This is a genomic window from Streptomyces afghaniensis, from assembly GCF_044327915.1.
Taxonomy (GTDB): domain Bacteria; phylum Actinomycetota; class Actinomycetes; order Streptomycetales; family Streptomycetaceae; genus Streptomyces; species Streptomyces afghaniensis.
The window spans coordinates 115,344-170,853 of record NZ_JBIRGJ010000002.1; the positions used below are offsets into that span (position 1 = coordinate 115,344).

The 55,510-nt window shown below is 71.2% G+C and carries 51 protein-coding genes, 1 tRNA gene and 1 pseudogene (1 of these 53 running past the window's edge); 33 read left to right on the forward strand and 20 right to left on the reverse strand.

The genetic code is table 11. The features are described from left to right. The first annotated feature begins 3 nt into the window (after positions 1 to 3). The 5 genes from ACH4G3_RS06795 to ACH4G3_RS06815 all read left to right on the forward strand — a co-directional run bounded on the left by ACH4G3_RS06795 (position 4) and on the right by ACH4G3_RS06815 (position 5,816). Positions 4 to 648 (forward strand): HNH endonuclease family protein, encoded by a 645-nt coding sequence (locus ACH4G3_RS06795; protein WP_397623489.1) that lies wholly within the window; start codon positions 4 to 6, stop codon positions 646 to 648. A gap of 78 nt (positions 649 to 726) precedes the next feature. Next, entirely contained in the window at positions 727 to 2,364 is a 1,638-nt protein-coding gene (locus ACH4G3_RS06800) for an alkaline phosphatase D family protein (protein WP_397623490.1), read from the forward strand. A gap of 182 nt (positions 2,365 to 2,546) precedes the next feature. After that, positions 2,547 to 4,460 carry an FAD/NAD(P)-binding protein gene (locus ACH4G3_RS06805; RefSeq protein ID WP_397623491.1) on the forward strand — a complete coding sequence of 638 codons (1,914 nt, stop codon included), beginning with the start codon at positions 2,547 to 2,549 and terminating at the stop codon, positions 4,458 to 4,460. An 80-nt stretch (positions 4,461 to 4,540) separates the two neighbouring features. Beyond that, positions 4,541 to 4,993 carry a DoxX family protein gene (locus tag ACH4G3_RS06810; protein WP_354735308.1) on the forward strand — a complete coding sequence of 151 codons (453 nt, stop codon included), beginning with the start codon at positions 4,541 to 4,543 and terminating at the stop codon, positions 4,991 to 4,993. Positions 4,994 to 5,210: 217 nt separating this feature from the next. Next, on the forward strand, positions 5,211 to 5,816 hold the full coding sequence (locus ACH4G3_RS06815) for a DedA family protein (RefSeq protein ID WP_397623492.1): 606 nt from the start codon (positions 5,211 to 5,213) through the stop codon (positions 5,814 to 5,816). Between the two features lie 39 nt (positions 5,817 to 5,855). Here the strand turns inward: ACH4G3_RS06815 and ACH4G3_RS06820 are convergent, their stop codons facing one another. Next, complete coding sequence (locus ACH4G3_RS06820; RefSeq protein WP_397623493.1) at positions 5,856 to 6,095, reverse strand: DUF2277 domain-containing protein; 240 nt, start codon at positions 6,093 to 6,095, stop codon at positions 5,856 to 5,858. A 102-nt stretch (positions 6,096 to 6,197) separates the two neighbouring features. Here ACH4G3_RS06820 and ACH4G3_RS06825 point away from each other — a divergent pair, with 102 nt between their 5' ends. The 4 genes and pseudogenes from ACH4G3_RS06825 to ACH4G3_RS06840 all read left to right on the forward strand — a co-directional run bounded on the left by ACH4G3_RS06825 (position 6,198) and on the right by ACH4G3_RS06840 (position 10,248). Then, positions 6,198 to 7,118, forward strand: a complete 921-nt coding sequence (locus tag ACH4G3_RS06825; RefSeq protein ID WP_397623494.1) for a ketopantoate reductase family protein — start codon at positions 6,198 to 6,200, stop codon at positions 7,116 to 7,118. Between the two features lie 157 nt (positions 7,119 to 7,275). After that, a pseudogene (locus tag ACH4G3_RS06830) lies at positions 7,276 to 9,285 on the forward strand (putative bifunctional diguanylate cyclase/phosphodiesterase); the annotation flags it as partial. Next, positions 9,282 to 9,800, forward strand: a complete 519-nt coding sequence (locus tag ACH4G3_RS06835; protein WP_397623495.1) for a hypothetical protein — start codon at positions 9,282 to 9,284, stop codon at positions 9,798 to 9,800. The pseudogene ACH4G3_RS06830 and the gene ACH4G3_RS06835, both read left to right, overlap by 4 nt. Before the next feature lie 94 nt (positions 9,801 to 9,894). Then, positions 9,895 to 10,248, forward strand: a complete 354-nt coding sequence (locus tag ACH4G3_RS06840; protein ID WP_020271068.1) for a hypothetical protein — start codon at positions 9,895 to 9,897, stop codon at positions 10,246 to 10,248. 79 nt (positions 10,249 to 10,327) lie between these two features. Here ACH4G3_RS06840 and ACH4G3_RS06845 read toward each other — a convergent pair. Further along, positions 10,328 to 10,399, reverse strand: a tRNA-Val gene (locus ACH4G3_RS06845). A gap of 199 nt (positions 10,400 to 10,598) precedes the next feature. Here ACH4G3_RS06845 and ACH4G3_RS06850 point away from each other — a divergent pair. From ACH4G3_RS06850 to ACH4G3_RS06865, 4 genes are all read left to right on the forward strand, one after another. After that, on the forward strand, positions 10,599 to 11,456 hold the full coding sequence (locus ACH4G3_RS06850; protein ID WP_397623496.1) for a DUF4097 family beta strand repeat-containing protein: 858 nt from the start codon (positions 10,599 to 10,601) through the stop codon (positions 11,454 to 11,456). A gap of 75 nt (positions 11,457 to 11,531) precedes the next feature. Next, complete coding sequence (locus ACH4G3_RS06855; protein ID WP_397623497.1) at positions 11,532 to 12,935, forward strand: coiled-coil domain-containing protein; 1,404 nt, start codon at positions 11,532 to 11,534, stop codon at positions 12,933 to 12,935. Positions 12,936 to 12,991: 56 nt separating this feature from the next. Beyond that, positions 12,992 to 13,213: an FmdB family zinc ribbon protein gene (locus ACH4G3_RS06860; RefSeq protein WP_397623498.1), complete on the forward strand. Its 222-nt coding sequence runs from the start codon at positions 12,992 to 12,994 to the stop codon at positions 13,211 to 13,213. 57 nt (positions 13,214 to 13,270) lie between these two features. After that, the gene (locus ACH4G3_RS06865; RefSeq protein WP_397623499.1) at positions 13,271 to 14,056 is read left to right on the forward strand and encodes a DedA family protein; all 786 of its coding nucleotides are present in this window, start codon (positions 13,271 to 13,273) and stop codon (positions 14,054 to 14,056) included. Here ACH4G3_RS06865 and ACH4G3_RS06870 read toward each other — a convergent pair. The 3 genes from ACH4G3_RS06870 to ACH4G3_RS06880 form a co-directional block, all read right to left on the reverse strand. Then, the gene (locus tag ACH4G3_RS06870; RefSeq protein WP_397623500.1) at positions 13,977 to 14,786 is read right to left on the reverse strand and encodes an HAD family hydrolase; all 810 of its coding nucleotides are present in this window, start codon (positions 14,784 to 14,786) and stop codon (positions 13,977 to 13,979) included. The genes ACH4G3_RS06865 and ACH4G3_RS06870 overlap by 80 nt on opposite strands. Beyond that, positions 14,786 to 17,353, reverse strand: a complete 2,568-nt coding sequence (locus ACH4G3_RS06875) for a phosphoribosyltransferase (protein ID WP_397623501.1) — start codon at positions 17,351 to 17,353, stop codon at positions 14,786 to 14,788. Before ACH4G3_RS06875 ends, ACH4G3_RS06870 begins: the two co-directional genes overlap by 1 nt. Before the next feature lie 62 nt (positions 17,354 to 17,415). Further along, positions 17,416 to 18,582, reverse strand: a complete 1,167-nt coding sequence (locus ACH4G3_RS06880; RefSeq protein ID WP_397623502.1) for an HpcH/HpaI aldolase/citrate lyase family protein — start codon at positions 18,580 to 18,582, stop codon at positions 17,416 to 17,418. Between the two features lie 230 nt (positions 18,583 to 18,812). Here ACH4G3_RS06880 and ACH4G3_RS06885 point away from each other — a divergent pair, with 230 nt between their 5' ends. Beyond that, positions 18,813 to 19,736 (forward strand): TerD family protein, encoded by a 924-nt coding sequence (locus ACH4G3_RS06885; protein WP_397623503.1) that lies wholly within the window; start codon positions 18,813 to 18,815, stop codon positions 19,734 to 19,736. A 26-nt stretch (positions 19,737 to 19,762) separates the two neighbouring features. Here ACH4G3_RS06885 and ACH4G3_RS06890 read toward each other — a convergent pair whose 3' ends face one another. The 6 genes from ACH4G3_RS06890 to ACH4G3_RS06915 form a co-directional block, all read right to left on the reverse strand. Further along, positions 19,763 to 20,500, reverse strand: coding sequence for a TerD family protein (locus ACH4G3_RS06890; protein WP_397623504.1), 738 nt, complete (start codon positions 20,498 to 20,500; stop codon positions 19,763 to 19,765). A 129-nt stretch (positions 20,501 to 20,629) separates the two neighbouring features. After that, complete coding sequence (locus ACH4G3_RS06895; RefSeq protein ID WP_397623505.1) at positions 20,630 to 21,775, reverse strand: DUF475 domain-containing protein; 1,146 nt, start codon at positions 21,773 to 21,775, stop codon at positions 20,630 to 20,632. Between the two features lie 125 nt (positions 21,776 to 21,900). Next, the gene (locus ACH4G3_RS06900; protein WP_397623506.1) at positions 21,901 to 22,476 is read right to left on the reverse strand and encodes a TerD family protein; all 576 of its coding nucleotides are present in this window, start codon (positions 22,474 to 22,476) and stop codon (positions 21,901 to 21,903) included. Between the two features lie 121 nt (positions 22,477 to 22,597). Continuing rightward, complete coding sequence (locus ACH4G3_RS06905) at positions 22,598 to 23,173, reverse strand: calcium homeostasis/redox stress adaptation protein (RefSeq protein ID WP_397623507.1); 576 nt, start codon at positions 23,171 to 23,173, stop codon at positions 22,598 to 22,600. A 147-nt stretch (positions 23,174 to 23,320) separates the two neighbouring features. Beyond that, complete coding sequence (locus ACH4G3_RS06910; protein ID WP_010048511.1) at positions 23,321 to 23,779, reverse strand: peroxiredoxin; 459 nt, start codon at positions 23,777 to 23,779, stop codon at positions 23,321 to 23,323. A gap of 132 nt (positions 23,780 to 23,911) precedes the next feature. Next, positions 23,912 to 24,349 (reverse strand): DUF3052 domain-containing protein, encoded by a 438-nt coding sequence (locus ACH4G3_RS06915; RefSeq protein ID WP_010048512.1) that lies wholly within the window; start codon positions 24,347 to 24,349, stop codon positions 23,912 to 23,914. Between the two features lie 446 nt (positions 24,350 to 24,795). On the opposite strand from ACH4G3_RS06915, the gene aceE reads away from it, so the two are divergent. Next, a complete protein-coding gene (gene aceE / locus ACH4G3_RS06920) occupies positions 24,796 to 27,543 on the forward strand; it encodes a pyruvate dehydrogenase (acetyl-transferring), homodimeric type (protein ID WP_397623508.1) in 2,748 nt (915 codons plus the stop codon). Positions 27,544 to 27,626: 83 nt separating this feature from the next. Next, positions 27,627 to 28,361 (forward strand): potassium channel family protein, encoded by a 735-nt coding sequence (locus tag ACH4G3_RS06925; protein WP_397623509.1) that lies wholly within the window; start codon positions 27,627 to 27,629, stop codon positions 28,359 to 28,361. Between the two features lie 70 nt (positions 28,362 to 28,431). Here the strand turns inward: ACH4G3_RS06925 and ACH4G3_RS06930 are convergent, their stop codons facing one another. Next, positions 28,432 to 28,743 (reverse strand): small hydrophobic protein, encoded by a 312-nt coding sequence (locus tag ACH4G3_RS06930; protein WP_354735358.1) that lies wholly within the window; start codon positions 28,741 to 28,743, stop codon positions 28,432 to 28,434. A 235-nt stretch (positions 28,744 to 28,978) separates the two neighbouring features. Then, complete coding sequence (locus tag ACH4G3_RS06935; protein ID WP_397623510.1) at positions 28,979 to 30,604, reverse strand: MFS transporter; 1,626 nt, start codon at positions 30,602 to 30,604, stop codon at positions 28,979 to 28,981. Positions 30,605 to 30,719: 115 nt separating this feature from the next. Between ACH4G3_RS06935 and ACH4G3_RS06940 the strand changes: the two genes are divergently transcribed. From ACH4G3_RS06940 to ACH4G3_RS06950, 3 genes are all read left to right on the forward strand, one after another. After that, positions 30,720 to 31,343: a TetR family transcriptional regulator gene (locus ACH4G3_RS06940; RefSeq protein WP_397623511.1), complete on the forward strand. Its 624-nt coding sequence runs from the start codon at positions 30,720 to 30,722 to the stop codon at positions 31,341 to 31,343. A gap of 82 nt (positions 31,344 to 31,425) precedes the next feature. Further along, entirely contained in the window at positions 31,426 to 32,634 is a 1,209-nt protein-coding gene (locus tag ACH4G3_RS06945; RefSeq protein ID WP_397623512.1) for an alpha/beta hydrolase, read from the forward strand. Between the two features lie 66 nt (positions 32,635 to 32,700). Then, positions 32,701 to 33,558, forward strand: coding sequence for a DUF4429 domain-containing protein (locus ACH4G3_RS06950; protein ID WP_397624081.1), 858 nt, complete (start codon positions 32,701 to 32,703; stop codon positions 33,556 to 33,558). A gap of 85 nt (positions 33,559 to 33,643) precedes the next feature. Here the strand turns inward: ACH4G3_RS06950 and ACH4G3_RS06955 are convergent, their stop codons facing one another. Together ACH4G3_RS06955 and ACH4G3_RS06960 are read right to left on the reverse strand one after the other, a co-directional pair. Then, positions 33,644 to 34,660 carry an aldo/keto reductase gene (locus ACH4G3_RS06955; protein ID WP_397623513.1) on the reverse strand — a complete coding sequence of 339 codons (1,017 nt, stop codon included), beginning with the start codon at positions 34,658 to 34,660 and terminating at the stop codon, positions 33,644 to 33,646. Then, positions 34,657 to 35,121, reverse strand: coding sequence for a MerR family transcriptional regulator (locus ACH4G3_RS06960; protein ID WP_354735368.1), 465 nt, complete (start codon positions 35,119 to 35,121; stop codon positions 34,657 to 34,659). The genes ACH4G3_RS06955 and ACH4G3_RS06960 overlap by 4 nt, the downstream gene beginning before the upstream one ends. A 98-nt stretch (positions 35,122 to 35,219) precedes the next feature. On the opposite strand from ACH4G3_RS06960, the gene ACH4G3_RS06965 reads away from it, so the two are divergent. Together ACH4G3_RS06965 and ACH4G3_RS06970 are read left to right on the forward strand one after the other, a co-directional pair. Further along, entirely contained in the window at positions 35,220 to 35,687 is a 468-nt protein-coding gene (locus ACH4G3_RS06965) for a GNAT family N-acetyltransferase (protein WP_397623514.1), read from the forward strand. Positions 35,688 to 35,705: 18 nt separating this feature from the next. Beyond that, positions 35,706 to 36,521 carry a serine hydrolase domain-containing protein gene (locus tag ACH4G3_RS06970; protein WP_397623515.1) on the forward strand — a complete coding sequence of 272 codons (816 nt, stop codon included), beginning with the start codon at positions 35,706 to 35,708 and terminating at the stop codon, positions 36,519 to 36,521. Between the two features lie 3 nt (positions 36,522 to 36,524). On the opposite strand, the gene ACH4G3_RS06975 is transcribed toward ACH4G3_RS06970, so the two are convergent. Further along, positions 36,525 to 37,181, reverse strand: a complete 657-nt coding sequence (locus ACH4G3_RS06975; protein WP_397624082.1) for a pirin family protein — start codon at positions 37,179 to 37,181, stop codon at positions 36,525 to 36,527. Between the two features lie 61 nt (positions 37,182 to 37,242). On the opposite strand from ACH4G3_RS06975, the gene fasR reads away from it, so the two are divergent. From fasR to fabF, 5 genes are all read left to right on the forward strand, one after another. Continuing rightward, a complete protein-coding gene (gene fasR, locus ACH4G3_RS06980) occupies positions 37,243 to 38,448 on the forward strand; it encodes a fatty acid biosynthesis transcriptional regulator FasR (RefSeq protein ID WP_397623516.1) in 1,206 nt (401 codons plus the stop codon). A gap of 89 nt (positions 38,449 to 38,537) precedes the next feature. Further along, positions 38,538 to 39,473, forward strand: coding sequence for an ACP S-malonyltransferase (locus tag ACH4G3_RS06985; RefSeq protein ID WP_397623517.1), 936 nt, complete (start codon positions 38,538 to 38,540; stop codon positions 39,471 to 39,473). Positions 39,474 to 39,488: 15 nt separating this feature from the next. Then, positions 39,489 to 40,490 carry a ketoacyl-ACP synthase III gene (locus tag ACH4G3_RS06990; RefSeq protein WP_397623518.1) on the forward strand — a complete coding sequence of 334 codons (1,002 nt, stop codon included), beginning with the start codon at positions 39,489 to 39,491 and terminating at the stop codon, positions 40,488 to 40,490. Between the two features lie 81 nt (positions 40,491 to 40,571). Then, on the forward strand, positions 40,572 to 40,820 hold the full coding sequence (locus ACH4G3_RS06995; RefSeq protein ID WP_003989952.1) for an acyl carrier protein: 249 nt from the start codon (positions 40,572 to 40,574) through the stop codon (positions 40,818 to 40,820). 86 nt (positions 40,821 to 40,906) lie between these two features. Then, positions 40,907 to 42,178: a beta-ketoacyl-ACP synthase II gene (fabF, locus tag ACH4G3_RS07000; RefSeq protein ID WP_037666980.1), complete on the forward strand. Its 1,272-nt coding sequence runs from the start codon at positions 40,907 to 40,909 to the stop codon at positions 42,176 to 42,178. 126 nt (positions 42,179 to 42,304) lie between these two features. Here the strand turns inward: fabF and ACH4G3_RS07005 are convergent, their stop codons facing one another. Further along, positions 42,305 to 42,799 (reverse strand): DUF3145 domain-containing protein, encoded by a 495-nt coding sequence (locus ACH4G3_RS07005; protein ID WP_010048534.1) that lies wholly within the window; start codon positions 42,797 to 42,799, stop codon positions 42,305 to 42,307. 259 nt (positions 42,800 to 43,058) lie between these two features. Between ACH4G3_RS07005 and ACH4G3_RS07010 the strand changes: the two genes are divergently transcribed. Together ACH4G3_RS07010 and ACH4G3_RS07015 are read left to right on the forward strand one after the other, a co-directional pair. Next, positions 43,059 to 43,946 carry an SGNH/GDSL hydrolase family protein gene (locus tag ACH4G3_RS07010; RefSeq protein ID WP_397623519.1) on the forward strand — a complete coding sequence of 296 codons (888 nt, stop codon included), beginning with the start codon at positions 43,059 to 43,061 and terminating at the stop codon, positions 43,944 to 43,946. 27 nt (positions 43,947 to 43,973) lie between these two features. Beyond that, the gene (locus tag ACH4G3_RS07015; RefSeq protein ID WP_397623520.1) at positions 43,974 to 44,945 is read left to right on the forward strand and encodes an aldose epimerase family protein; all 972 of its coding nucleotides are present in this window, start codon (positions 43,974 to 43,976) and stop codon (positions 44,943 to 44,945) included. An 84-nt stretch (positions 44,946 to 45,029) separates the two neighbouring features. Here the strand turns inward: ACH4G3_RS07015 and ACH4G3_RS07020 are convergent, their stop codons facing one another. Then, complete coding sequence (locus tag ACH4G3_RS07020) at positions 45,030 to 47,510, reverse strand: beta-glucosidase family protein (protein WP_397623521.1); 2,481 nt, start codon at positions 47,508 to 47,510, stop codon at positions 45,030 to 45,032. Between the two features lie 64 nt (positions 47,511 to 47,574). Between ACH4G3_RS07020 and ACH4G3_RS07025 the strand changes: the two genes are divergently transcribed. Then, a complete protein-coding gene (locus ACH4G3_RS07025) occupies positions 47,575 to 48,150 on the forward strand; it encodes a TetR/AcrR family transcriptional regulator (protein ID WP_397623522.1) in 576 nt (191 codons plus the stop codon). Positions 48,151 to 48,172: 22 nt separating this feature from the next. Here the strand turns inward: ACH4G3_RS07025 and ACH4G3_RS07030 are convergent, their stop codons facing one another. Next, positions 48,173 to 48,559, reverse strand: a complete 387-nt coding sequence (locus tag ACH4G3_RS07030; RefSeq protein WP_354735392.1) for a RidA family protein — start codon at positions 48,557 to 48,559, stop codon at positions 48,173 to 48,175. Positions 48,560 to 48,609: 50 nt separating this feature from the next. On the opposite strand from ACH4G3_RS07030, the gene ACH4G3_RS07035 reads away from it, so the two are divergent. Together ACH4G3_RS07035 and ACH4G3_RS07040 are read left to right on the forward strand one after the other, a co-directional pair. Then, positions 48,610 to 49,548, forward strand: a complete 939-nt coding sequence (locus ACH4G3_RS07035; protein WP_397623523.1) for a LysR family transcriptional regulator — start codon at positions 48,610 to 48,612, stop codon at positions 49,546 to 49,548. A gap of 95 nt (positions 49,549 to 49,643) precedes the next feature. Further along, positions 49,644 to 50,879 (forward strand): pyroglutamyl-peptidase I, encoded by a 1,236-nt coding sequence (locus tag ACH4G3_RS07040; RefSeq protein WP_397623524.1) that lies wholly within the window; start codon positions 49,644 to 49,646, stop codon positions 50,877 to 50,879. On the opposite strand, the gene ACH4G3_RS07045 is transcribed toward ACH4G3_RS07040, so the two are convergent. Further along, positions 50,830 to 51,657 (reverse strand): EI24 domain-containing protein, encoded by an 828-nt coding sequence (locus ACH4G3_RS07045; RefSeq protein WP_397623525.1) that lies wholly within the window; start codon positions 51,655 to 51,657, stop codon positions 50,830 to 50,832. The genes ACH4G3_RS07040 and ACH4G3_RS07045 overlap by 50 nt on opposite strands. A 143-nt stretch (positions 51,658 to 51,800) precedes the next feature. Here ACH4G3_RS07045 and ACH4G3_RS07050 point away from each other — a divergent pair, with 143 nt between their 5' ends. Further along, entirely contained in the window at positions 51,801 to 54,374 is a 2,574-nt protein-coding gene (locus ACH4G3_RS07050; protein WP_397623526.1) for a M14 family zinc carboxypeptidase, read from the forward strand. After that, positions 54,371 to 55,510: the 5' portion of a serine hydrolase domain-containing protein gene (locus ACH4G3_RS07055; protein WP_397623527.1), read on the forward strand. The gene runs 6 nt beyond the window's last position; only the first 1,140 of its 1,146 coding nucleotides appear in the window; its start codon is at positions 54,371 to 54,373; its stop codon lies off the right edge, out of view. The genes ACH4G3_RS07050 and ACH4G3_RS07055 overlap by 4 nt, the downstream gene beginning before the upstream one ends.

The following is a 55,510-nucleotide window of genomic DNA, read 5'->3' on the forward strand; positions in this document are numbered from 1 at the left end:
CGCATGCCGAAGTTCTACGCGCGTCGACGGCTCAGCATACTCGCGGGCCTCACCGGTCTCATAGCCTCGGCCGGGCTTCTCAACGGCCCGGCCGCCTCCGCCGCCCTCCCCACCCCCGTCAGCGGCGCCACCGCCCGCACCTACCTCGCCTCGCTCACCGTGGCCACCGAGGACCGCACCGGCTACAACCGCGACCTCTTCCCGCACTGGATCACCCAGTCCGGCGCCTGCAACACCCGCGAGGTCGTCCTCAAGCGCGACGGCACGAACGTCGTCCAGGACTCCTCGTGCGCCGCGACCAGCGGCAGCTGGTACTCCGTCTACGACGGCGCCACCTGGTCCGCCGCGTCCGACGTCGACATCGACCACCTGGTCCCGCTGGCCGAGGCCTGGGACTCCGGCGCCGACTCCTGGACGACCTCCCGCCGCCAGTCCTTCGCCAACGACCTGACCCGCCCGCAGCTCATCGCGGTCACCGACAACGTCAACCAGGCCAAGGGCGACCAGGACCCGGCCACCTGGATGCCCTCCCGGACGACGTACCGCTGCACCTACGTCCGTGCCTGGGTCCAGGTGAAGTACTACTACGGCCTCTCGGTCGACTCGGCGGAGAAGTCCGCGCTCCAGAACTACCTCGCGAACTGCTGACCCACGATTCTGTGTCGGAACCTCCCCGCTGACCTCCGTCGTTCCGTACCGTACGGGGCGACGGAGAGGGGATCGGCGATGGCCGGACTGCGGCTCGGACCGCTGCTGAGATACATCGACGGCGCGTCCGCGACCGTATGGGTCGAGACGAGCCGTCCGTGCACGGCCACGGTGCGCTGCGCCGACGGCGCCGGCGGCACGGCCCCGACCTTCCAGGTCGCGGGCCACCACTACGCGCTGATCCCGGTGACGGGACTCACCGCCGGTACGGCCACGACGTACGAGGTCTTCCTCGACGGCACCCGCGTGTGGCCGCTGCCCGAATCCCCCTTCCCGCCCTCGGCGATCCACGCCCCGGGCGGCGAGGGCGGCTTCCGCGTCGCCTTCGGCTCCTGCCGCTGGGCCGCCCCACCGGCCGGCGGGCACGACCCCGTGGGCCCGGACGCCCTGGACGCGCTGGCCACCCGGCTCGTGGCCGACCCGGAGGGCGAGCGGCCCGACGTCCTGCTGCTGCTCGGCGACCAGGTGTACGCCGACGAGACCTCGGAAACGACGCAGCGCTGGCTGGCGGCCCGCCGCGACCTGGACGAACCGCCGGGCAACGGGGTCGCGGACTACGAGGAATACACGCACCTCTACTACGAGTCGTGGCTCGACCCCCGCATCCGCTGGCTGCTGTCCACCGTGCCCAGTTTCATGATCTTCGACGACCACGACGTCATCGACGACTGGAACACCTCCGCCGCCTGGCTCGCCGACATGCGGGCCACCGACTGGTGGCGGGAGCGGCTGCTGAGCGGTCTGATGTCGTACTGGGTCCACCAGCACCTGGGGAACCTCTCGCCGGCGGAGCTGGCGGCCGACCCGGTGTACGAGGGCGTCCGCAAGGTCCCCGACGGCACCGACGTGCTGCGCACCTTCGCCGCCCGGGCCGACGCCGACGCGGCCACGGCCCGCTGGAGCTACCGGCGCGACTTCGGGCGCGTACGCGTCCTGATGGTCGACAGCCGGGCCGCCCGGGTCCTCGCCGAGGACAGCCGCTCCATGCTCGACCCGGGCGAGGAGGCCTGGCTGCGCGAGCAGGTCCTGGAGAATCCCGGGTCGTACGACCACCTCCTCCTCGGCACCTCGCTGCCCTGGCTGCTGCCGCATCTCGTGCACGACGCCGAGGGCTGGAACGCGGCGCTGTGCCGGGGCGAACGGGGCGAGCGCTGGGCGCGGTTCGGGGAGAAGGTGCGGCGGGCCGCGGACCTGGAGCACTGGTCGGCCTTCCCCGAGTCGTTCGCCGGCCTGGCGGAGCTGATCGCCGAGGCCGGCTCGGGACGGGACGCCCCGGCGACGGTGTGCGTGCTGTCCGGGGACGTGCACCACGCCTACATCGCCGAGCCCTCGTGGCCCGGCGAGGGCCCCGACGCCCGGGTGCTGCAGCTCGTCTGCTCGCCCGTCCACAACTCCGTCCCCACATCGATCCGGATGGCCTTCCGCATCGGCTGGAGCGCGGTGGCGCGCGGGCTGGGCCGCGGTCTCGCCCGGCACGGACGCCTCCCCCGGCCGCCGGTGGGCTGGCGCAAGACGGGCGGCCCCTGGTTCGGCAACCAGCTCATGACGCTGACCCTGCGCGGCCGTTCGGCGCGGCTGCGGCTGGAGCAGGCACGGACGCGGGAGGGGAAGGGGCCGCGCCTGACGACGCTCCTGGACTCCGAGCTTGCCCCGTAACCGGCCCGTTCCGCCCGTTTGTTACTCCTGTGCCCGTGATGCTCGTGACGCGCCCCACAGCGAGGTCAATCCTTCGCCACGGGCCTCGGTTCCCGCTCCCGGCGACGGCATGATGAGGCGGACCGTCCGCTTCCCCACCGACGGACCGCCGATCGCGCCCCACACGCCCGGGAGTCCCACCCTTGCCTGCGTCGACCGCAGAATCCGCACTGTTCTCCGTCGCCCTGGTCGGTGCCGGCCCGCGCGGAACCAGCGTCCTGGAACGCCTCTGCGCCTCCGCCCCGGAGCTCCTCCCGCCCGGAGCCCGGCTGACGGTCCACGTGATCGACCCGGACCCGCCGGGCCCCGGCCGCGTCTGGCGTACCGACCAGTCTCCCGAGCTGCTGATGAACACCGTGGCCTGCCAGGTGACCCTGTTCACCGACGACAGCGTGGACTGCTCGGGCCCGATCCGTCCGGGCCCGAGCCTGCACGAGTGGGCGCGCGGCACGCTCGGCCCGGACGAGTACCCGACCCGGGCGGAGTACGGCCGCTACCTGGAGTGGGTCTTCGCGCAGGTCGTACGGGACGCGCCGGCGACCGTCCGCGTCGAGACGCACCGGGCACGCGCGGTACGGCTCGACGACACCCCCGGCGGCCACCAGGCCCTCACCCTCGACGACGGCCGCACCCTGACCGGCTTGTCCGCCGTGGTCCTGGCCCAGGGGCACCTGCCGACGGCCGCGGACCCCGTGCAGCGGCGCCTGGCGGCCCACGCCGCAGAGCACGGCCTGCGTCACGTCCCGCCCGCCAACCCGGCCGACGTCGACCTGTTCTCGATACCGCCCGGCGAGCCCGTGCTGCTGCGCGGCCTCGGCCTCAACTTCTTCGACCACACGGCCCTGCTGACGACCGGCCGCGGCGGCCGTTTCGTCCGGGACGCCCAGGGGCTGCGCTATCTCCCCTCCGGCCGCGAACCTCGGCTGTACGCCGGTTCGCGGCGCGGCGTCCCGTACCAGGCGCGCGGCGACAACGCGAAGGGGGCGTACGGCCGGCACGTCCCGCTGGTCCTCACACCGGAGGTGATCGCCGGCTTCCGCAAGCGCGCCGACTCCGGGGAGGCGCCCGACTTCCTGGCGGAGATATGGCCATTGGTCGCGAAGGAGGTGGAGACGGTGTACTGCACCGCGCTGCTCCGGGGGGCGGGGGCCTCGGCGCGGCAGTGCCGGGAGTTCACCGGCCACTTCCTGTCCGTACCGCACGGTGATCCGCAAGAGGCCGTGCTGCTGGGCGAGTTCGGCGTGGCGGACGCCGACCGCTGGTGCTGGGAGCGGATCTCCCGGCCGTATGCCGGACGGCACTTCGCGCACCCCGGTGAGTGGCGTGACTGGCTGCTGTCGCACCTGCGCGAGGACGCCGCGCAGGCCGCCCTGGGCAATGTGCGCGGCCCGCTGAAGGCGGCCCTCGACGTGCTGCGCGACCTGCGCAACGAACTCCGGCTGATCGTCGACCACGGCGGCCTCGCCGGCGCCTCCCGCCGGGACCACCTGGACCGCTGGTACACCCCGCTCAACGCCTACCTGTCCATCGGCCCGCCCCGGCGCCGCATCGAGGAACTGGCGGCCCTGGTGGAGGCGGGTGTGGTGCGAGTGCTCGGGCCGCGCCTGAAGGTGACGGAGGCGGACGGGGCCTGGGCGGCCCACTCACCGGACGTACCGGGTTCGGCCGTCCGTGTGAGAACCCTCATAGAGGCCCGTCTGCCGGAACCCGACCTGCGGAAATCGGCCGACGGACTGCTGGCGGAGCTGCTGCGGACCGGAGGGTGCCGTCCGCACACCGTCGACGGTTATGGGACAGGCGGGTTGGATGTGACGCCACGCCCCTACCATCTGATAGACCGTCAGGGAGCCCCGCATACCAGGCGGTTCGCCTTCGGTGTACCGACGGAGGGCGTGCACTGGGTGACGGCGGCGGGGGCTCGTCCGGGTGTGGATTCGGTCATGCTTTCGGACGCGGACGCGGTGGCGAGAGCCGCTCTACGTGCGCTTGCGACACAAAGCGATCCCCAAGCACAGGTGAACCAGTGGCCAAATGTTGAACTTGCAAGCATCAATTAGGCACACCTAACGTGGGTTACTCATCGGTTCTGTCCCCCGACCGGCCGTCCCCAGGCCGGCCGACCGAAGGAGACCCCCACATGACCGCACGCCTCAATGGCGCGCAGCCGTACGCCCTCGGGCTGTTCCGGATCGTCATCGGCCTGCTCTTCGCCTGCCACGGCGCCGTCGCGCTCTTCGGTGTCCTCGGAGGTGTCGACGGCAAGGGCGGCACCGCGGCGACCGGTGCCTGGCCGAACTGGTACGCGGCCGTCATCGAACTCGTCGGCGGCACCCTGGTGCTGCTGGGCCTGGGCACCCGCGTCGCGGCGTTCGTAGCCTCCGGCGCGATGGCGTACGCCTACTTCAAGGTCCACCAGCCGCAGGGCCTGTGGCCGATCGAGAACAGCGGCGAGGGCGCGGCCATGTACTGCTGGTCCATGTTCCTGCTGATCTTCACCGGTTCCGGCGCGTTCGGCGTGGACCGGCTGCTGGCCAGGCGCACCTCGGCGCAGGGCCGGCAGGCCACGGACCAGACGCCGGTGGCGGCCTGAGCCGCGGCTCGGACCGCACTGCGCGAAGCGGCGCCTCCCCTCGTGTGAGGGGAGGCGCCGTTCTGTTTGCCGCATGCGGAGAGTTTCCGTGCCGAACCCCCCGTGAAACGCCCGTCACGCCCAGGCGTACGCTGTATGGCTGTCATCGGCCACTCCTGCCGCTCCGCCGCGCCATCGCGGCACGGTCTGGCCCACGGGGGACCAACGGGGAGTTGCGGTGCTGGAGCATGTGGGGTCGCTGTTCGGCAGCCCATGGATCTACGCGGTGGTGGCGCTGTCCGTCCTGCTCGACGTGTTCCTGCCGGTACTGCCCAGCGGCGTCCTGGTGATCACGGCGGCGACGGCGGCGGCCGCGGGTTCGGCGGCCGACGTGCCCGACATCCTGGTGCTGACCCTCTGCGCGGCCACCGCCTCCGTCCTGGGCGACCTGGCCGCCTACCGCCTCGCCTGGCGCGGCGGCGACCGACTGGACCGGGCGATCTCCCGCTCCCGGCGCCTGACCACCGCGCAGGAACGTCTCGGCACGGCCCTCGCACGGGGCGGCGGCGCCCTCGTCGTCCTCGCCCGCTTCGCGCCCGCCGGCCGCTCGGTCGTCTCCCTGGGCGCGGGCGCCGCCCACCGCCGCGCCCGCGACTTCCTCCCCTGGTCGGCCCTGGCCGGTCTCACCTGGGCCGTGTACAGCGTCGCCCTCGGCTACTTCGGCGCCCACTGGCTGGGCGCGAGCTGGCTGGGGACGGCGGTGTCGGTGGCGGCGCTGTTCGGGGCAGGGGCAGGGGCGGCGTACCTGATGCGCAGGGAACCGCGGGCGACAGGCGTGTCGTAGGACCAGGGCGCTCGGAGGTGTCCCGGCCGGCCCTGGTTGTCAGGCGGCGTCGGATGTCCGCCGGGCCCCGGCGCCGCGGATCTCCAGCCCGTCCAGCAACTCGGCCGTGGCCTGCGCGACGGCCTCCACGGCGCGGTCGAACACCTCCTGGTTGTGAGCGGCGGGGGCGCGGAAACCCGACACCTTCCGCACGTACTGCAACGCGGCAGCCCGAATGTCCGCTTCCGTGGCCTCTTCGGGCAGGGCGGGCGGACGCAGGGTCTTGATACTCCGGCACATGCCCCCAGTCTCGCCCTTTCGGCCTCCGTACGACAGCGACGACTGCGATGATCTCGGTGAGGCGGCCACCACCGTGGGGCCGACCGAAGAGAGGAACCCGACATGGGGAACGAACTCACCGTGGCCGTCCTGGGTCCCGGCGGCGTGGGCGGACTGCTCGCCGCGCTGCTCTCCCGCGCCGGCCACCGGGTGATCTGCCTGTCCGGCGAGGAGACGGCCCGTACCCTGCGCACGGACGGCCTCCGGATCCGCAGCGCGCACTTCGGCGACTTCACGGCCCGGGTCGAGGCGGACACGCAGTTGCGCGAACCCGTCGACGCGTGCCTGGTGGCCGTCAAGCACACCACCCTCGACGCCGCCCTGGCGCGCGTCCCCGCACCCGCACTGGGCGACGGACTCCTCGTGCCGTTCCTGAACGGCGTCGAACACCCGGCGACCCTGCGCGCCCGCTACCGCCCCGACCGCGTCGCCCCCGCCGTCATCCGCGTCGAGTCGACCCGCGTCGCCCCGGGCGTCATCGAACACGGCAGCCCCTTCGCGGAGATCGACCTGACCGGCACGGCGGTACCCAGGACCCGCCTCGACACCCTCGCCGAGGCCCTCACCGCCGCCGGCCCGGCCACCCGGGTCCAGGACGACGAGACGGCCGCCCTGTGGGCGAAGATGTCTTTCCTGGCCCCGATGGCCCTGCTGACCACCCGCCACGCCGCCCCTCTCGGCGAGGTCCGCACCCGTCACCGCGACGAACTGACCGCACTGGTCGAGGAGACGGCCGCGATCAGCCGCGCGTGCGGCGGCCCGGCGGACCCGGCGCAGGTCCTCGACCGCTACGACGCCTTCCCGCCGTCGATGAAGTCCTCGATGCAGCGCGACGCCGAGGCGGGCCGGCCGCTCGAACTGGACGCCATCGGCGGCGCGTTGCTCCGGGCGGCCGAGCGACACGGCATCGCGGCTCCGGTGACGGCCCGGGTGGTGGGCGAGCTGGCCGCCGGCCCGGGCGCGGAGGCCCCGCGGAGGCGCTGATCCGGCGAGGCTCCGCGAACGCCGACCACCACGACCACGAGCAGTCATCTTGTCTGACTGACGGTACTGCCGGACTCTCGATATGGTGCAAGCGGCGCGAAGGGGGACGGGCATGCGCAAATTCTTGTCGTCGTTATTCAGAGCGGCTCACCAACGCCTCAGCCTCACCCGGGAACTGGCGCAGAAGGAGAACCACTTCCGCTCCCTGGTGCAGGGCTCCAGCGACGTCATCATGCTGGCCGCACCCAGCGGCGTCCTGAGGTACGTCTCCCCGGCCGCCGCACGTGTGTACGGCCGGCCGGCGGAGGAGCTGGTGGGTACGGAACTGGCCAACCTCATCCACCCGGAGGATCTGGGCGGCGTCCTCCACGAGGTGCGGCGTTTCCTCGCCGCCGACCCGGTCGAGGAACCCACCACGCTCATCGAGTGCCGTTTCCGGTCCGGCGACGGAACCTGGCTCCATGTCGAGTCGACCGTCAACCGGCATCAGGGCGGGCTCATCTTCAACAGCAGGGACGTGACCGAAAGGGTCCGGCTCCAGGCCCAGTTGCAGCACTACGCCGAGCACGACCCGCTCACGGACCTGCCCAACCGCGCCCTGTTCACCAAGCGCGTCCAGCACGCCCTGTCCGGCAGCCACGTCTCCGACCGGGGCGTGGCCGTGCGGAACACGGCGGTGCTGTTCATCGATCTCGACGGCTTCAAGGCGGTCAACGACACCATCGGGCACCAGGCCGGGGACGAGCTGCTCGTCCAGGCCGCCCGCCGCCTCCAGGACTCCGTCCGGCAGGGCGACACCGCCTCCCGGCTGGGCGGCGACGAGTTCGCGGCCCTGATCGTCGGGGACAACACCCGTGACAGGGCCGCACGGGAACGGCACATACTGGAGCTCGCCGACCGGCTCAGGACGACGCTGTCCCAGCCGTACGTCATCGACGGCCACGATGTCCGTGTCAACGCCTCCATCGGCGTGGCCTTCGCGGAGGCCGGCCTCGGCGCGGGCGATCTGCTGCGCAACGCCGACCTCGCGATGCACCGAGCCAAGGCGGGCGGCAAGGCCCGCGTCGAGCTGTACAAGCCGCAGATGCAGCAGGACGTCGTACGGAAGGCGGAGCTGGCCACGCGCCTGCGGGCCGCGCTGCACGACGGCGAGTTCACCCTGCTGCACCAGCCGGTGGTGTCCCTGGAGGACGGCCGGATCACGTCGGTGTCCGCGCAGGCGCGCTGGCGCTCCTCGCAGGGGGTGCTGTTCACCCCGGCGGAGTTCCTGCGCGCGGGCGGGGACGGCGACGAGACCGGCGAGCTGGGCCGCTGGATGCTGGAGCAGGCTGTCGAGCAGGCCGCCGCACGGCATGCGGCGGGCCTGGCAGTGCCGGTGGCCGTCCGGATGAGCGCCCGTCGGCTGCTGGACGAGTCGATGTCGCTGGGCACCATCGAGGCGCTGCTCACGCGGCACGGGCTGCCGTCCGGGTCGCTGATCATCGAGCTGTCCGACGCCCACTCCGACTCCGACCCGAGACTCTCCCTGGACGAGCTGGAACGCCGTCTGAGTGCCCTCAGACGTATCGGGGTCCGGATCGCGCTCGACGGGTTCGGCAGTGGCTACGGGGCGATCACGGCCCTCAGGCGGCTCCCCGTCGACATCCTCAAGCTCGACCACGGCCTGGTCGAGGGAATCGTCGAGTCCCCGCGGCTGCACAAGATCGCCAGTGGCCTGCTGCGCATCGCCGGCGCCCTCGGACTGCAGTCCTTGGCCGACGGGGTGGACCTGCCCGAGCAGGCCGTCGTCCTGCGCGAGATGGGCTGCACCCACGGACAGGGCATGGCCTTCTCCGGGCCACTGGACGAGTACCGGCTACGCAGAGCGCTGGCCTCGGCACACCTCCCGGTACCGCACGTCCGGCCCGGAACCTCCTTCGAGGGCGGCGACGTCCGGGGCACCGCATCCAGCGGCGACTCCTTCAGCGAACCGGCGCTCGCAGCGGCTGAGTTGCTGCGCGCGTACACGCCGCACAGCCCGGAGGAGGCCGCCACGGTAGCCAGAGCAGCGGGTGAACTCGAGCACGCCCTCGCCCGGCTCTTCGCACGTCTGGGACCGCCTCCCGAACCGACGACAGCACCCGTGTACGACCCGGCAGGAAGCGGTGACGGAGGCGCGCGGCAGTGAGTGTGGAAGAAAGCAGCGGTGCTCCGCCCCTTCCGCCGGACGACCTCGTCGTCTCGGTGGGTCTGGAGATCGCCATGAAGTGGGGTGCCGCCCTCGGCGGACCCGAGCAACTCAAGGTTGCGTTAGCCGCCCTGGAACCACAGCTGAAGCGGGATCACCAGATCCGGCTCAGGCACCTGGACATGCAGCGGGAGGCGGCCGAGCGCAAGGACCAGAACGCCAAGGCCGCCGCGGAGCGCGAGGAACGGCTCGCGCGAGAGAAGCGCCAGCACGCGCTCTGGATGACGGGTCTGTACGTGGGGGCCGTGATCAGCATCGCCATGCTCGGCGCCGGCATCTACGTCGCCAGGGACGTGTGGTGGCTCGCGATCATGCTGTGCGGTCCCAGCCTGATCGCCATGGGCAAGCTCTACGTCCTGCGGCGCAGCGACAGTGAGGACATGGAGGCAGTGGCCCGGAGCGCCCGGGACACTACGAACGCCGCCGGGCAGGCGCAGCCTCCGCCCCTTCTGTGAACGCCCTGTTCCGGGGCGGGCCGGGGGCGATGCCGTACGGCGCGCCATGGGAAGGAACTCGCATGGCCAATTCGAACAGGCGTATCATTGGGTCGTGGCAACGACCTATGACTTTCCGAGTGACCTCCTCGCCGGTCAGGAGGAACTCCATCAGGTCCGGGCCGAGCTGTCGGCCCTGCTGAAGCGGCTCCCCTGGTCGGTCGAACCACTGGACGGCTTCAGCGACGACAACGGCTGGCGCAAGGTGGAGCGCCCCGCCTCACCCGGCTGGACAGCCGACGAACAGGCCGAAGTGGAGAAGCTCCGGCGGCGGGAACACGAGCTCGCGGTGTTCATCAGCACCCACCGCTACTGGTCCGAACTCACCGGCCCCGAGCGGGTGGCGGCCCGCTCGGAACTGAAGCACGCGCACGAGGCTCCGCCGGAGGAAACCGACGGAGCCCCGTAGCGCCCGAACCTCCGGAAAAGCGCCCCGGGCCGCAGTGGGCCCGGGGCGCTTCTGACGATCCGATGGCGGAAAGATCCGGTGGGCGCGGACGGTTTCGAACCGCCGACATCCTGCTTGTAAGGCAGGCGCTCTACCCCTGAGCTACGCACCCGGCTCCCGGGCCACGCGCCCAGGACGAGTCGACAGCCTACATTGCCCGGGGCGCGGTCCCGCAAACCCGATCCGTGGGTGGACCCGGGGGTTAACCCCACTGTCGTTCCGGGAGCGGTCCGGATCCCCCGGCGGGCCCTGAATCCATACGGTCGTAGAGCGCTCGAAAGCGCTCGTCGTCCGTCCAGGGGGAGATCGTCATGGCCCGCACCACTCGCACTGCCGGCACCGCCGGCACCATCCGCACCGTCTCGGCCCGCGCGGTCGCCGCCGGTGCCGTCGTGGTGCTCGTCGCCGGTCTCAGCGCCTGCGGCGCGTCCGCGGGGGACGATACCGACCCCGACCACCGGTCCTTCGACCTCCAGAGCCGCACGCTCACCGTCGACTCCGACGACTCGGCCCTCGAGATCGTCGCCGCCGACGAGAACCCGGCGGGCAGGATCGAGGTCACCCGGTGGTTCCAGGGCTCGGTCGTCGTCGGCAAGGAGCCCCGGGCCACCTGGTCCATGCGGGACGACCGGCTGGTGCTGCGGCTGAAGTGCTCCGGCTTCGTCGTCGACTGCTCGGCCAAGCACCGCGTCGAGGTGCCGCGGGGCGTCACCGTGAAGGTCCAGGACGACGACGGCAGCGTGCGCGCCCACGGCTTCCGGGATCCCCTGGACATCCGCACCCGCGACGGCTCGGTCCGCGTCACCGACACCACCGGCCCCCTGAACATCCGCACCGGTGACGGTTCCGTCCGCGTCACCGACACCACCGGCCCCCTTCGGATGCGCACCGGCGACGGATCCATCCGGGCGGACGTCTCCTCCCGTGACGTCCGCACCCGCACCGGTGACGGCTCGGTCCGCCTGGAACTCGGTGCCGTACCGGACCGCGTCGAGTCCCGCAGCGGCGACGGTTCCGTGACCATCGCGCTGCCCAAGGCCGCCTACCGCGTGACCACCGAGACCGGTGACGGCGGCGTGGATGTGTCCGTCCCCCGCGACGAGAGCAGCTCTCATGTGGTGTCCGCCCACACCCGCGACGGCAAAGTGACGGTCCGAACAGCGAACTAACCGGCCCGTGTGTTCGTCCTTAACCGGTGGGAGAATGACAACCGGGCAGGGTGGACCACAGCACGGGAGAGGGATGTGACGGCGACTCCAGCGCAGCCGTACTCGCCGTCGGTGCCGCGCGCACATCGCCCGAGCCGCCGCCTCCGCCGTACCCCCGGCCCGCTCCGTGACGCGATCACCCTGATGGGACTGCCCCTGCTGGCCGCGCTGGCGCTGCCCGCCGCCTTCGCGGGCGGGGGCACCCGGCGCTGGTTCGGCGGTCGTGCCGAGAGCCAGCGGGCCGAGGCACAGGCCGCGAAGGACGCCGCCGCGGCGGCCTTCTACGAGCTCGACACCGCGCAGCGCGACCTGCGCATCTCGATCGAGACGATCACCGCCGTCGACGACTCCCCCGCCGCCCGGCGCGCCGTCGCCGACTTCGACGCCCTCGGCCGGCGCATCGACGAGGCCAGCCACCAGTACATCAACGCCGTCGACGCCCACGACCTCGACCGCGACGACCTGGAGGCCTCGGCCGCCTCCCGCGCCCGCACCGAGCTGACCGCCGCCAAGGAGGAACTCGGCCGGGTCAAGCAGGACCTGGACCGGTTCACCGACGGCCTCGGCCCGCTGCTCGGCAAGGCCGAGACCCAGCTGGCCCGCCTCGCCCCCGCGGTCGAACGCGCCCGCCAGGCCCTGCTCGCCGCTTCCAACGCCCTCGACTCCGTACGGGCGACAGGACTGAAGGCCGACGACCTCGCCGCCCGTCTCGCCGCCCTCTCCCCCGAGCTCACCAAGCTGAACCAGGGCGCCGGGCAGCACGGCGTACCGCAGACCCTGGAGCGGGCCGAGCGGGTCACCCGCGGGGCCGAAGCGGTCCGCGTGGAGGCCGAGCGGCTGCCGGAGCGCGCAGCCGAGATCGATCACCGGCTCGTCTCCCTGCGCACCCGCGCCCAGGCCCTCACCACCCGCTCCGAGCAGGTCGAACCGATCCTGAGCGAACTGCGCCGCCGGTTCACCGTGGCCTGCTGGCAGGACCTGCAACGCGTCCCCGGCGTCGCCGCCGAGAACGTGCGCCGGGCCGAGACGAAACTGGCCGAGGCCCAGTCCGCCCGCGACGAACAGCGCTGGGCCGATGCCACGGCCCTGCTGTCGACCGTACGAGCCCTGCTGAACACCACCGACGAGGCCGTCTCGGCCGCCGGCGACCGCCTGCACCGCTTGAACACCGTGCAGAAGGACCCCCAGCAGGAGATCGAACGCACCCGCTTCGCCATCCGCGACGCCCAGCGCCTGGCCATGGCCGGCCGCAACACCCCCGACCCGCGCCACGCCCGCCCGCTGGACGACGCGGTGTCCCGCCTGGAACGCGCCATCGCCACCCTCGACGGCCGCCACCCGGACTACTGGCACTTTCTCATGGAAACCGAAGCGGTACGCCGGGCCGTGTCCCGCGTGGTGTCCGAGATCCGCGAGGAACGCGGGGCGGCCGGCCATTGACCGTCCCGGCCGAGTGACGGTGCCGGTCGAGTGACCGTGCCGGTTAACCTGTGCGCATGCCTCGCTACGAGTACCGCTGCCGGACCTGCGGCGACACCTTCGAACTCAGCCGTCCCATGGCTCAGTCCTCCGCTCCCGCGGCATGCCCCTCGGGTCACGACGACACGGTGAAGCTCCTTTCCACCGTCGCGGTCGGTGGCTCGGCTGCCGCCCCGGCACCGGCGCCCCGCCCGGCCGGCGGCGGTGGCGGCTGCTGCGGAGGCGGCTGCTGCGGCTGACGCCGCTTCCGGGATTTCCTCAGGAGTCCTTCAGCTTCGGTTCCCTAGCGTGGCGGCATGACAGCCATCGCAGCGGACGCCGGACCGCAGTGGGTCAACGACCTGATGGACGCGCTGGGCGCACCGGGTGCCGGTCTCGCCATCGCCCTGGAGAACCTGTTCCCGCCGCTGCCCAGCGAGGTGATCCTGCCGCTCGCCGGGTTCGCCGCGAGCAGCGGGCGGATGAGCCTGCTCGCGGTCCTGCTGTGGACGACGGCCGGCTCGGTGATCGGCGCGCTCGCGTTGTACGGAATCGGTGCGCTGCTCGGCCGTGACCGGACGGTGGCGATGGCGGCCCGGCTGCCGTTGGTGAAGGTCTCCGACATCGAGCGGACGGAGGCGTGGTTCCTGCGGCACGGCACCAAGGCGGTGTTCTTCGGCCGGATGATCCCGATCTTCCGCAGCCTGATCTCCGTGCCGGCAGGTGTCGAGCGCATGCGCCTGCCGGTGTTCCTGGGGCTGACCACGCTGGGCAGCGCGATATGGAACACGGTGTTCGTGCTCGCGGGCTACCTCCTCGGCGCGAACTGGCACCAGGTGACGGACATCGTCTCCACCTACTCGAAGGTGGTCCTGGCGGTGGCTGCCGTGGCGGTGGCGGCGTTCGTCGGAGTACGGCTGCTACGACGCCCCAAGGAGACACGCCCTCAAGGGGCGCGGGGAACTGCGCGAGCGGCCACGACGGCGCCGCACCCGCACGACGACGACCACCCCACCCGAACGCTCAGGCGCCCCGCACTGCCCCCAGAAACTCCCGCAGGATCCGCTCCCCCGCGAGAACGCCCCGCTCGGGAAGCACTCTGATCGAGGGAGCCGTGAAGCCGGCGTCGGCCAGCTCCCCGTGACCGGGCCGCCAGCCCTGGTCCGCCGCGAGGAGCAGGTCGGTGTCGAGCAGGGAGTCACCCGCGGCGAGGGTGAGATCGGCGCCGGTCCTCCGGGCGATCTCGCGCATCGCCGCGCTCTTGGTGAGCGGCTTGGGCACGGCGTAGATCTTGCGGCCCTGCAGAGACACGGTCCAGCCGCGGTTCTCCGCCCACACCGCGAGTTCCTTCACCCAGTCCTCGTCCAGCAGTTCACGCTCGACGACGAGGTAGGCGAAGAGGTCGTCGGCGACGCGGTGCTTGCGCACCCAGACCGGGTCGGCGGCCCTGAGCAGGTGTTCCTGCACCTCGGCCAGGGGCGCGCACTGGTCGGCCAGCCGCGCGGTCACCTGTGCGTGCCAGTCGGGGTCGGACACGCCGTCCACCAGGATGTGGCCGCCGTTCGCGCAGATCGCGTAAGTGGGCGCGGGGCCCGGCAGATTGATACGCAGGTACTGCTTGCGCGTGCGGGTCGTCGTCGGCACGAACACGGCCGTGTCGCCCAGGTCCGTGAGGAGCTGGGCCGCCGTCTCCGTCATGTACGACAGCGGTCTGCTCTCGTGCACCTCCACGCACAGCAGCCGGGGCGCCCGTGCGTCCGGCATGGTCAGCGCCAGGGCGGCAGCGGAGTAGATCAGTGTGCGGTCGAGGTCGCTGGCGACGAGTGCGGGCATCAGAGGGTCACCGCCTTGCCATCGGCGCCGGTCGCGCCCCGGGTGTACCTGGGGTGGATCAGGCCGACGCAGGTGTAGGGCAGTTCGGCCACCTCCTCGACGGGTACGCCGCGTTGCCCGGCCAGCAGGCGTACGTGGTCGAGGTCGCTGCCCGCCCCGGCCCGTGCCAGGACCTTCCAGGGCACGCGGCGCAGCATCACCCGGGTGGTCTCGCCGACACCGGGCTTGACGAGGTTCACGTCGTGGATGCCGTACTCCTCACTGATGCGCTCGACGGCGGCCCAGCCCTCCCAGGTGGGCGAGCGGTCGGCGGCGAGCAGTTCCTTGGCCTGGGCGCAGGCGGCGTCCGCCACTTCGGGGAAGCGTGCGGAGACGGCGTCCAGGAAGGCCACCGAGACGTCGGTGCCGGCGAGTTCGCGGTAGAACTTCGCGCCGTGGAAGTCGTGCGGGCCCACCAGGTCCGCGCGCAGCACGGTCCGCGAGATCAGGCCGGAGACGGTGGAGTTGAGGCAGGCCGAGGGGATGAGGAAGTCCTCGCGGGTGCCGTAGGTCCGTACGCAGGAGCCCGGGTCGGCCAGGACCGCGATCTCGGGGTCGAAGCCGGTGATGCCGTCGGACTTCTCGAACTCCTCCAGGGCCTGGGCGAGTTCGCGGGTGATGGCGCCCTTGCCGGTCCAGCCGTCGACGAACACGACGTCCCGCGGGTCGTGGTGCCCGGCGAGCCAGCGCAGGGCGTTGGCGTCGATGCCGCGGCCGCGGACGATCGACACGGCGTAGTGCGGCAGGTCGAGACCGTGCCGGTGCTGGGCCCAGCGGCGCATGAGGATGCCGATCGGGGTGCCCGCGCGGGCCAGGGAGACCAGGACCGGGCGGGGCGACCGCTCGGCCAGGACGGTCTCGGTGACCACGCCGACCGCCTGGGCGATGCGGGCCGCCGAGTCCTCCAGCGCGGCGTGGAACAGCTCCTGGTACTGCTCGCTGGGCTGGTACTCCACGGGCAGCGACTCGGCGTAGTGCGCGCCGCCGCTCTGGATCGCCTCCTCGCGCTCCTCGGTCGGCGCCTCCAGCGTCACGTCCGAGAGGTCCTGGAGCAGCCAGCCGACCTCCTCGGGTGCGTACGAGGAGAAGGCGGGGCCGCGGAGGGGCTCGGGCAGCATGGAGGGCCTTTCGGGGGCGTGCGGGGCCTCGGGGGCGTACGACGGTACGACGGCGAGGAGGACCTCGGGGGTGTGCGCGGCGAGCTGGGCCAGCAGGCCGTCGGGCGCGTGCAGCGGGGGCGTGTCCGCGGCCGAGTCGACGACGGCGATCACGGCGTCGAAGCCGGCCCCCGCGACGTTGTAGGCGTACCGCTCGCCGGGGCCGTCCGCGGGGTTGTCGTGGGCGGGGAAGCGCAGGCGGGTGCGTATCGCGTAGCCGGGGTCGTCGACGGCGAGGACGGGCGAGCGGGTGGTGGTCGAGTAGCGGACGTCGGCGTCCGTGGTCCGCTCCAGGGCCTCGGCGAGCCGCAGCGGGGCGTACATGAGCTCTTCGAAGCCGAGCACGAGCACGCGGCGGGCGTCGGCGGGCAGTGCCTCGGCGAGCCGGGCGGCCATGCCGGGCAGGGCCTTCTCCAGGCGCTCCCGGTGCGCGGGGGTGAAACCGTGCCGGCCGCCGTCGGGCAGGCCCTCGGGCCAGCGCAGGTCGACGCGGGTGACGTGGGGGTGGGCGAGGTCGTCGTCCGGGTGCGGGCCGGTGGAGGCCGGCCGCGCGGTTCCCCGCGCCCCCGGGTTCTCCGCCCCGTACCGCGTCACCAGGTCCTGCCCCTTCTCCAGCACCCCCTCGGGCAGCCGTACGGTCCCCGAGGCCGCTGCAACGAGATCCACTCGGGCGCCGATCTCACGCGCGAACTCCTCCAGCCGGCCGGCGTCGGCCGCCGACCGCATGTCCACCAGGGCCACCACGACATACCTCCGCCGCGGATACCGCTCATGAAGATCCCGGACGGTGTTCAGCACCGTGTTCCCCGTGGAGAACTCGTCGTCGACCAGGACCAGCGGCCCGTCGCCGGAGAGCAGCGCGGGATCCTCCGGCAGCAGCAGGTGCGAGGTCGCGTGCGAGTGGGACTCCTCGAAGCCGCCGGCCGGGTCGAGACCGGCGACGGGGCGGCGGGTGGAGTGCAGGTAGGGGGCGAGGCCCAGACCGTCGGCGACGGAGTGGCCGAGGCCGGTCGCGGTCTCCGCGTAGCCGAGGACGACCGCGCGGCGCGCCTCGTCGGGGCCCAGCAGTTCTCGGACGCGGCGGCCCAGCTCGAAGCCGTGGCCGTAGACCACGGACGGCGACTGCGGGACGTGCTTGCCGAGCACGTTCGACACCAGCAGGTGGGCCCGCTTGGGGTTGCGGCGCAGGGCCAGTCCCAGCAGGCCGGTCAGCCGGTCGTCGCCGACGAGCTCGACGCCGAGCCGCTCGGCGACCCAGCTGCCCGACCAGACGCCCTCGGCACCGTCGGCCTTCCCGGCCCGCACTCCGTCGCCGTCGTCGTCGCCGTCGCGCACCTGGTGGTGCACCCCCTCGTTCACTGCCTTCTCCATGAATTCCCTGCGTCGAAGTCGCCGGTCTGCCGGCGAGCCTGCGTTCCTCGGCTGCCGCGCGTTCAGTCGCGCAAGCCGGCCGCGAGCAGCTCCACGAAGCCGATGTCCTCGTTCGCCACGCCGAAAACCTCGGCACGCAGCAGGGTCCGCTCGGCCCAGGCCCGATGCGGCTTCACCTCGTTCATCTTGTTCGTGTACGCCGACCTCAGCACACCCCCGCCGCCGCGCTCGGGGCGCAGGATGTCCTGGGCGTCCGAGAACTCCTCGTGGCTGACGACCGACAGGGCGTGCACGGGCAGCACGTGCGAGGGGTGGATGCAGGTCTTGCCCAGCAGTCCGTTGGCCTGGTCCAGGGAGATCTCCCTGAGCAGGCCGTCCATGGCGTGCTCAATCAGCTTCTCGCGCAGTTCCGCGGCCTGCACCTCAAGGAAGGGGCTCTGCCGCAGCAGCGGCTTGAACATGCGCTCCTGGACCCGGAAGTACTCCCACACCGGCCCGGTCACGGTGAAGCCGGTCCCGTCGGCGCGGCCCAGCATGTTCACCACGTCGGCGATCACGGAGGCGACGATCTGGACGTCGTAGGCCGTCATGTCGGGACCTCTGCGCAGCCCGTAGGAGGAGCAGAAGTCCGTCACGCCGAGGCGCAGGGCGAGGACGCGGTCGCGGTACTTGTCGACGGCCCGGGAGATGCCCTCCAGGGTCGCCACGCGCGACTCGCGGTAGAGCAGCTCCGGCGACTCCAGCACCGGCATGGCGAAAAGGCGCCGGCCGCCCTCCGCCTCGGCGCTCGCCAGCGCCTCCAGGAAGGGGATGCCGCGTTCCTCGGTGAACTTCGGCAGTACGAATCCGGACAGCACCCGGACGGCGGGCCCGAGGCGGCGTACCAGGTCGGGGATCTGCTCGGGGACGCGGACCCGGATGAAGAGCAGCGGCAGGTCCGCGCCCGGGCGGTCGGCGAGGGCCGTGAGCTGGCGGACGAGGTTCTCCTCGCCCGGGCCGACCTCCGCGTCGTCGATGGAGTCCTCCAGGCACAGGACCATGGAGACCACGCCGCGACCGGCCTGCTTGAGGATGTCGTCGGCGAGGCGGGGCCGGGTGGCCGGGCTGTAGAGCGTGGCGCCGAGGGCGGCCGACAGCAGCCAGGCCGGCGAATCCGCGGTGAACGTACACGGCTCGCGGTAGAAGAGACGCTTCCGCACCTCAGGGGCGATGTGCCCGAAATGACGCATGGAACTCCCCCGTGGTGGTTGTGCGACCTGCGAATCGTCGAAAGCTGGCCGGTAATAGTACGTAGAAGTCCATGGCAGAGGTTCCCATCAGGCATGAATTTCAGGTAACGCGGGCAAGCACAGCCAGGCCCGGCCATGACGACGGTAGTCCGCGAGGGCCGTCCGCGCCGCTCGTGGCGCCGCGGGCCCCCGCGTTGTCGTGAGCAGGACCGAGAAGGCAGGATGACCGCATGACGCACGCGATGCTGAAGGGGTCGAACGTCCCGCTGGAAGCCACCACGGTGCGCGCCGTGCTGCGCTGGACACCCGGGCAGGGGGTTCCGGACGTCGACGCCTCCGCGCTGCTCCTCGGCCCCGACGGTCATGTGCGCTCCGACGAGGACTTCGTCTTCTACAACCAGCCCCGGCACCCTTCCGGGAAGGTGTGGCGGCTCGGCAAGAAGCGGGTCGCCGAGGGCCTGACCGACACGATCCAGACGGATCTCGCCGGTGTCGAGTCGGGGGTCAGCCGGATTCTGCTGGTCGCTTCGGCGGACGGCGTCACGTTCGACCGCGTACAGGCACTGCGCATTCTGCTGTACGACGCGGCGGGCACCGGCGCGGAGGCTCTGGCGTACTTCGACGTCAAGCCGGAGACGGGCCAGGAGACCGCGCTGATCTGCGGCGAGCTGTACCGGCGCGGGGAGGGCTGGAAGTTCCGGGCGCTGGGCGAGGGCTATTCGAACGGGCTTCAGGGGCTCGCGACCGACTACGGCATCTCGGTCGACGAGTCGGAGGCCATGGAGGAGACGGCCGCACAGCCGACGACGACCGCGGACCCGGCCCAGCCCACGACCTCCGCGACCACCCAGCAGCCCCCGGCCGCGTCCCAGCCCGCCCCCGAGGTGTCCCGGCCGCTGCCGCCGGAGCAGCCGACCGCGGTGCCCGCGCAGCCCGCGTACGGCTATCCGCCCCAGCAGCCGCCGGCGACCCAGCCGGCGTACGGCTACCCGCAGCCCACGAGCCAGCCCGCGTACGGCTACCCCCAGGCACCGGCGGCCGCGGGCGTCACGGGCGCGCAGTCCGGCTACGGCTACCCGGAGCCGGTCGCGGCCGCGGCCCCCGACCCGGACTTCCGCCTGCCCCCGCAGGGCCCGCAGTTCATCGGACGCTAGCCAGGGCCGGACGTTGGGGTGTCCGGCTAGCGCTCGACCTTCGTCTTGTAGCCCCGGCCCCACTGGAGCCCCCACCCGTACAACCGGTCCAGCTCGGCCTGGAACCCGTAGACGAACTTCGCCTCGCGGCGCACGATGATCTCGTCCTTGACCTTTTCGATCATGACGACGGCGCAGGAGCGGGCCTGTGGCTGGCGTTCGTCGAGGTGGATCTCGATGCGGGGGCCGTTGCTCGGGTAGAGGGTGACGATGGCGTGCGCGCGGTCGAAGGCGGGTGTCTGGTCGTAGATGTAGACGAAGACCAGGAGCCGCTTGATGCTGTCGCGGTGGTCGAGGTTGATGTACATCGTCTCGCCGGACGCGGAGCCGAAGCGGTCGTCGCCGCTGAGCTTGACGTACGGCGGGGCGTTGACGTCGCCGAAGTAGCCGCCGAGGGGCTGGACGACGCCTTTGCTGCCGTCCTGGAGTTCGTACAGACAGCCCAGGTCGAGGTCGACGTTCACCACACTCTGGCTGTGGCCGATGACCTCCGGCGGCTTCAGGGCCCTGAAGGGGTGCCTCAGCAGACTCTCGCGCTGCGGGCCGCCGATGTCGGAGGTGCGCATCCGCCAGCTCAGATTGACCCGGAGATGGCCGGTGGCCGCGCCCTGTTTGGTGAGTGATATCTGCGCGCGCCGCTTGGTCAGTTCGATCGCGTTGGTTGCCGCGTGCCCCGAGTCGAACTGCACATCGCGCCCACGCCGGAGTCCGTCGAACAGGCCCATTCCGCCCCCACGTTCCCTTGGTGACCGCGGGTCCTCGCCGTACCCACGGCCCTTGACGACCGACGGGGCGGCCCCGAGGAGTCGCCTCGGTGGCCGCCCCGCACAGAGCGTTCCTCACCCGGAGGGGTGTCACACCCCGGACGAGACCTCAGTCTTCTCGTCCGAGCCGGCTTTTCCCTCGGCCGCGGCGATCGCCCTGTTGCGGCGCACGGAGGACCAGAAGGAGGCGGCGATCAGAATGACGCCGATGGAGCCGGTGATGAACTCGTTGATCTCGTACTGGATGGTGACGAGGAGGACCATGGCGAGCGCGCCGATGGCGTAGTGCGCGCCGTGCTCCAGGTAGACGTAGTCGTCGAGGGTACCCTCGCGGACCAGGTAGACGGTCAGCGACCGGACGTACATGGCGCCGATGCCGAGGCCGAGAGCCATCAGGACGATGTCGTTGGTGATGGCGAAGGCGCCGATCACGCCGTCGAAGGAGAAGGACGCGTCCAGGACCTCCAGGTAGAGGAACATGAAGAACGCGGCCTTGCCGGCCAGCTTGATGGCCGACTTGGGCTTGCCCTCACGGGCGGCCTGCTCCTCGGCCTCGTGCTCGCGCTCCTCCTCCTCTTCGAGTTTGTCCTCGAAGTAGCTGGAAAGTCCGCCGACGATCATGTATGTGATCAAGCCCGCGATGCCGGCGAGCAGCACGGTCTCCGCCTTGTCGGCGTGGGTGCCGCCGTGCTGGTGGGCGTTGGCGCCGAAGGTGATGGAGGAGATCAGCAGGACGATCAGGGCGATGCAGACCGACAGCATGTCGATCTTGCCGGCCTTGGCCAGCGGGCGCTCCAGCCAGCCGAGCCACTTGATGTCCCGGTCCTCGAAGATGAAGTCCAGGAAGATCATCAGCAGGAACATGCCACCGAAGGCGGCGATCGACGGGTGGGCGTCGGTGACGTACTGCTGGTACTGGTCCTTGTCGGTGAGCGCGAGGTCGACGGCCTCGATCGGGCCCAGCTGGGCACTGAGCGCGACGATCACCACGGGGAAGATCAACCGCATGCCGAAGACGGCGATCAGAATGCCGATGGTGAGGAAGATTTTCTGCCAGAAGGCATTCATCTTCTTCAGGATCCCGGCGTTGACCACCGCGTTGTCGAAGGACAGCGAAATCTCGAGGACGGACAGGATCGCTACGACACCGAACGCGGTCCATCCTCCGTAGAAGACCGCTGCGACCAGGCCGAGCGCGGTGACCGCGAACGACCACCCGAAGGTTTTCAGAACCACTGGCTACCCAATCGTGTGTGTACGGGGCTCCCCCGCGCCGTACCCGGCTTTACGAACTTTTGAAGCCGAAGTCTAGTCGGGCCCCCTCCGCACCCCACCGGGCCCCGGGTTTTGCTCATATCGCGTTATGAGACGTTGACCCCGAAGTCCAGTGCGATGCCCCGCAGCCCCGACGCGTACCCCTGTCCGACGGCCCTGAACTTCCATTCGCCCTGGTAGCGATAGACCTCGCCGAAGATCATCGCGGTCTCCGTGGAGGCGTCCTCGCTGAGGTCGTACCGGGCGAGCTCCTGGCCGTCCGCCTGGTTCACCACGCGGATGAAGGCATTGCTGACCTGGCCGAAGGTCTGGTTCCGCTCGTCGGCCATGTGAATGGAGACGGGAAAGACGATCTTGTCGCAATGGGGCGGCACCTTGGAGAGGTCGATCAGGAGCGACTCGTCGTCGCCGTCGCCCTCACCGGTGAGGTTGTCACCGGTGTGCTCCACGGAACCGTCCGGGCTCTTGAGCTGGTTGTAGAACACGAACCACTCGTCCCCGAGCACGCGTCCGCCGCTGCACATCAGCGCGCTGGCATCGAGGTCGAACGGGGCTCCGGTGGTGGAGCGCGCGTCCCAGCCGAGCCCGACCATCACCTGCGTGAGGTTCGGTGCGGCCTTGGACAGGGAGACGTTGCCCCCTTTGGCGAGCGTGACGCCCATGATGCTGTCCCTCCCCGGGTGGTGTCTCTCAGGTGGTCCTGCACGTCCGGCGCCGCACGTAAACCGTGCGGCGCCGGACAGGAAGACCCGGGGGCCCTGTCACCAGGGCCCTTCAGCTGGCTCAGACGTTCACACCGAAGTCCTGCGCGATGCCGCGCAGGCCCGAGGCGTAGCCCTGACCGATGGCGCGGAACTTCCACTCCGCGCCGTGCCGGTAGAGCTCACCGAAGACCATGGCGGTCTCGGTGGAGGCGTCCTCGCTCAGGTCGTAACGGGCGATCTCCGCGCCGCCCGCCTGGTTCACGACGCGGATGAACGCGTTGCGCACCTGGCCGAAGGACTGCTGACGGGTCTCGGCGTCGTAGATGGAGACCGGGAAGACGATCTTCTCGACGTCGGCCGGGACAGTGGCGAGGTTGACCTTGATCTGCTCGTCGTCACCCTCGCCCTCACCGGTGAGGTTGTCGCCGGTGTGCTCGACGGAGCCGTCCGGCGTCTTGAGGTTGTTGAAGAAGATGAAGTGCTGGTCGTTGGCGACCTTGCCGGAGTTGTTCAGCAGCAGCGCGCTGGCGTCCAGGTCGAAGTCGGTGCCGGTCGTGGTGCGGACGTCCCACCCCAGACCGACGATGACCGCGGTCAGGCCCGGCGCCTCCTTGGTCAGCGATACGTTGCCGCCCTTGCTGAGGCTGACTCCCACGAGTCCTCCATTGGTGTCCAGGGGCGGGATGCCCCGTTGTGCTCGGATGTCGGATCAACGAGTCGATCCTAGTGACGGGTTCCCGCCCCACGCAGGCCCTGAAGCCGACAATTCAGCGGGTGTCGAGCGCATGACGCCCGACCGGCGTCACAGGGTGTCGAGCGCCTTCACGTAGTCGTTCAGGTCGCGCGCGTCCGGCAGGCCGTTGACGACCGTCCAGCGCACGACGCCTTCCTTGTCGATGACGAAGGTGCCGCGCACGGCGCAGCCCTTGTCCTCGTCGAAGACGCCGTAGGCGCGCGAGACGTTGCCGTGCGGCCAGAAGTCCGAGAGCAGCGGGTACTCCAGGCCCTCCTGCTCGGCGAAGACGCGCAGCGTGTGGATGGAGTCGTTGGAGACGGCGAGCAGCTGGGTGTCGCGGTCGGAGAACTGCGGCAGGTTGTCCCGCAGCTCGCACAGCTCGCCCGTGCACACGCCGGTGAAGGCGAAGGGGTAGAAGAGCAGCACCACGTTCTTCCGACCGCGGAAGTCGGACAGCTTCACGCTCGCGCCGTGGTTGTCCTTGAGCTCGAAGTCGGGGGCCTTCTCGCCGACCTGGATCGCCATCGCTGTGGGTGTCCCTTCATGGGGCTTCTGGAATGGGCCCCACCCTACGCAGGGACCGGCGCAGACGGGTGGGCGGGCCGACGATGCCGGCCCGCCCCGTCCGTACGGCTGACGTGTGGACGTGCCGTGCGGCTAACGCTTCGACTTGGCGGCTTTCGGCGTCGCCAGCCGGCTGCCGCTCCAGTCCTTGCCGACGCTGACGCTCTTGGACGCCGTCAGACCCGCCGTGGTGGCGGCTTCCGAGATGTCGCTCGGCTCCACATAGCCCGAACGGCCGGTCTTCGGCGTGAGGAGCAGGATCGCGCCGCCCTCTTCGATGTACGTGGTGGCATCGACCAGCGCATCCGTCAGGTCGCCGTCGTCGTCACGGAACCACAGCACAACGGCGTCGGCCACGTCGTCGTAGTCCTCGTCCACCAGGTCGCCCTCGACGATGCCCTCAATGGCCTCGCGGAGTTCCTGGTCCACGTCGTCGTCGTAGCCGATCTCCTGGACCACCTGCCCGGGCTGGAACCCCAGCCTGGCGGCAGGGTTCGTCCGCTCCTCCGCGTGGTCCGCGGTCGCGCTCACGGGTTGCCTCCTGATCATTTCTTGGGATGTCGGTACCCCCTGCTCCTGTGAGCTCGAGGGAATCTCAGCCACGCGCGTGCGCGAAGCATTGGCCGTAGTCCACACGGGCGGGGCGGATCGCGCAAGTACCCGGCCGTTCAGACCGCCGAAACGGTGACGATCCTGGCGGTGTCACCGCAACTCCAGGCACACCATCATGGCCCGAGGTGATGCACACCACACCTTTCTGCCCTGTTTGGGCGTTTGGGAATCGTCTGTGGGTACGAGACTCGAAGGTATTCGCCCCATACGTCACGGAGCCGGTCCCACGCCCGGGTTACCACTGGGTAGAGATGACGTTTACGGCCCCGAGGTGGACCATGGGGAGCGGCGCGGCCAGAGCGACACGACCGGCGACCCCAGCGAAACAGCGGCCCTCGCGGGCCCTCTGACAGGTAAGGAACAGCGTGGCTTCCGCATCCGATCGCAACCCGATCATCATTGGCGGCCTTCCGAGTCAGGTTCCTGACTTCGATCCCGAAGAGACGCAGGAGTGGCTCGACTCCCTCGACGCCGCCGTCGACGAGCGCGGCCGCGAGCGCGCCCGCTATCTGATGCTGCGGCTGATCGAGCGGGCCCGTGAGAAGCGCGTGGCCGTGCCGGAGATGCGCAGCACGGACTACGTCAACACCATCCCCACCAAGAGCGAGCCGTTCTTCCCGGGCAACGAGGAGATCGAGCGGAAGATCCTCAACGCGACCCGCTGGAACGCGGCCGTGATGGTGTCCCGGGCCCAGCGTCCCGGCATCGGCGTCGGCGGTCACATCGCCACGTTCGCATCCTCCGCCTCCCTCTACGACGTCGGCTTCAACCACTTCTTCCGCGGCAAGGACGAGGGCGACGGCGGCGACCAGGTCTTCTTCCAGGGGCACGCCTCGCCGGGCATCTACGCCCGCGCCTTCCTGCTGGACCGGCTCAGCGAGCAGCACCTGGACGGCTTCCGCCAGGAGAAGTCCAAGGCGCCGTACGGCCTGTCGTCGTACCCGCACCCGCGCCTCATGCCGGACTTCTGGGAGTTCCCGACGGTGTCGATGGGCCTCGGCCCGATCGGCGCGATCTACCAGGCGCGGATGAACCGCTACATGCACGCGCGCGGGATCGCCGACACCTCGAAGTCGCACGTGTGGGCGTTCCTCGGCGACGGCGAGATGGACGAGCCCGAGTCGCTGGGCCAGCTGTCCATCGCCGCCCGCGAGGGCCTGGACAACCTCACGTTCGTCGTCAACTGCAACCTGCAGCGCCTCGACGGCCCGGTGCGCGGCAACGGCAAGATCATCCAGGAGCTGGAGTCGATCTTCCGCGGTGCCGGCTGGAACGTGATCAAGCTGGTCTGGGACCGGACCTGGGACCCGCTGCTCGCCCAGGACCGCGACGGCGTGCTGGTCAACAAGATGAACACCACGCCGGACGGACAGTTCCAGACGTACGCCACGGAGACCGGCGCGTACATCCGCGACCACTTCTTCGGTGACGACCACCGCCTGCGCGCCATGGTCGAGGGCATGACCGACGACCAGATCCTGCACCTGGGGCGCGGCGGTCACGACCACAAGAAGATCTTCGCGGCGTACAAGGCGGCCGTGGAGCACAAGGGCCAGCCGACGGTGATCCTCGCCAAGACGATCAAGGGCTGGACGCTGGGCCCGAACTTCGAGGGCCGCAACGCCACGCACCAGATGAAGAAGCTGACGGTCGACGACCTCAAGCGCTTCCGCGACCGCCTGCACCTGCCGATCTCCGACAAGGAGCTGGAGTCCGGCGTTCCGCCGTACTACCACCCGGGCCCGGACTCGGAGGAGCTCCAGTACATGCACGACCGCCGCCGGGGCCTCGGCGGTTACGTCCCCACGCGCGTCGTGCGGTCCAAGCCGCTGCCGCTGCCCGAGGACAAGACGTACGCGACCGTGAAGAAGGGCTCGGGCCAGCAGTCGATCGCCACCACGATGGCCTTCGTACGCCTGCTCAAGGACCTCATGCGGGACAAGGAGATCGGCAAGCGGTTCGTGCTGATCGCGCCGGACGAGTACCGCACGTTCGGCATGGACTCGTTCTTCCCGAGCGCGAAGATCTACAACCCGCTCGGCCAGCAGTACGAGTCGGTCGACCGTGACCTGCTGCTCGCCTACAAGGAGGCGCCGAACGGCCAGATGCTGCACGACGGCATCTCGGAGGCGGGCTGCACGGCGTCCCTGATCGCCGCCGGCTCGGCCTACGCGACCCACGGCGAGCCGCTGATCCCGGTCTACGTCTTCTACTCGATGTTCGGCTTCCAGCGCACCGGCGACCAGTTCTGGCAGATGTCCGACCAGCTGGCGCGCGGCTTCGTCCTGGGCGCGACCGCCGGCCGGACGACACTGACCGGCGAGGGCCTCCAGCACGCCGACGGCCACTCGCAGCTGCTGGCCTCCACGAACCCCGGCTGCGTGGCGTACGACCCGGCGTTCGGCTTCGAGATCGCCCACATCGTGAAGGACGGCCTGCGCCGGATGTACGGCGGCTCCGAGGAGCACCCGCACGGCGAGGACGTCTTCTACTACCTGACCGTCTACAACGAGCCCATCCAGCACCCGGCCGAGCCCGAGAACGTGGACGTCGAGGGCATCCTCAAGGGCGTCTACCGCTTCAGCGAGGGCACCGGCGGCTCGATCCCGGCGCAGATCATGGCGTCGGGTGTCGCGGTGCCGTGGGCGGTCGAGGCGCAGAAGATCCTGGCCGAGGAATGGAACGTCAAGGCCGACGTCTGGTCGGCGACCTCCTGGAACGAGCTGCGGCGCGAGGCCGTGGCCTGCGAGGAGCACAACCTGCTGCACCCGGAGGAGGAGCAGCGGGTGCCGTACGTGACGCGGAAGCTGGCGGGCGCGGAGGGCCCGGTCGTGGCCGTGTCCGACTGGATGCGATCGGTGCCGGACCAGATCGCGCGCTGGGTGCCGCAGACGTACCAGTCGCTCGGCGCGGACGGCTTCGGCTTCGCGGACACGCGGGGCGCCGCCCGCCGCTTCTTCCACATCGACGCGCAGTCGATCGTGGTGGGGGTGCTGACCGAACTGGCCCGTGAGGGCAAGGTCGACCGGTCGGTGCTCAAGCAGGCCATCGACCGGTACCAGCTGCTCGACGTGTCGGCGGCCGACCCGGGGGTCGCGGGCGGCGACGCATAACGCGTCAGGCCCTGTCAAGGGGTGGTGAGCCTCACGGGTACACCGTGGGCACACCACCCCTTCACCTTTTCTACGATTCGGCCATGCAGCAGAAGTCGGCCCAACTCCGTTGGGAACAGCACACGCAGCGGCCCCTCTTCGGCCTGGCCCTGGCCTTCGCCGTCGCCTATGCCGTGCCGATCGTCCGGCCCGACGCGAGCCGGGACGTGGTGGACGTGTGCACGGCCGTCGAGTGGGTGGTCTGGGGCGCGTTCGCGCTCGACTACGTCATACGGCTCGCGCTCGCCGAGCGGCGGCTGGTGTTCGTACGGACGCACTGGCTCGACCTGGGCGCGGTGTTGCTGCCGATGATTCAGCCGATGCGGTTGCTGCGGCTGGTGTCGACGCTGCTGCTGGTGGGGCAGCGGGCGCGGATGGCCTCGCAGATAAGGCTCACGACGTACGTCGCCGGTGCGGTGGTCGGGCTGCTGATGTTCGGGTCGCTGGCCGTGCTGTCGGTGGAGCGGGATTCGCCGGACGGGAACATCCGGACGCTGGGTGACGCGGTGTGGTGGTCGTTCACGACGATGACGACCGTGGGGTACGGGGATCACGCGCCGACGACCGGGCTCGGGCGGATGCTCGCGGTCGGGTTGATGCTGTCCGGGATCGCCCTGCTGGGTGTGGTCACGGCGAACATCGCGGCCTGGTTCATCGCGCGGTTCGACAAGGACGACGTGGAGGAGCGGCGGCAGACGGAGGCCATACGGGAGCTGACGGAGGAGGTCCGGGCGTTGCGGGGGGAGTTGGCGGCGCTGAAGGGAACGTCGGTGGAGTGACATGAAGGTGGGCCCCCGGCTCGACGCCGGAGGCCCTTCCCTCACTTCCCCGGGCGGGGACGGCATGGGGTCAGAACAGCATGCCGTTGCCCGGGGTTGTCGCTCCGGCCAGCCAGATGACGGCCAGAAGCGTGTCGATGGCGCCCAGGATCAGGGCGACCACGGCCGTGGCCGGGCGGGAGCCCGCCCACGTGCGGCCCATGGCGAGCCAGCCGCAGACGATCGCCACAGGGCCGAGGATGATCCCCAGCACGAAGAATCCGGCGACCGCGCAGATGACTCCGATGATTCCGAGCGTCGCGCGATCCGGCCCGGTCCGTGACCACGTCCGGCCACGTGAGCGGGGGTGCCTGCGCGTACCGTGTCCGAAGCTCGCCATCATCAACTCCCGTAAACCCTCAGTCGGTTGGGGTTCGGTTCGGGTACGACATGGCGAGTACCCCCACAACGGGCCTCAATCACGCTGCTTGCGCGCTGCCCCCCTCCGGCAGCGCGCCGCAGCGTCCGTCCTCCATGCCCTGCGGAGGACTTGACCCACTGTGACCTGCGATGCCCGCCGGAGGGGAGTGGTCGGCGGTCTTGTTCACCCTGATAGGCGAACGCCCGGAAAAAGACCGTCAGATGTGCGCCGCGCCCGCGCCGGCGCCCGCGTTCTCACCGCGCTTGGTGAGGAACGCCACCAGCACCGCCACCACGGCGACGCCGGCGGCCACGAGGGACGCCGCGCTCATGCCGGAGATGAACGTGTCGTGCGCGACGCCCGTGATCTTCGCGGCGATCGCGTCCGGCGTGCCCGGCGCCACCGGCGGGACACCGACCTGGACCGCCTCGGACGCCTGGTGCTCCTGCTCCGGCGTCAGCGGCGGAAGCCCGGCCTTCGTCCAGTTGCCCGCGAGGTCGCTGTTGACCTTGGAGGCCATCACGGCGCCCAGCACGGCCGTGCCGAGGCTGCCGCCGATCTGCATGGCGGCCTGCTGAAGACCGCCCGCCACGCCCGACAGCTCCATCGGGGCGTTGCCGACGATGACTTCGGTGGCGCCGACCATGACCGGTGCGAGGCCGAGGCCGAGCAGCGCGAACCAGAGCGACATGATGCCGCTGCCGGTGTCCGTCTCCAGCGTCGACATCCCGTACATGGCGATCGCCGTGAGCGCCATACCGCCGGCCAGCGGCACGCGGGGGCCGAACTTGGTGATCATCGCGCCGGCGAGCGGCGAGCCGACGATCATCATGCCGGTGAGCGGCAGCAGGTGCAGACCGGCGTCGATCGGGCTCATGCCGTGCACGTTCTGGAGGTAGAACGTCACGAAGAACAGGCCGCCCATGAAGGCGATGGCCATCAGGACCATCAGCACGACACCCGCGGACAGCGCCACGGAGCGGAACAGCGCGAGCGGGATCAGCGGCTCCTTCACCTTCGTCTCCCAGAAGGCGAACAGCGCGAAGCCCAGCACGGAGGCGCCGAGGAACGCCAGCGTCTTGGGATCGCCCCAGCCCCACTCGGACGGCGGGGCCTTGATGAGCGCCCACACCAGGCAGAACACGGAGGTCGACAGCAGGGCGATGCCCAGGACGTCGAAGGAGCGCGGGGCGTTCTCGGCGCGGTGGTCGAGCAGGATCCAGACGCCGAGGACGACGGCGAGGACACCGACCGGCACGTTGATGAAGAACACCGACTGCCAGTTGACGTGCTCGACGAGCACACCGCCGAGGATCGGGCCGCCGGCGGTGGACGCGCCGATGACCATGCCCCAGATGCCGATCGCCATGTTCAGCTTCTCGGCCGGGAAGGTGGCCCGCAGCAGGCCGAGCGCGGCCGGCATCAGCAGCGCGCCGAAGAGACCCTGGAGGACGCGGAAGGTGACGACCAGCGCGATGCTGTCGGACAGACCGATGGCCCCCGAGGCGGCGGCGAAGCCGACGACGCCGATGAGGAAGGTCTGCCGGTGACCGAAGCGGTCGCCGAGCTTGCCCGCGGTGATCAGCGAGACCGCGAGGGCGAGGAAGTATCCGTTGGTGATCCACTGGACCTCGGCGAAGGTGGCGCCGAGGTCCTTCTGTATCGCGGGGTTGGCTATGGCCACGATGGTGCCGTCGAGGGCCACCATCATGACCCCCACTGCGACGGTGATGAGGGTGAGCCAGGGGTGCCCTCGCAGCCCCTTGCCCGGCGTCGCGTCCGACGGCGCCGCCGGTGTCCCGCCCCCGGACCCCGTCGTGTCGATGGTGGTCTGACTAGTCATGCTCCGCAGGCTAGTGACAGCCACTGACAATTGACAAACCAATTCACAAGTCGGTAACTGACATGACACTTCCGTATAGCCTGAACTGGGCAAACCCTGCAGAGAAAGGCACCTCTTGAACCTGCGCGAACGCAAGAAACAGCGCACCCGGGACGCGCTGCTGCGGGCCGCCCTGGAACTGTTCGCCACGCGCGGGTACGAGGAGACGACCGTCGACGACATCGCCGCGGCCGTCGACGTCTCGCAGCGCACCTTCTTCCGCTACTTCGCCGGCAAGGAGGAGACGGCGTTCTACGTGCCGCGGCTCGCGGAGACCCAGGTCGTCGAGGCCGTACGGGCCCGGCCGCCGGGCGAGGCCCCGCTGGAGGCGCTGCGCCGGGCCGTGCTGGAGAGCTGGGACGGGATCAACGAGACGATCGAGGAGATCGTGCCGGTCGAGCTCCACATGCGCGTCTACCGGGTGATCGAGTCGACGCCCGCGCTGCTCGCTGCCCATCTGCGGCGGGCGGCGGAACTGGAGGAGGAGCTCGCACGCATCATCGCCGAACGCGAGGGGCTCGACGTGGACGCCGATCCGCGGCCCAGGATCGTCGTGGCCCTCTTCGGCGGAGTGATTCGTGTCACCGAGCGGCTGTGGTCCGCGGGGGACGACCTCACGCTCGAAGGAATGCGCCAACTCACCGCCACCTACCTGGATCAGGTGGGTCCCGCCCTGGCCGGGAACTGGCGTACGGAGTAGTCCCCTTAGCGCATCCACCGAAACGTGATCCCGGTCACTTGGTTAACGCGAGACCCTCTCGTTCTCCTAGTGTGTCCTTTCAGTGACTTCCTTCGACACCACCCCGCAACTGAACGTCTGGCGCGCACTGCTCGCTCTGGCCGTCGTGTTCGTGATGCTGGCGACCACCGGCTGGACGGCCCTGCGCAACCAGCGGGGCGACACGCCGCTCCAGGCCTCGCTCTCCGCCTGGGAGCACGGCCGGATCGGCGGTCACCGGCTGCCGGATCCGCAGTCCCAGCCGACGAAGCTGGCCCGTTTCTTCGCCTCGCTCACCGAGCGGGACCGCGCGAGCCTGGTCCGTGAGTATCCGCTCGCGGTCGGCAACATGAACGGCGCCCCGGTCGAACTGCGCTACCGCGCCAATCGCATCGCGCTCGGCCAGGCACGCAAGGTCGAGCGGGAACGCATGCACGACAGCCGTCTCACCCCGGCCGGGAAGCACGAGGCCGCCCGACGGATGCACCGCTACGACGACCTCATGGAGAAGGGCCGCCACATCCTTGCCTTCGATCCCGAGGGCTCGGGGCGGGTCGCGGAGGTCTTCGGCGACCTGCGCGAGGCGGACCGGGTCTCGGTCGTCGTCCCCGGCGTGGACACCAACCTGCTCACCTTCCAGCGCACCGAGCGCAAGTACTCGGCGCCCGTCGGCATGGCCGAGTCCCTGTACGCGGCCGAGCGGACAGCGAGCCCCGCGACCCGTACGGCCGTGATCGCCTGGGCCGACTACACGGCACCCAGCGGACTCGGCATCGACTCGGCCACGGGGTTGCGCGCCGAGGAGGGGGCCGTACGGCTGAACGCACTGGTGCGGGCGCTGCCGAACAGCGCGCCGGTCTCGCTGTTCTGCCACAGCTACGGCTCCGTGGTGTGCGGGGTCGCCGCGCACTCGCTGCCGGGCAGGGTGTCCGACATCGCGGTGGCCGGCAGCCCCGGCATGCGCGTCGAGAAGGCCACCCAGCTGCACACCACCGCCCGGGTGTGGGCGATGCGGGACGCCGACGACTGGATCCAGGACGTGCCCTACCTGGAGGTCGGCGGGCTGGGCCACGGGGCCGACCCGGTGTCCGCCGGGTTCGGTGCGCGGGTGCTGTCGGCGCAGGGTGCGAAGGGTCACGCCGGCTACTTCGAGCCGGGCACGGCAAGTCTGATGAATTTCGCAGAGATCGGCGTTGGCGCATACCGCTCGGTGCACTGCGCGCACGAAGAAGGCGTCTGCCGGACCGGTTTGTCCGGCACGGCCGCGGCCTGACGCGCGTAGAGGCGAAGAAACTGCGGTCTGCCCGGGAGGGGGACGGAGGAGCGCGTGCCGCATACGATGAGCCGCATGGGTGACGTACTGGCCGGATTTCATGCCGCCTGGGAGTTCGAGTCCGACTCCGTGCTCATCCGCTACGAACGGGGGATTCGAACACCCAAGCTCTTCCAGGCGCTCGGGGAACGGCGTGTGCCCCTGGACGCGATCGCCGGGGTGACACTGACCCGCGGGAAGCGGGGCACGGTGGTGCTGCGCGTCGAGCCGCGGCCCGGTGCGGATCCGTTGATGGAGGCGGCCGCCGGACAGCTCAAGGACAGCGGCGATCCCTACCGGCTGGTGCTGCCCGCCGACCGGGAGGTCCTCGCGGAGTACTACGCCGACGAGTTGCGGTCGCTGCTGACGGAGTCCGGGCCGGCGGAGCGGTTTCTCGTGGAGCCGCCGAAGGGGCCGTTGTCGTTCAAGGCGTACGACGGGAAGGCCACCTTCGACGGGCGGACTGTGAGCTTCCGGTGGTTCTGGACGGGGGCGTCGTCGGCGAAGTGGAAGGCCGGGGACCAGAACTTCTCCGTCGGGGAGCTCAACGGGGTGGAGTGGCGGTCGCCGGAGGTCTTCGAGGGGCACCTGCGGTTGCTGCGGCGGGATGCGGGTGAGTCCGCGGTGCAGGCCGACCAGGATCCGGCGGCGGTGGTGTTCGGGCTGGGGTACGGGCCTGTGCACGAGTCGCTGCCGTTCGCGGCGGCGGTGCTTTCCGCGGTGCGGACGTCCAGTCCGGTGGCCGCCGTTCCCGCGGCTGCGCCGCGCCGGGACCCTGCGGACATCGCCGAGCGGATCCGGCATCTCGGGGAGCTGCATCAGGCCGGGCTGGTGACGGATGAGGAGTTTTCGGTCAAAAAGGCCGAATTGTTGGCGGAGCTTTAGCGTCTGCCGGGTTCGGAGCGTTGGCGGGCGCGGGTTGTGCGTGGTTGTTCGCGCAGTTCCCCGCGCCCCTGAAAAGAGGGCCTCTCTACTCCCGGCCTGCTGAAGTGAACGCCATGTCCGCATAGCGGTTGCCCGCCACCTGGGCCGCGATGCCGTCCAGCAGGTCCAGTTGCTCCTCCGTCAGGATGATCCTGGTCGCCGCCGTGTTCTCCTCCACCCTGGAGGGCTTGCGGGTGCCGGGGATGGGGATGACCGGGAGGTCGCGGATCGTCGCCTGCTGCTGGACCCAGGCCAGGGCGATCTGGCCGAGGGAGGCGCCGTGGGCGTCGGCCACCGTGCGGATCAGCTCCAGCAGGGCCGCGTTGGCCGTCGCGTTCTCGCCCGTGAAGCGGGGCTGCTGGCGGCGGAAGTCGTCCGGCGTCAGGTCCTGTTCGGCGTTGGTGAAGGAGCCGGTCAGGAAACCGCGGCCGAGCGGGGAGTACGGAACCAGGGCCACGCCCAGGTCGCGGGCCGCCGGGACGACGTACGTCTCGATGTCACGGCTGAACAGCGACCACTCCGACTGCACGGCCGCGATCGGGTGCACCGCGTGGGCAGCGCGGAGTTCATCCGCCGTCACCTCGCTCAGGCCCAGGTGCTTGACCTTGCCCTCGCGGACCAGGTCGGCCATGGTGCCGACGCTCTCCTCGATCGGCACGTTCACATCGCGCCGGTGCATGTAGTAGAGGTCGATGACATCGACGTCGAGGCGCTTCAGGCTCTCCTCGACGGCCTGGCGGATGTAGGGCGGGTCGTTGCGGATGACGCGCCGTGTCGGGTCGTCCGCGGGGATCGACAGGGCGAACTTGGTCGCGATGACGACCTCGTCGCGGTGCGCCTTGAAGAACGGCGAGAGGAACCGCTCGTTCTCGCCGGCGCCGTACGCGTCGGCGGTGTCGTAGAAGGTGACGCCCAGTTCGAGCGCCCGTTCGAGGGTGGCCCGGGACGCGTCGGCATCTACGGGGCCGTAGGCGAAGCTCATGCCCATGCAGCCGAGGCCCTGGACGCCCACCTCCGGGCCGTTGTCGCCGAGCTTCGCCGTCGTGATCCTGCCGTCCGTCATCGGGACCTCTCCGACGCCAGGGCCCGCCCGGCGTCCGCGTAGAAACTGATCTTCCGGTCGAGCACGGCGAGCGTGCCCCGGAGTTCGTCGATCCTGGCCAGCACGTCCTCGCGGGTCGTCTTCAGCAGGTCGAAGCGCTCGCCGTAGGTGTGATCGCCCTCACGCACGAGTTCCGCGTACCTGACCATGTCGGCGACCGGCATGCCCGTCAGGCGGAGCTTGCCGACGAGGTCGAGCCAGTCGAGGTCGCGGTTGGTGTAGCGTCGCTGGCCGGTGTGGGACCGGTCGATGTGCGGCATCAGGCCGATGCGCTCGTACCAGCGCAGGGTGTGCGCCGTCAGGCCGGTCAGGGCGACGACCTCGCTGATCGTGTAGCGGTCCTCGCCGTCCGGACGCCGGTTCTGCTGGGGCGGGCCTGCGCAGGTGTCGGTCCTGGTACCCGTGGTCTCCATCACCGTCATGACCCCAACGCTAGAACCTTGGAGTGCACTCCAAGCAAGCGCCGACGGTAAGAAATCGGCAGGACGGCTCTTGATCCGGCTGGTTAGCGTAGGGCGTCATGTGTGTCGTACGCCGCGCCCTGCCCGAGGACGCCGAGGAAGTCCTCCGCCTGCGCCAGATCATGATCGACTCGTTGTTCGGTGACCCCTCCGCGGTCTGGCACGGGGAGTCGCTCCCCACGCTGAGGTCCAAACTGGGCGAGCCGGACGGGGACTTCACGGCGTTCGTCGTGGACCACCCGGACCGGCCGGGGGCGTTGGCGTCGCTGGTGGCCGGGACGATCGACTACCGCATCGGGAAGTCGGGCGAGCCGCGGGGCATGGTGGGGTTCGTCTTCAGTGTCGCCACCGATCCGTCCGCCCGGCGCCGTGGCTATGCGCGCGCGTGCATGACGACGCTGCTGGAGTGGTTCCGGGAGCGCGGCGCCCGGCGTGTGCAGCTCACCGCCTCGCCCGAGGCCGAGCCGCTGTACGTCTCCCTCGGCTTCCGGCCCAAGCCCGACCCCTTGCTGGAGCTGACGCTCTGAGCGCATAGGCTCGAACGCATGTCGCTGAAGAGCCTCGCGTTGATCGAGAACTGGCCGGTTCCCACCGCCGCGGCGGGTGTCGTACGGGCGGACGGCACCGTCCTGGGCACCCACGGACCGGCCGGACAGCGGTTCCCGCTCGCGTCGGTGACCAAGCCGCTCGCCGCCTACGCGGTGCTCGTCGCCTACGAGGAGGGGGCCGTCGAGCTCGACGAGCCCGCCGGTCCGGCCGGGTCGACGGTCCGGCACCTGCTCGCCCACACCTCGGGACTCGCCTTCGACGAGCACAAGGTCACGGCCCCGCCCGGGGAACGGCGGCTGTACTCGAACGCCGGCTTCGAGCAGCTCGGGGACCACGTCGCGAAGGCGACCGACATCCCGTTCGGGGAGTACCTGCGGCAGGCCGTGCTGGAGCCGCTGGGGATGACCTCGACGACCCTCGACGGCTCTCCGGCCAAGGACGGCGTGTCCACGGTCGAGGACCTGCTGCGGTTCGCGGCCGAGGTGCAGGCCCCGCGCCTGCTGGACCCCCGCACGGTCGCCGACGCGATGACCGTGCACTACCCGGGAACGAAGGGCGTCCTGCCGGGGTACGGCCACCAGAACCCCAACGACTGGGGGCTCGGCTTCGAGATCCGCGACTCCAAGTCGCCGCACTGGACGGGCTCCTCGTCCTCGCCGCGCACGTTCGGGCACTTCGGGCAGTCCGGGACGTTCCTGTGGATCGACCCCGACGCCCGCGCCGCGTGCGTCGCGCTGACGGACCGGGCGTTCGGGCCGTGGGCGATCGAGGCGTGGCCGGTATTCACGGACGCGGTGCTGGCCGACCTCTAGGCCCTACGGGGTCGTCATCTCCCAGACCAGCAGCTCCGTCTCCGTCATACCCTCGGCTTCCAGGGCCTTCGCGTCGGTGATCCGGGCCGCGTCGCCGGCGCCCAGCGTCTCGCCGTCCAGGCGTACCTCACCGTGTACGACGTGCACGTACGCGAACGCTGCGTCCGGTACGGCCGTGCGCTCCCCCGCCGCCAGGCGCCGTACGTGCAGCATCGCGCCGGCCTCCGGGACGGCGTAGGGCGTGGAGTCGGCGATGCCGTGGACGACCTCGTAGTACGGGTCGCCGCCGGGCCGGAGCGGGGCCAGCCACATCTGGACGAAGGTGAGGGGGCCGGGGCCGTCGTTGCGCTCCACGTGGCGCACTCCGCCCGCCGAGCTCAGCCGCTGCACGTCCCCGTGGCGCACCACCGACTCGTGCCCGGTGGAGTCCCGGTGGGTCAGCTCGCCCTCGACCACCCACGTCACGATCTCGGTGTGGCTGTGCGGATGCTCGTCGAAGCCGGCGCCGGGCGCCAGGTGCTCCTCGTTGCAGGCGATCACCGCGCCGAAACGGAGGTTGTCCGGGTCGTAGTGAGGCCCGAAGGAAAAGGCGTGCCGGCTCTCGATTCCGGCCGCCGGGTCACCGCCCTGGTAGCGCTCTTCGGCGCGCCGAATGTCCATCACGGAGTCCACCGTAGACCCGGCGACGCACCTACCCGTCCGGATAAGGCAGTCTTGTCCCGTGCCCGAACCCGAAACCAGCAAGAACCAGGCCGCAGCCCATGACGTCCATCCGCATGCCGCGACGCTGAAGCGGCTGGAGAAGTCGTCCGGATCGCTCGCCGCGCAGGCCATCGCGCGGATGGACGAGACGCTGCCCTGGTACCGGGCCATGCCCCCGGAGAACCGTTCCTGGATCGGTCTGGTGGCGCAGGCGGGTATCGCCGCCTTCACCGAGTGGTTCCGGCACCCGGAGGCCCCGCAGGCCATCTCCACCGACGTGTTCGGGACCGCGCCGCGCGAACTGACCCGGGCGATCACGCTGCGCCAGACCGTGGAGATGGTGCGCACCACCATCGAGGTCATGGAGTCCGCGATCGACGAGGTCGCGGCCCCGGGAGACGAGGGGGTGCTGCGCGAGGCCCTGCTCGTGTACGCCCGGGAGATCGCCTTCGCCACCGCCCAGGTGTACGCGCAGGCCGCCGAGGCACGCGGGGCCTGGGACGCCCGCCTGGAGTCCCTGGTCGTGAACGCCGTGCTCAGCGGCGAGGCCGACGAGGGCGCCGTGTCGCGTGCCGCCGCCCTCGGGTGGAACTCGCCCGAGCACGTGTGTGTCGTGCTCGGCACCGCACCCGACGGGGACAGCGAACTGACCGTCGAGGCCATACGGCGCGCGGCGCGGCACGCCAAGCTCCAGGTGCTCACCGGAGTGCTCGGCGACCGGCTGGTCGTCATCGCGGGCGGCAGCGACAACCCGCTGGCCGTCGCCAAGTCGCTCATCGGCCCGTTCGCCGCCGGGCCGGTCGTGGCCGGCCCGGTGGTGCCCGACCTCCAGGCCGCGACCCGGTCCGCGCAGGCCGCGGCGGCGGGCCTCAAGGCGTGTTCGGCCTGGCAGGACGCCCCGCGCCCGGTGCTGGCGGACGACCTGCTCCCGGAGCGGGCCATGGCCGGTGACCCCTCGGCCCGCGAGCAACTGGTGGAGGAGATCTACAGACCGCTGGAGGAGGCCGGGGCCGCGCTCCTGGAGACCCTCAGCGTCTATCTCGAACAGGCGAGCAGTCTCGAAGGCGCCGCGCGGATGCTGTTCGTGCATCCCAACACCGTCCGCTACCGGCTTCGACGTGTGACTGACGTCACCGGCTGGTCACCCTCCGATGTACGCTCTGCGTTCACACTGCGGATCGCGCTGATCCTGGGGCGTCTGGTCGATGGAGATCTCCAGCCCTAAGGTTTTGTCGGGGCTCGACAAAACCCCCTCGTGTTCTTCGTCCCTGTCCCCACGGGCGGCCGTGCCCGTCCCCAAGAGAGAGTGTGAGAGTGCTCGTACTCGTCGCTCCCGGCCAGGGCGCCCAGACGCCCGGCTTCCTGACTGAATGGCTCGACTTCCCCGGTGTCCGCGGTGCCCTCGAGGCCTGGTCGGACGCCGTGGGACTCGACCTGATCCGTTACGGCACCGAGGCCGACGCGGAGGAGATCCGCGACACCGCGGTGGCGCAGCCGCTGCTCGTCGCGGCCGGAATGGCGTCCGCGTCGATGCTGTTCGACGACCCGGCCGACCTCCCACGGAAGGTCGGCGCCGTCGCCGGGCACAGCGTCGGCGAGTTCACCGCGGCCTCGCTCGCCGGGGTGCTCCCCCACGAGGAGGCGCTCCGCCTGGTCCGCACCCGCGGGCTCGCCATGGCCGAGGCCGCCGCCGTCACCGAGACCGGCATGGCCGCCCTGCTCGGCGGCGACCCCGACGTGACGGTCGCGCACCTGGAGAAGCTCGGCCTGACCCCGGCGAACATCAACGGCGCGGGCCAGATCGTCGCGGCCGGCACCAAGGAGCAGCTCGCCGCGCTGGAGGCGGACAAGCCCGAGGGCGTGCGCAAGGTCGTCGCGTTGAAGGTGGCCGGCGCGTTCCACACGCACCACATGGCCCCCGCTGTCGAGACGCTGGCGAAGGCCGCCGCCGAGGCCCGGGGCACCGGTGACCCGAAGGTCACCTACGTCTCGAACAAGGACGGGCAGGCGGTCACCGCCGGCACCGAGGTGCTGGAGCGTCTGGTCGGCCAGGTCGCCAACCCGGTCCGCTGGGACCTGTGCATGGAGACCTTCAAGGAGCTCGGCGTGACGGCCCTGATCGAGGTGTGCCCCGGCGGGACCCTCACCGGCCTGGCCAAGCGTGCCCTGCCCGGCGTGCAGACGCTGGCCCTGAAGTCCCCCGCCGACCTCGACGCGGCTCGCGAGCTCATCGCCGAGCAGAGTGCTTAGAAGGAGCCCGAGAGCATGGCGAAGATCAAGCCCAGCAAGGGCGCCCCGTACGCGCGCATCCTCGGCGTGGGCGGCTACCGCCCGACCCGGGTCGTGCCGAACGAGGTGATCCTGGAGACGATCGAGTCGTCCGACGAGTGGATCCGCTCGCGCTCCGGCATCGAGACGCGGCACTGGGCCTCCGACGAGGAGACCGTCGCCGCGATGTCGCTGGAGGCCTCCGGCAAGGCCATCGCGGACGCGGGCATCTCCGTGGAGCAGATCGGCGGCGTGATCGTCTCGACCGTCTCGCACTTCAAGCAGACCCCGGCCGTCGCCACCGAGATCGCCGACAAGCTGGGCACCGACAAGGCCGCCGCCTTCGACATCTCGGCGGGCTGCGCGGGCTTCGGCTACGGCCTCACGCTCGCCAAGGGCATGATCGTCGAGGGCTCGGCGGAGTACGTCCTGGTGATCGGCGTCGAGCGGCTGAGCGACCTGACCGACCTGGAGGACCGCGCGACGGCCTTCCTGTTCGGCGACGGCGCCGGCGCGGTCGTGGTCGGCCCGGCCGAGGAGCCCGCGATCGGCCCGACCGTGTGGGGCTCGGAGGGCGACAAGTCCGAGACCATCAAGCAGACCGTGCCGTGGACGGACTTCCGCGACGGGACGGTCGAGAAGTTCCCCGCGATCACCCAGGAAGGCCAGGCGGTGTTCCGCTGGGCCGTGTTCGAGATGGCGAAGGTCGCCCAGCAGGCGCTGGACGCGGCCGGGATCACCGCGGACGACCTGGACGTCTTCATCCCGCACCAGGCCAACGTGCGGATCATCGACTCGATGGTGAAGACGCTGAAACTGCCGGAGCACGTCACGGTCGCCCGTGACATCCGCACCACCGGCAACACCTCGGCCGCCTCGATCCCGCTCGCGATGGAGCGGCTTCTGGCGACCGGCGAGGCGAAGAGCGGCGACACCGCGCTCGTCATCGGCTTCGGGGCGGGTCTCGTCTACGCCGCGACTGTCGTTACCCTCCCCTAGGCACTCCGTGCCGGATCATGCGGTCCGGCACGGGAGAAACACCTGCCACACCCTCTGGAACATCTACGAAGGAGCGCCGACATGGCCGCCACTCAGGAAGAGATCGTCGCCGGTCTCGCCGAGATCGTGAACGAGATCGCCGGCATCCCGGTTGAGGACGTCCAGCTGGACAAGTCCTTCACCGACGACCTGGACGTCGACTCGCTGTCCATGGTCGAGGTCGTCGTCGCCGCCGAAGAGCGCTTCGACGTCAAGATCCCGGACGAGGACGTCAAGAACCTCAAGACCGTCGGCGACGCGACCGACTACATCCTCAAGCACCAGGGCTGATCGGTCGATCAGGCCCTTGGGCTGACTGCCCCGCCACCCGGCGGTGGCGCCGCTTAATCCTCGTATCCGTTGGAGAAAGAATTCCCGTGAGCCCGACCAATCGCACCGTGGTCGTCACCGGTATCGGCGCAACCACACCGCTGGGTGGCGACGTAGCCTCTACCTGGGAGGGCCTGGTCGCCGGACGTTCCGGCGTCAAGCCCCTGGAGCAGGAGTGGGCCGCCGAGCAGGCGGTCCGTATCGCGGCGCCCGTCGCCGTGGAACCGACCGAGGTCATCCCGCGGCCGCAGGCCCGCCGCCTCGACCGCTCGGCGCAGTTCGCGCTGGTAGCGGCCAAGGAGGCCTGGGCCGACGCCGGTTTCGAGGCGAAGGCCGGCGAGGACCCGGCCGTCGACCCGGACCGGCTCGGCGCGGTCATCGCCTCCGGCATCGGCGGCGTGACGACGCTGCTCGACCAGTACGACGTGCTCAAGGAGAAGGGCGTCCGCCGCGTCTCCCCGCACACCGTTCCCATGCTGATGCCCAACAGCCCGTCGGCCAACGTGGGGTTGGCCGTGGGTGCCCGGGCGGGCGTGCACACGCCGGTGTCCGCCTGCGCCTCGGGCGCCGAGGCCATCGGCTACGCCATCGAGATGATCCGCACCGGCCGTGCCGACATCGTCGTCGCGGGTGGTACGGAGGCGGCGATCCACCCGCTGCCCATCGCCGCGTTCGGCAACATGATGGCGATGTCCAAGAACAACGACGACCCGCAGGGCGCGTCGCGTCCCTACGACGTGGCCCGCGACGGCTTCGTCCTCGGCGAGGGCGCCGGTGTCGTCGTCCTGGAGTCCGCCGAGCACGCCGCCAAGCGCGGGGCCCGGGTGTACGCCGAGGCGGTCGGGCAGGGCATCTCCGCCGACAGCCACGACATCGTGCAGCCGGAGCCGGAGGGGCGGGGCATCTCGCAGGCCCTGCAGAACCTGCTGGAGCGGACCGACCTGGATCCGGCGGAGATCGTGCACGTCAACGCGCACGCGACGTCGACGCCGGCCGGTGACATCGCCGAGCTGAAGGCGCTGCGGAAGGTGTTCGGTGACGACACCGACCACATCGCGGTGTCCGCGACGAAGTCGATGACCGGGCATCTGCTGGGTGGTGCGGGCGGTGTCGAGACGGTGGCGACCGTGCTCGCGCTGTACCACCGGGTGGCTCCGCCGACGATCAACGTGGAGAACCTCGACCCCGAGGCCGAGGCGAACGCGGATGTGGTGCGGGGCGAGGCCCGGAAGCTGCCGGTCGACGGGCGTATCGCCGCGTTGAACGACTCGTTCGGGTTCGGTGGGCACAACGTGGTGCTGGCGTTCCGGACGGTTTGATCGCTGAGCGTTGAATGGCCCGACCTCCCGCGAAGGGGGGTCGGGCCATTCGCCGTTTCTGTGACGTTGTGTGTCGAGTGCGGGGGCGTGGGGGTCGGTCGCGCAGTTCCCCGCGCCCCTAGAGGCTCACACCACCTGGTGGAGCCAGCGCACTGGGGCGCCTTCGCCCGCGTAGCGGAAGGGTTCCAACTCGTCGTCCCACGGCTTGCCCAGAAGTTTGTTGAGCTCTGCTTCCAGGTCCGTCTCGCCGCGCTGGCTGCGTTGCAGCGCCGCGCGCAGGCGGTCCTCGGGGATGAGGATGTCGCCGTGGATGCCGGTGACCGCGTGGAAGATGCCCAGGTCGGGAGTGCAGCTGTAGCGTTCGCCCTCGGCGGTGGGGCAGGGTTCCGCGGTGACCTCGAAGCGGAGGAGGTGCCAGCCGCGGAGTGCGGAGGCCAGCTTGGACGCCGTGCCGGCCTGGCCCTGCCAGGAGAACTCCGAGCGCCAGGTGCCCGGGGCGGCGGGCTGCCGGATCCAGTCCAGGCTGACGCGCGTACCGAGCACCCCGGCGACGGCCCACTCGACGTGCGGGCACAGCGCGCGCGGCGCCGAGTGCACGTACAGAACTCCACGTGTCGTCACCGGAACCTCCGGGCAGAGCGGGACATCTTGGAAACGGGCGGAACGGCTGTGACCGGGAGGGTCACGTTGATGGCGAGGCTACCGTGCGGTGACGCAAGGAGTGTGACGTACGGTCGGTCCCGGTGCCGGGAAACGCCTGCCATTCACCCAGGGGGACGCTTGTACGGGTGTGAGCCGTTGCACCTGATCGGTCGGGAACCCTCGTGCGTTGTTATTGGTTGGGGAGACAGGCACGGCGCGGCGAGGGGATGGACCAGGGATGCGGAAGCGAAGCCACCGCCCGCGCGTCGTTCTTGCCGTGGCCGTGGCGGCCGCCCTGGGTGCCGCCGGGTGTGACGCCGTCGGGGGCGACTCCCCCGCCCCGTCCGCCACCGCCGAGCCGTCCCCCAGGCCCACGCCCCTCTGGGACCGCAGCCCGGGTTCCGTCGCGGCCGTGGGCGACTCCATCACACGGGGTTTCGATGCCTGTGACGTGCTGTCGGACTGCCCGGAGGCGTCCTGGGCGACCGGGGCGAGCCCCGAGGTGGACTCCCTGGCCGTGCGGCTGCTGGGGCGGGCCGGGGCCGCGGAGCGGAGCTGGAACTACGCCGTGACCGGGGCGCGGATGGCGGACCTGCCCGGTCAGATCGCCCAGGCGGTGCGGCGGAAGCCGCAGCTGGTGACGGTGATGGTGGGGGCCAACGACGCCTGCCGGGCCACCCCCTCGGCGATGACTCCGGTGACCGAGTTCCGCGCCGACTTCGAGGACTCCCTGCGCTCCCTGCGCAAGGCGCTGCCCAAGGCCCAGGTGTTCGTGGCGAGCGTGCCGAACCTGAAGCGGCTGTGGTCGCAGGGGCGCACCAGCCCGCTGGGCAAGCAGGTCTGGCAGCTGGGCATCTGCCCGTCGATGCTGGGTGACGCGGACGCCGTGGACGCGACGGCGAACCTGCGGCGGAACACGGTGCAGAAGCGGGTGGAGGACTACAACAAGGTCCTGAAGGAGGTCTGCGCCGAGGACAAGCGGTGCCGCTACGACGGGGGCGCGGTGTACGACTACCGCTTCGGCACCGCCCAGTTGAGCCGCTGGGACTACTTCCACCCGAGCGTGAACGGACAGGCCCGGTTGGCGGAGATCGCCTACCGGACCGTCACGGCCGAGCGGCCCTGACCCAGGGCCTGACTTAGAGTTCCGCACATGAACGAACTCTTCGGCACACTTTCCGACGGCACGCCGGTGCACCGCTGGACCCTGGAGCGATCGGGCGTCCGGGTGCGGATCCTGTCGTACGGCGGAATCGTGCAGTCCGTCGAGGTGCCGGACCGCGTCGGACGGGCCGGGAACGTGGTGCTGGGGTTCCCCGGCCTCGACGGCTATCTCACGCACCCGGAGCCGTACCTCGGCGCCCTGGTCGGGCGGTACGCCAACCGGATCGCCGGTGCCCGGTTCCCGCTGGACGGGCGGACGTACGCACTCGAACCGAACAACGGGCCGAACGCGTTGCACGGTGGCGTACGTGGTTTCGACAAGCGGGTGTGGGAGGGGACGCCCGTCGAGCACGGTGTGCGGCTCGCGCGGGTCAGTCCGCACGGGGAGGAGGGCTTCCCGGGGCGCCTGGAGGTCTCGGCGACGTACACGCTCCAGGAGGGCGGTGCGCTGCGGATCGCCTACGAGGCGGTGACGGACGCGCCGACCGTGGTGAACCTGACGAACCACAGCTACTTCAACCTGGCCGGTTCCGGCGACGCGGGCGGTCACGAGCTGCGGCTGGCCGCCTCCCGGTACACGCCGGTGGACGCGGATCTGATCCCGACCGGCGGCCTGGACGACGTGACCGGCACGCGCTTCGACTTCCGCGAGGCGCGCAAGGTCGGTGCCGGCTACGACCACAACTTCGTGCTCGACAAGGGCGTGACGGACGTTCCGGAACAGGTCGCGGAGCTGCACGACCCGGCGTCCGGGCGGGTGCTGACGGTGGCGACCACCGAGCCCGGACTCCAGCTGTACACCGCCGACCATCTGGGCGAGCCGTTCGCGCCCGGCGACGGCATCGCGCTGGAGACCCAGCACTTCCCCGACTCCCCGAACCGGCCGGAGTTCCCGGGCACGGTGCTGCGGCCGGGCGAGGTGTACCGCTCGGAGACGGTGTACGGGTTCGGCGCACGCTAGCCGCTCGCGGCCGGGCAGACCACGAGCCCCGGTCCAGGGGTCAGGTCCCGGACCGGGGCTGCTCGGTGGGGAACTTGTCCCGGATCAGACGTTAATCGTCGCGGTGATCCTGCGGTCCGTGATCGAGCGCCCGACCTGGATCTCGTACGAACCCTTCACAAACGACCACGACATGGTCGTCTCGTCCCAGATCTCGAAGGCCCGGCGCGGCAGTTCGACGGTCGCCTCGACGCTCTCGCCGGGGCCGGCGTCCACGCCCGCGAAACCGGCCAGCCAGCGGGCCGGGCGGGTGGGGTCGGGCTCGCTGGGGGCGAGGTAGAGCTGGACGACCTCGTGGCCGGGGCGGTCGCCGGTGTTGCGGAGGCGGACCTTCGCGGTGGTCCGGTCGGCGGCGCCTTCGACCTCGACCGACTCGTAGATCCAGTCGGTGTAGCCGAGGCCGTGGCCGAAGGGATAGGCGGGGGTGCGGCCCTGCTTCTCCCAGGCGCGGTAGCCGATGAAGACGTCCTCGCCGTAGGGGAGTTCGCCGTCCGCCGGCACGACCCGGGTGACCGGGGCGTCGGTGAGGGAGCCCCAGGTGGTGGGCAGCCGGCCGCCGGGTTCGTGGGCGCCGGTGAGGACGTCGGCGAGGGCCGCGCCGCCCTCCTGGCCCGGGAACCAGGTGAGGAGCACGGCCGCGACGTCGTCGCGCCACGGCATCTCCACCGGGGAGCCGGCGTTGACGACCACGACGGTGTCCGGGTTGGCGGCGGCGACCGCGCGGACCAGGTCGTCCTGGCGGCCGGGCAGGCGCAGGTCCATGCGGTCGAAGCCCTCCGACTCGACGCGGTCGGTGGTGGCGACCACGACGACGGCCGTGTCGGCGGCGCGGGCGGCCTCGGCGGCCTCGGCGATCAGTTCGTCGGGGTCGCGCTGCGGGTCCTGGTGGGCGAGGGTGAAGCCGATGGTCCGCATGGGGTGGTCGCTGGGCGGCGGGACGGTGTAGGTCAGGGAGACCTCGACCGTTTCGCCCGTGGTCAGGTCGACCCGGGCGTGGGGCACCGGGGATCCGAAGAACGCCGCGAAGGGGTCGCCGTCCTCGGCGGGGCGCTGGACGTCGTCGAAGTACGTGGTGCCCGCGACGGTGAGCTGGAAGGGGCCGAGGCCCTTGATGCCGAAGGTGTGCGTGCCGGTCTCGCGCGGGGTGAAGGTGCCCGTCAGCTCGACGGTCGCCAGGGTGTCGTGGGTGACGCCGTCCGGGAGGTCGTCGCCCATCCACTGGATGTGGCCGCCGGCGGCCGAGCGGGTGCCGAGGACGGTGCCCTCGCTGTCGCGGCAGACGGCGCGCAGGTCGAAGCCCTGGTCGGCGACGGGGATTTCAGTGTTCGGGTCGGCGCCGAGGGCGTAGGTGAGACTGCCGTCGGGGAGGGCGGCGGTGAGGCCGTCGAGCGGGGAGACGGTCCGGGCGGGGAAGACGGTGGCGGAGCCGCCGCCGAGGACGCGGGCGTCGCGGGCGGCGGCGCCGATCAGCGCGATCCGGCCCGGTTTCAGCGGCAGCGCGCCGTTCTCGTTGCGGACGAGGACGAAGGAGCGGCGGGCGATCTCGCGGGCGAGCGACTCGCCGTGGACGGGCTCGGGCAGGTCGGTGACGGCCGGTTCGGCGCCCGCCAGGATGCCGACGCGGGCGGCGAGGCGCAGTACGCGGCGGACGGCCTCGTCGACCTGGGCCTCGTCGGCCCGGCCGTCCCGTACGGCCTGCGCGAGGGCCTCGCCGTAGACGGTCTGCGGGCCGGGCATGGCGATGTCGAGGCCGCCGGCGAGGGCGCCGGTGGTGGAGCGGGCGGCGGTCCAGTCGGAGACGTTGATCCCGTCGAAGCCCCACTCGCCGCGCAGGACCTCGTTGACCAGGTGGTGGTGCTCGGTCATCGTCGTGCCGTTGACCGTGTTGTAGGCGGTCATGATGCCCCAGGGGTGGGCGTTCTCGACGATCGCCTCGAAGGGGGCCAGGTACAGCTCGCGCAGGGCGCGTTCGCCGACGAGGTTGTTCACCGTGAGGCGGTCGGTCTCGGCGTCGTTGGCGACGAAGTGCTTGACGGTGGTGCCGACGCCGCCGGACTGGACGCCGCGGACGTACTCCGTGCCGATCCGGCCCGTGAGGTACGGATCCTCGCTGTAGGCCTCGAAGTGGCGGCCGCCGAGCGGGGAGCGGTGCAGGTTGACCGTGGGGGCGAGCAGCACGTGGACGCCCTTGCGGCGGGCCTCCTGGGCCAGCAGCACGCCGGCCCGGTGGGCGAGCCCCGGGTCCCAGGTGGCGGCGAGGGCGGTCGGTGAGGGCAGGGCGACGGACGGGTCGTCGGCGCTCCAGTGCACCCCACGGACGCCGATCGGGCCGTCGGACATGACCAGTGAGGCCAGTCCGGCCTCCGGCAGCGCGGGCAGGCTCCACATGTCCCGGCCGGCCAGGAGCCGTGTCTTGGCGTCCAGGTCGAGCTTGCCGAGGGCGGCCTCGACCGCCGCCTCGCGCCGTACCTCTGCTGTCTCCGCCACGTCGGCACCTCCACGTCGAAAGCCGCTGGACGTCACCATCGTGCCCTGATCGCCTGTGACGCGGTAGGTTTCGTTATGCGCTCGTAACAGTGTGCGGTTCGGCATGTCGTACGGTGACGCCATGAGGGCCAGGACCAGGAGCGAGGAACGGCGCGCGGAGATCGTGCGGGCCGCTCTGGAGGTGATCGCCGAGCGCGGCTACCGGGGAGCCAGCCTGGCCGCGGTCGCCGAACGGGTCGGGCTCACCCAGCAGGGGCTGCTGCACCACTTCCCGACCAAGGAGGCGCTGCTGGTCGCGGTGCTCCGGGAGCGGGACCGCTGGGACGCGATGCCCGCCGGCCGGCTGCGGCTGGACCTGCTGGCCTCGCTCGTCGAGTACAACGCGATGCGTCCCGCCATCATCCAGACCTTCTCGGCGCTGCTCGGCGAGAGCGTCACGGAGGACCATCCGGCGCGCGCGTACTTCACGGAGCGCTACGTCGGGGTGCGCGAGGGCATGGCCGAGGTGCTGCGCGCCGAGTACGGCGACCGCCTGCCGAGCGGCCTCACCCCCGAGCGTGCCGCGCCCCTCCTCGTGGCGGTCTTGGACGGCCTTCAGTACCAGTGGCTGCTGGACCCGGAGTCGGTCGACATGGCGTCCGCGTTCCGGGACTTCCTGACGCTGCTGGGCGAGAACTGACGGACTGGCCTAGCGGACCGGCCTAGCGGACCGGGACGGCGGCCACGACCTCGACCTCGACGAGGGCCTCCGGGCGGAAGAGCCGGGAGACCTCGAAGGTCATGCTGGTCGGCGGGGTCCCGGTGAGGAACTGCCGTCGCACGGTGCCGTACTCCTCCAGCTTCGCGATGTCGGTCAGGTACGTGCGGATGCTGACCACGTCGGCCAGGGAGGCGCCGTGTGCCTCCAGCAGTGCGGCGAGGGTCTCGAAGACGCCCCGGGTCTGCTCGGTGAGGGTGTCCCCCTCGGCGATCTGGCCGGAGACGAACAACAGGGCGCTGCCGTCGGCGTGTTCGATGCGGGCGACCTGGGAGTAGTACGGGCTGAGGGGCTGGGGTGCGGAGGCGGGGTTGTCCAGCGTGATCTGCATGCCGTCGACGCTAGGCGGGGTGCCAGTGATGCGACAAGCGAATGTCTAGCATGGCCGCCATGCCGTACACGCATGACGAGATACCCGACCTCTCCACCGTCTGGCTGCGGGCGTTCCTGGAGGTCGCCCGGCACGGCTCGTTCACCGGGGCCGCCCGGGCGCTCGGCTGGACTCAGTCGGCGGTGTCCCGCCAAGTCGCCTCACTGGAGGCCGCGTTGGGCGGCGCTCCGCTCTTCGACCGGCTGCCGCGCGGGGTACGGCTGACGGAGGCGGGGCGGCTCCTGGTGCCGCACGCCGAGACGGTCGCCGCCGCGCTGCACGACGCCCGGCGCGACCTCGACGCCCTGCGCGAGGCGGCCGGGGGACGGCTCCGGTTCGGCGCCTTCGCCACCGCCGACGCGGCCCTGGTGCCGCACGCCCTGGCCCTCTTCCGCGCCCGCCACCCCCGGGTCCGCCTCACCCGCGAGGAGGGCTTCACCTCCGCTCTTCTGGACCGGCTGACGGCCGGTCACCTGGACCTCGCGATCGTGTCGACGACCGGTCGCGCCCCACTGGAGGCGTACGAACTCCACCATCTCCTCGACGAGCCGCTGTACGTCGCCGTCCCCGCCGGGCATCCGCTCGCCGGTCACGAAGGCCCGGTGCCGCTCGGCCGGTTCGCCGACGCCGACTGGATCGGCGGCAGCGCGCGACCCGAAGGCACCCTGCTGGACGCGGCCCTGCGCCAGGGCTTTCGCCCGCATGTCGCCCACGTCGTCGGTGAGTGGACCGCGAAGCAGGGCTATGTCGCCGCCGGGCTCGGTGTGACGCTCGTCCCGGCGCTCGCCGCCGAGGCCGTCCGCCCGGACATCAGGCTGCTGCGGGTGCTCGACGAGGGCGCTCCGGCCCGGGCGGTGTACGCGGCGACCGTGCGAGGCCGGTCCCTGACCCCGGCGGCCGTGGCCTTCCTCGACGCGCTGCGGGAGGCGGCGGCGAAGGTCCCCTCCTGAGCCCCACCCATGGCGTAGACCACTCCCGCCACGCGATACTGCGGCCGTCCGGCACCACTCAGCGCACCCCACTGCGACGGAAGGCCCGAACTGCCTTGAATTCCCTGCGTATCCGGATAGGCGTCCTCGGTCTCGCCCTGCTGACCGGCTTCAGCGCCCCGACGGCCGCGAGCGCCGCCGAGGCGCCGGCCCCCTCCCCCACCGTCGAGGAAGGGCGGCTCGACAGGGCCGTCCCGCAGGAGATCCTGCGGCGTTCCGGGTTCGACACGGTGGCCCCGGGGTTGGCCCGGGCGCTCGACGAGGCCCGTTCCTACGCCCAGGCCCGCCGGACCGTCGTACGCGAGGGGGCGCAGCTGTGGCGGCGGGCCGTCGACCGGGCGCAGGGGCGCGGTCCCGCGGGCGGAGACCTCAGCCCGGACGACGACCGGCCGCTGTACTGGGCGCGGCTCGCCATGACGCGTGAAGTGCGCACCTGGGAACCGGAGTTCGGTCTGACGGACGGGCAGCGGGCCGCGCTGCTGGACGAACTGGAGCGCACTTCGCGCGGACAGACGGCCATCAGCTACCCACGCGGCAAGGGCCTGAAGCGGATCCTTGTCACCGGCTTCGACCCGTTCACCCTGGACCGGGACATCCGTATCTCCAACCCGTCCGGCGCCACCGCGCTCGCCCTCGACGGCACCGTGATCGAGACGGCGGACGGCCCGGCCCGTATCGAGACGGCCGTGTTCCCGGTGCGCTGGCAGGACTTCACGCAGGGGACGGTGGAGCGCACGCTGCGGCCGCACCTGCCCGAGGTCGACCTGTTCACGACCGTGAGCCAGGGGCGGGTCGGGCGGTTCGACGTGGAGCGGACCAACGGGGCCTGGCGGGGCGGCTTCGCGGACAACGACAACATCGGCCGTACGGAGACCGTCCCCGTCACCGACCCGGCCTCGCAGCCGCAGTGGACGACGACCACGCTGCCGTACCGGGCGATCGTCGCCGCGGACACCGGCCGTTTCCCGGTGTACGACAACACGAGCGTCACGGAGATCCCGGCGGGCGGCACGGAGCCCGTCGTCCGCCCGGAGGGGCCGACGCCCGGCTCGACCGCCCGGGCAGGCGGCGGCGGTGACTACCTCTCCAACGAGATCGCCTACCGGGCGACGCTGCTGCGGGACCGGCTGGGGCTGCACGACGCCCTGCCGGGCGGACATGTGCACACGCCCGTGCTCCAGTTCGGAGCCGGGAACACCACCGAGGTCACCGACCCGGAGTTCGTCCGGAACCGGCTGGACATCATCGCGCAGGTGCGGACGATCCTGAGGGTGGCTGCGGAGGAGTCGTGACGGCCCCGTCGCCCTCCGCGCCGTCCTCCCGGATCTCCTCGCCCAGCAGGTCACGCGCCATGAGGGTGGCGCCGGCGACCGCGCCCGGCATCAGGAAGACCGCGACGAACGGGACGAGGAAGGCCACGGCCAGCGGCGTGCCGAAGCCCCAGACCAGGGTCTTGCGGGAGCGCAGCAGGCCGAGGCGGGTGCGCAGTTCGACGCTGCGGCGCTGGAGGGCGACGGAGGTCAGTTCCTCGGTGAGGAAGAACCCGGTGACGAAGAACCCGATCACCGGTACGACCGTCTGGCCGACGACGGGGATGAAACCGCACGCGAACAGCAGCACGCCCCACAGGGCGGCCCGCACCACGATCCGGAGGCTGTCCCGTGCGGAGATCCACAACTCCCGCCAGAGCGGCAGGCCCGACTCGGGGGCGTGGCCGTCCGGGGACACGTCCCGGTCGACCTTCTCGGAGAGGTTCTCGTAGAAGGGCTGCCCGATCAGCAGCGTCACCGCGGTGAACGTCACGACGGCGAGGAGCAGGGCGAGGGCGAACAGCACGGCGGTCAGGAAGCCGCGGAAGAGCCCGACCCAGGGGCTCGACCAGCCGTCGGCGAACGGGGTCGCCCAGGTGACGGCGTCCTCGCCCCACAGCGCCAGCGCGACGAGCGCCGCCGCGTACAGGACGAGGGTGATCAGGCCCGGGACCAGCCCGAAGCCGTAACTCCTGCCGTGCCGGGCCACCCAACGCTGGCCCTTCAGCAGGTACCGGAAACCCACCCCGAGATCGCTCATGGGAAAACCCTATCGGGGCAGGCCAGGCCACCCCCCGACAGGGCCGTACGGGTCATCGGTGACACCAAGGCGGCCTTGTTGCCGTTGAGTCGAACCGGTACACCTCGCCGTACCGATCTCAGGAAGCCCCGGAGGAGGTACGCGTGCGCACCACGAGAACCGTTCCTGCGAGACCTGTACTGATCGTCACCCTCACCCTCGCCACGGCGGGTTCACTCCTGCTCGGCCCCGACGCCGCCGGCGCGGACCCGAAGCCCGTCACCCGCGAGGGCGCCGCAGTGGACGACCGCGCGGCCGAGGCTCCCGCGAGCGCGGCCCGGCGGGCCCTGGCCGCCGCCGAGGAGACCTCCACGCCGACGGCCACCCGCGGCTACCCCCGCCGCCGGATCCTCTCCCCCGACCCGGAGAACCCGGGCGACAAGTCCCTGAAGCTGGGCCTCACCCCGTATCACGCGATCGCTCCGAAGCTCAACGCCCTGCAACGCCTCGGCGACCGGGTCAGCGTGGAGGTGACCGGCCGCTCGGCCGGCGGCCACCGCCTCTACCTCGTCACCGTGACCGCCCCGGAGACCACCCGCCAGGCCCGCGCCCAGGAGCGCATGCGCGAGCTGATCGAGAACGCGCCCGCGACCGCGGCCAAGTCCCCTGAGATCAAACGGGATTACAAGACCCCGGTCTTCGTCAACAGCAACATCCACGGCAACGAGTGGGAGGGCACGGACGCCTCCCTGAAGATCGTCGAGCAGCTCGCGACCGCCAAGGACGCCAGGACCCGCGACCTCCTGGCGCACAGCCGCCTGTACTTCAACATCACGGCCAACCCGGACGGCCGTATCGCCGGCACCCGCGCCAACGCGAACGGCTTCGACCTGAACCGCGACTTCGTCACCGCCTCCCAGCCCGAGACCCGCGCGATGCGGCAGATCGAGCTCGACACGCAGCCGGCCGTCCTGCTCGACCTGCACGGCTACGTCAACGGCACCCTCATCGAGCCCACCACGCCCCCGCACGGCGAGAACTACGAGTACGACCTCTTCCTGAAGAACAGCTACGCCAACGCCCTCGGCATGGAGTCCGCCGTCAACGCCCTCGGCTACACGCCCGCGAGGGACGGCGTCGAACCCGCGCAGATCCCGTTCCGCGACCAGGAGGAGGGCTGGGACGACTGGCCGCCCGTCTTCACCCCGCAGTACGCGGCCTTCCACGGCACGGTCGCCGCGCACACGGTGGAGATCCCGCTGGCCGTGAACAACGAGGAGTACGAGGAACTGCCCGTCCCGGAGCTGCGCCGCCGCTCGGCGGTCAACACGGCCGTGGCGGGCGCGGCGATCCGCGCGACCCTGAACCACGTCCGGGAGCACCGCACCTCGCTCGTCGCCGACCAGATCGAGGTCTTCCGCCGCGGCGCGGCCGGCGCCCCGCAGGTACCGGTGTCACCGGAGACGGTCCCCGGCGTGCCCGGCATCGGCCCGGAGGACGTCTACACGACCACGTTCCCGCGCGCCTACGTCATCCCGCCCGGCGACTCCCGCACCCAGCGCTCGGCCCCGGCGGCGGCCCGCCTCGTCGGCCACCTCCTCGCCAACGACGTCCGCGTCACCCGCGCCACCCGCCCCTTCCGGCTCGCCGGACGGACGTATCCCACGGGGTCGTACGTCGTCGACCTGCACCAACCCAAGCGCGGCATGGCGAACGTGCTGCTGGCCGACGGGCGGGACATCAGCGGCAAGGTGTCGGTGATGTACGACATCTCGGGCTGGAGCCTGGGCCGTCTGTGGGGCGCCACGGTCGAACAGGTGCCGTCGGGCAGCCTGCGGGGCGCGCCTCTGCGCCCGGTCACCGAGGCCACACCGGTCGCCCATGTGCCCGCTCACGGCGACCTCCGCCTGCGCCTGACCGACCCGCGCGAAATCGCGGCCCTCAACTCCCTCCTCCGGCAAGGCGTTCCGGTGCGCCGGGGGCCGGACGGCAGCGCGATCGTCCCGGCGTCGGCCCGCCGCGAGGCGGTCGCGGCCGCCCGAGCCCATGACGTCTCCTTCGCGGCCACGCGGCTCACCGGCGGCACGCCCCTGCGCCGCCTCCGGGTCGCCGCCGCCGTCACGCCCGGTGAGCTGTTCGCCCTGCGGGAGATGGACTTCGACGTCACGCCGGTCTCGACGGCCGTCCTGAACGCGGGCTTCGACTGGTCCGGCACGGACGTGCTGTTCGTGTCCGCCGGCCTGGACCATGCCGCCCTGACCGCCCCCGCCCGCAGGGCCCTGGACGCCTTCCTCGGCGATCACGGCCTGGTCGGCCGGGGCGCGACGGGAGCGGCCCTGAACGCGGCGGCGGACCGGCTGGCCGTCCGGCCGGTCGAGGGCAACCCGGACGCCAACGGCGTCGTGAGAACGAAGAACACGGGCCGCCTCACGCACGACGCTCCCGCGCACGCCTTCGTCTACGCCCCGCTGTGGTTCACCGCCCTCGGCCCCGGAGTGCGGGTGGAGCAGTCGTACGCGATCGGGAATCCGCTCGTCTCCGGACATTGGCGCCCGCTCCGGGACGGCACCGGCGGCCCCGCGGCGGCAGCGGGACAGGCCTCGGTGGTCAGCGGCGGCCGGACGGTCCTGTTCGGCACCGAGCCTCTCTTCCGGGACCACCCCAAGGGGGAATTCCCGCAGGTGGCGAGGGCATTGTTCACAGTGGCACACAGCGGTTCAGTTGAGGAGAGCGGATGACGCAGGAGATCCACGGCACGGTGGCCGACGGCTTCCAGGGGGTGCGCGAGGAGTTCGCCGCGTTCGTGGCCGGGGAGCGCCCCGACTACGAGGGCCAGCTGTGCGCCTACGTCCACGGCCGCAAGGTCGTCGATCTGTGGGCGGGGACCGAAGCGGACGCCCTCTACGGCGTGTTCTCGTCCACCAAGGGTGCCGCCTACCTGGTCGTCGCCCTCCTCGTCCAGGACGGCACGCTCGAACTGGACCGCAAGGTGACGTACTACTGGCCGGAGTTCTCGGCCGAGGGCAAGGGCACCCTGACCCTGCGGGACCTGCTCGCGCACCGGGCCGGTGTGGTCGGGACGGACACCGGCTTCACCCTCGCGGAGCTGGCCGACGACCGCCAGCTCGCCGAACGCCTCGCCGACCAGCGGCCGTTCTGGCGCCCCGGCACGGCGTTCGGCTACCACGCGATGGTCAGCGGCGCCCTGGTCGGCGAGGTCGTGCGGCGCGCGACGGGCCGCACGCTCCAGGAGGTCTACCAGGAGCGGATCCGCACCCCGTACGCCCTGGACTTCCACCTCGGCCTGCCCGCGCCCCACGAGCCGCGCTTCCGCACCACCCAGCCGATGGCCCCGACCCCGGCCCAGCAGGCCGTCCTCGACGCCACGCCCACGGGTCCGCACACGCTCGCCTCGATCGCCTTCAACCGCCACGCCACGGAACCGACCGACCTCGCCTCGCTGCCCAACATGCCGCTGGTCCGCGCCAAGGGCCCGGCCTCGGTGGGCGGAGTGGCGTCCGCGCGGGGCCTGGCCGGGTTGTACGCGGCGGCGATCAGCGAGGTGGGCGAGCAGGCGCCGCTGCTGAAGCCGGACACGGTGGCGGAGTTCGGCCAGATCCACTCGGTCGGCCACGACCTGGTGTCACGTGCCCACAGGTCGTTCGGGCTCGGCTTCCAGATCACGGCCGATGTGGCGCACCCCTTCCTCGGCGCCGGGACGATCGGGCACAGCGGCGCGAGCGGCTCGCAGGCCTTCGCGGACCCGTGGAGCGGCCTGGCGTACGGCTACACGCGCCGCCGTTTCGCCTTCCCGGGCGGCGCGGCCCCGGAGAACGACCGCCTGGCGCAGGCGATCCACACGGCGGCGCTGGCC

Bases quoted from the DNA above. Each gene is read 5' to 3' on its own strand.
- ACH4G3_RS06795 (WP_397623489.1), top strand. From the start codon at position 4: ATGCCGAAGTTCTACGCGCGTCGACGGCTCAGCATACTCGCGGGCCTC.
- ACH4G3_RS06800 (WP_397623490.1), top strand. From the start codon at position 727: ATGGCCGGACTGCGGCTCGGACCGCTGCTGAGATACATCGACGGCGCG.
- ACH4G3_RS06810 (WP_354735308.1), top strand. From the start codon at position 4,541: ATGACCGCACGCCTCAATGGCGCGCAGCCGTACGCCCTCGGGCTGTTC.
- ACH4G3_RS06820 (WP_397623493.1), bottom strand. From the start codon at position 6,095: ATGTGCCGGAGTATCAAGACCCTGCGTCCGCCCGCCCTGCCCGAAGAG.
- ACH4G3_RS06825 (WP_397623494.1), top strand. From the start codon at position 6,198: ATGGGGAACGAACTCACCGTGGCCGTCCTGGGTCCCGGCGGCGTGGGC.
- ACH4G3_RS06850 (WP_397623496.1), top strand. From the start codon at position 10,599: ATGGCCCGCACCACTCGCACTGCCGGCACCGCCGGCACCATCCGCACC.
- ACH4G3_RS06860 (WP_397623498.1), top strand. From the start codon at position 12,992: ATGCCTCGCTACGAGTACCGCTGCCGGACCTGCGGCGACACCTTCGAA.
- ACH4G3_RS06865 (WP_397623499.1), top strand. From the start codon at position 13,271: ATGACAGCCATCGCAGCGGACGCCGGACCGCAGTGGGTCAACGACCTG.
- ACH4G3_RS06870 (WP_397623500.1), bottom strand. From the start codon at position 14,786: ATGCCCGCACTCGTCGCCAGCGACCTCGACCGCACACTGATCTACTCC.
- ACH4G3_RS06875 (WP_397623501.1), bottom strand. From the start codon at position 17,353: ATGGAGAAGGCAGTGAACGAGGGGGTGCACCACCAGGTGCGCGACGGC.
- ACH4G3_RS06880 (WP_397623502.1), bottom strand. From the start codon at position 18,582: ATGCGTCATTTCGGGCACATCGCCCCTGAGGTGCGGAAGCGTCTCTTC.
- ACH4G3_RS06885 (WP_397623503.1), top strand. From the start codon at position 18,813: ATGACGCACGCGATGCTGAAGGGGTCGAACGTCCCGCTGGAAGCCACC.
- ACH4G3_RS06890 (WP_397623504.1), bottom strand. From the start codon at position 20,500: ATGGGCCTGTTCGACGGACTCCGGCGTGGGCGCGATGTGCAGTTCGAC.
- ACH4G3_RS06900 (WP_397623506.1), bottom strand. From the start codon at position 22,476: ATGGGCGTCACGCTCGCCAAAGGGGGCAACGTCTCCCTGTCCAAGGCC.
- ACH4G3_RS06910 (WP_010048511.1), bottom strand. From the start codon at position 23,779: ATGGCGATCCAGGTCGGCGAGAAGGCCCCCGACTTCGAGCTCAAGGAC.
- ACH4G3_RS06925 (WP_397623509.1), top strand. From the start codon at position 27,627: ATGCAGCAGAAGTCGGCCCAACTCCGTTGGGAACAGCACACGCAGCGG.
- ACH4G3_RS06930 (WP_354735358.1), bottom strand. From the start codon at position 28,743: ATGATGGCGAGCTTCGGACACGGTACGCGCAGGCACCCCCGCTCACGT.
- ACH4G3_RS06935 (WP_397623510.1), bottom strand. From the start codon at position 30,604: ATGACTAGTCAGACCACCATCGACACGACGGGGTCCGGGGGCGGGACA.
- ACH4G3_RS06950 (WP_397624081.1), top strand. From the start codon at position 32,701: ATGAGCCGCATGGGTGACGTACTGGCCGGATTTCATGCCGCCTGGGAG.
- ACH4G3_RS06955 (WP_397623513.1), bottom strand. From the start codon at position 34,660: ATGACGGACGGCAGGATCACGACGGCGAAGCTCGGCGACAACGGCCCG.
- ACH4G3_RS06960 (WP_354735368.1), bottom strand. From the start codon at position 35,121: ATGACGGTGATGGAGACCACGGGTACCAGGACCGACACCTGCGCAGGC.
- ACH4G3_RS06965 (WP_397623514.1), top strand. From the start codon at position 35,220: ATGTGTGTCGTACGCCGCGCCCTGCCCGAGGACGCCGAGGAAGTCCTC.
- ACH4G3_RS06970 (WP_397623515.1), top strand. From the start codon at position 35,706: ATGTCGCTGAAGAGCCTCGCGTTGATCGAGAACTGGCCGGTTCCCACC.
- ACH4G3_RS06975 (WP_397624082.1), bottom strand. From the start codon at position 37,181: ATGGACATTCGGCGCGCCGAAGAGCGCTACCAGGGCGGTGACCCGGCG.
- ACH4G3_RS06990 (WP_397623518.1), top strand. From the start codon at position 39,489: ATGGCGAAGATCAAGCCCAGCAAGGGCGCCCCGTACGCGCGCATCCTC.
- ACH4G3_RS06995 (WP_003989952.1), top strand. From the start codon at position 40,572: ATGGCCGCCACTCAGGAAGAGATCGTCGCCGGTCTCGCCGAGATCGTG.
- ACH4G3_RS07010 (WP_397623519.1), top strand. From the start codon at position 43,059: ATGCGGAAGCGAAGCCACCGCCCGCGCGTCGTTCTTGCCGTGGCCGTG.
- ACH4G3_RS07015 (WP_397623520.1), top strand. From the start codon at position 43,974: ATGAACGAACTCTTCGGCACACTTTCCGACGGCACGCCGGTGCACCGC.
- ACH4G3_RS07020 (WP_397623521.1), bottom strand. From the start codon at position 47,510: ATGGTGACGTCCAGCGGCTTTCGACGTGGAGGTGCCGACGTGGCGGAG.
- ACH4G3_RS07025 (WP_397623522.1), top strand. From the start codon at position 47,575: ATGTCGTACGGTGACGCCATGAGGGCCAGGACCAGGAGCGAGGAACGG.
- ACH4G3_RS07030 (WP_354735392.1), bottom strand. From the start codon at position 48,559: ATGCAGATCACGCTGGACAACCCCGCCTCCGCACCCCAGCCCCTCAGC.
- ACH4G3_RS07035 (WP_397623523.1), top strand. From the start codon at position 48,610: ATGGCCGCCATGCCGTACACGCATGACGAGATACCCGACCTCTCCACC.
- ACH4G3_RS07045 (WP_397623525.1), bottom strand. From the start codon at position 51,657: ATGAGCGATCTCGGGGTGGGTTTCCGGTACCTGCTGAAGGGCCAGCGT.